At 65.2% G+C, this 56007-nt stretch carries 58 protein-coding genes and 1 tRNA gene (2 of these 59 cut by a window edge); 34 read left to right on the top strand and 25 right to left on the bottom strand.

The features are described from left to right. From ACX0GZ_RS10570 to ACX0GZ_RS10530, 9 genes are all read right to left on the bottom strand, one after another. Positions 1–375: the 5' end (the start) of a transglutaminase family protein gene (locus ACX0GZ_RS10570; RefSeq protein ID WP_458816147.1), read on the bottom strand. It extends 450 nt beyond the left edge of the window; the window shows 375 of its 825 coding nt (coding positions 1–375); the start codon lies at positions 373–375; the stop codon falls past the left edge of the window. After that, positions 372–1310, bottom strand: coding sequence for an alpha-E domain-containing protein (locus ACX0GZ_RS10565; RefSeq protein WP_458816205.1), 939 nt, complete (start codon positions 1308–1310; stop codon positions 372–374). The genes ACX0GZ_RS10570 and ACX0GZ_RS10565 overlap by 4 nt, the downstream gene beginning before the upstream one ends. A gap of 151 nt (positions 1311–1461) precedes the next feature. Further along, a complete protein-coding gene (locus ACX0GZ_RS10560; protein WP_458816145.1) occupies positions 1462–2946 on the bottom strand; it encodes a circularly permuted type 2 ATP-grasp protein in 1485 nt (494 codons plus the stop codon). A 353-nt stretch (positions 2947–3299) separates the two neighbouring features. Beyond that, positions 3300–3911 (bottom strand): redoxin domain-containing protein, encoded by a 612-nt coding sequence (locus ACX0GZ_RS10555; protein ID WP_458816143.1) that lies wholly within the window; start codon positions 3909–3911, stop codon positions 3300–3302. Positions 3912–3923: 12 nt separating this feature from the next. Next, positions 3924–5981 (bottom strand): protein-disulfide reductase DsbD family protein, encoded by a 2058-nt coding sequence (locus tag ACX0GZ_RS10550; protein ID WP_458816141.1) that lies wholly within the window; start codon positions 5979–5981, stop codon positions 3924–3926. A 167-nt stretch (positions 5982–6148) separates the two neighbouring features. Beyond that, positions 6149–6538 (bottom strand): GFA family protein, encoded by a 390-nt coding sequence (locus tag ACX0GZ_RS10545; RefSeq protein ID WP_458816139.1) that lies wholly within the window; start codon positions 6536–6538, stop codon positions 6149–6151. 27 nt (positions 6539–6565) lie between these two features. Then, positions 6566–6760, bottom strand: coding sequence for a DUF1289 domain-containing protein (locus tag ACX0GZ_RS10540; protein WP_458816137.1), 195 nt, complete (start codon positions 6758–6760; stop codon positions 6566–6568). 168 nt (positions 6761–6928) lie between these two features. Next, positions 6929–8410, bottom strand: coding sequence for a DEAD/DEAH box helicase (locus ACX0GZ_RS10535; protein WP_458816135.1), 1482 nt, complete (start codon positions 8408–8410; stop codon positions 6929–6931). Between the two features lie 107 nt (positions 8411–8517). Next, the gene (locus ACX0GZ_RS10530) at positions 8518–8979 is read right to left on the bottom strand and encodes a hypothetical protein (RefSeq protein WP_458816133.1); all 462 of its coding nucleotides are present in this window, start codon (positions 8977–8979) and stop codon (positions 8518–8520) included. A 62-nt stretch (positions 8980–9041) separates the two neighbouring features. Here ACX0GZ_RS10530 and ACX0GZ_RS10525 point away from each other — a divergent pair, with 62 nt between their 5' ends. Then, complete coding sequence (locus ACX0GZ_RS10525; protein ID WP_458816130.1) at positions 9042–10511, top strand: FAD-binding oxidoreductase; 1470 nt, start codon at positions 9042–9044, stop codon at positions 10509–10511. Between the two features lie 54 nt (positions 10512–10565). After that, complete coding sequence (locus ACX0GZ_RS10520; RefSeq protein WP_458816128.1) at positions 10566–11366, top strand: SapC family protein; 801 nt, start codon at positions 10566–10568, stop codon at positions 11364–11366. 228 nt (positions 11367–11594) lie between these two features. Here the strand turns inward: ACX0GZ_RS10520 and ACX0GZ_RS10515 are convergent, their stop codons facing one another. Continuing rightward, a complete protein-coding gene (locus tag ACX0GZ_RS10515; protein WP_458816126.1) occupies positions 11595–12446 on the bottom strand; it encodes an N-formylglutamate amidohydrolase in 852 nt (283 codons plus the stop codon). 111 nt (positions 12447–12557) lie between these two features. Between ACX0GZ_RS10515 and cpdR the strand changes: the two genes are divergently transcribed. The 3 genes from cpdR to ACX0GZ_RS10500 all read left to right on the top strand — a co-directional run bounded on the left by cpdR (position 12558) and on the right by ACX0GZ_RS10500 (position 13960). Further along, positions 12558–12935: a cell cycle two-component system response regulator CpdR gene (gene cpdR / locus ACX0GZ_RS10510; protein ID WP_458816124.1), complete on the top strand. Its 378-nt coding sequence runs from the start codon at positions 12558–12560 to the stop codon at positions 12933–12935. A 69-nt stretch (positions 12936–13004) separates the two neighbouring features. Beyond that, positions 13005–13079 (top strand) — tRNA-Val (locus ACX0GZ_RS10505). Positions 13080–13264: 185 nt separating this feature from the next. Continuing rightward, a complete protein-coding gene (locus tag ACX0GZ_RS10500; RefSeq protein WP_458816122.1) occupies positions 13265–13960 on the top strand; it encodes a hypothetical protein in 696 nt (231 codons plus the stop codon). 82 nt (positions 13961–14042) lie between these two features. On the opposite strand, the gene ACX0GZ_RS10495 is transcribed toward ACX0GZ_RS10500, so the two are convergent. From ACX0GZ_RS10495 to ACX0GZ_RS10465, 7 genes are all read right to left on the bottom strand, one after another. Then, the gene (locus ACX0GZ_RS10495) at positions 14043–14669 is read right to left on the bottom strand and encodes a glutathione S-transferase family protein (protein WP_458816120.1); all 627 of its coding nucleotides are present in this window, start codon (positions 14667–14669) and stop codon (positions 14043–14045) included. Positions 14670–14946: 277 nt separating this feature from the next. Beyond that, on the bottom strand, positions 14947–15627 hold the full coding sequence (locus tag ACX0GZ_RS10490) for a DUF1013 domain-containing protein (RefSeq protein ID WP_458816203.1): 681 nt from the start codon (positions 15625–15627) through the stop codon (positions 14947–14949). Positions 15628–15751: 124 nt separating this feature from the next. Continuing rightward, positions 15752–16774, bottom strand: a complete 1023-nt coding sequence (locus tag ACX0GZ_RS10485) for a glycosyltransferase family 4 protein (protein ID WP_458816118.1) — start codon at positions 16772–16774, stop codon at positions 15752–15754. A 124-nt stretch (positions 16775–16898) separates the two neighbouring features. Next, entirely contained in the window at positions 16899–17768 is an 870-nt protein-coding gene (locus ACX0GZ_RS10480) for a UDP-2,3-diacylglucosamine diphosphatase (protein ID WP_458816116.1), read from the bottom strand. Positions 17769–17839: 71 nt separating this feature from the next. After that, complete coding sequence (locus tag ACX0GZ_RS10475) at positions 17840–19588, bottom strand: flotillin family protein (protein WP_458816114.1); 1749 nt, start codon at positions 19586–19588, stop codon at positions 17840–17842. Between the two features lie 4 nt (positions 19589–19592). Further along, positions 19593–20171, bottom strand: coding sequence for a YqiJ family protein (locus tag ACX0GZ_RS10470; protein WP_458816112.1), 579 nt, complete (start codon positions 20169–20171; stop codon positions 19593–19595). Between the two features lie 107 nt (positions 20172–20278). Beyond that, the gene (locus ACX0GZ_RS10465) at positions 20279–21280 is read right to left on the bottom strand and encodes an NAD(P)H-quinone oxidoreductase (protein WP_458816110.1); all 1002 of its coding nucleotides are present in this window, start codon (positions 21278–21280) and stop codon (positions 20279–20281) included. Positions 21281–21466: 186 nt separating this feature from the next. On the opposite strand from ACX0GZ_RS10465, the gene ACX0GZ_RS10460 reads away from it, so the two are divergent. The 5 genes from ACX0GZ_RS10460 (at position 21467) to ACX0GZ_RS10440 (ending at position 27956) form a co-directional block, all read left to right on the top strand. Further along, complete coding sequence (locus tag ACX0GZ_RS10460) at positions 21467–21664, top strand: DUF1192 domain-containing protein (protein ID WP_458816108.1); 198 nt, start codon at positions 21467–21469, stop codon at positions 21662–21664. 138 nt (positions 21665–21802) lie between these two features. Further along, the gene (clpA, locus tag ACX0GZ_RS10455; RefSeq protein ID WP_458816106.1) at positions 21803–24121 is read left to right on the top strand and encodes an ATP-dependent Clp protease ATP-binding subunit ClpA; all 2319 of its coding nucleotides are present in this window, start codon (positions 21803–21805) and stop codon (positions 24119–24121) included. A gap of 110 nt (positions 24122–24231) precedes the next feature. Beyond that, positions 24232–25932, top strand: coding sequence for a GGDEF domain-containing protein (locus ACX0GZ_RS10450; protein WP_458816104.1), 1701 nt, complete (start codon positions 24232–24234; stop codon positions 25930–25932). Between the two features lie 57 nt (positions 25933–25989). Continuing rightward, on the top strand, positions 25990–26187 hold the full coding sequence (locus ACX0GZ_RS10445) for a hypothetical protein (RefSeq protein ID WP_458816102.1): 198 nt from the start codon (positions 25990–25992) through the stop codon (positions 26185–26187). Positions 26188–26267: 80 nt separating this feature from the next. Continuing rightward, on the top strand, positions 26268–27956 hold the full coding sequence (locus ACX0GZ_RS10440; RefSeq protein WP_458816100.1) for an AMP-binding protein: 1689 nt from the start codon (positions 26268–26270) through the stop codon (positions 27954–27956). Positions 27957–28085: 129 nt separating this feature from the next. On the opposite strand, the gene ACX0GZ_RS10435 is transcribed toward ACX0GZ_RS10440, so the two are convergent. After that, positions 28086–29438, bottom strand: a complete 1353-nt coding sequence (locus ACX0GZ_RS10435) for an NAD-dependent succinate-semialdehyde dehydrogenase (RefSeq protein WP_458816098.1) — start codon at positions 29436–29438, stop codon at positions 28086–28088. A 93-nt stretch (positions 29439–29531) separates the two neighbouring features. On the opposite strand from ACX0GZ_RS10435, the gene ACX0GZ_RS10430 reads away from it, so the two are divergent. The 10 genes from ACX0GZ_RS10430 (at position 29532) to ACX0GZ_RS10385 (ending at position 39804) form a co-directional block, all read left to right on the top strand. Continuing rightward, a complete protein-coding gene (locus ACX0GZ_RS10430; RefSeq protein WP_458816096.1) occupies positions 29532–29777 on the top strand; it encodes an exodeoxyribonuclease VII small subunit in 246 nt (81 codons plus the stop codon). A gap of 5 nt (positions 29778–29782) precedes the next feature. Then, entirely contained in the window at positions 29783–30682 is a 900-nt protein-coding gene (locus tag ACX0GZ_RS10425; protein ID WP_458816094.1) for a polyprenyl synthetase family protein, read from the top strand. A gap of 12 nt (positions 30683–30694) precedes the next feature. Next, complete coding sequence (gene coaD / locus ACX0GZ_RS10420; RefSeq protein WP_458816092.1) at positions 30695–31201, top strand: pantetheine-phosphate adenylyltransferase; 507 nt, start codon at positions 30695–30697, stop codon at positions 31199–31201. Positions 31202–31281: 80 nt separating this feature from the next. Then, positions 31282–31977 (top strand): peptidylprolyl isomerase, encoded by a 696-nt coding sequence (locus ACX0GZ_RS10415; protein WP_458816090.1) that lies wholly within the window; start codon positions 31282–31284, stop codon positions 31975–31977. 68 nt (positions 31978–32045) lie between these two features. Continuing rightward, a complete protein-coding gene (gene queA, locus ACX0GZ_RS10410) occupies positions 32046–33083 on the top strand; it encodes a tRNA preQ1(34) S-adenosylmethionine ribosyltransferase-isomerase QueA (protein WP_458816088.1) in 1038 nt (345 codons plus the stop codon). A 122-nt stretch (positions 33084–33205) separates the two neighbouring features. Then, positions 33206–34132 carry a cation diffusion facilitator family transporter gene (locus ACX0GZ_RS10405; RefSeq protein WP_458816086.1) on the top strand — a complete coding sequence of 309 codons (927 nt, stop codon included), beginning with the start codon at positions 33206–33208 and terminating at the stop codon, positions 34130–34132. A gap of 115 nt (positions 34133–34247) precedes the next feature. After that, complete coding sequence (gene tgt, locus ACX0GZ_RS10400; protein WP_458816084.1) at positions 34248–35375, top strand: tRNA guanosine(34) transglycosylase Tgt; 1128 nt, start codon at positions 34248–34250, stop codon at positions 35373–35375. Positions 35376–35407: 32 nt separating this feature from the next. Further along, entirely contained in the window at positions 35408–35611 is a 204-nt protein-coding gene (locus ACX0GZ_RS10395) for a hypothetical protein (protein WP_458816082.1), read from the top strand. Positions 35612–35832: 221 nt separating this feature from the next. Further along, entirely contained in the window at positions 35833–38658 is a 2826-nt protein-coding gene (locus ACX0GZ_RS10390; RefSeq protein WP_458816080.1) for a M16 family metallopeptidase, read from the top strand. A gap of 135 nt (positions 38659–38793) precedes the next feature. Beyond that, entirely contained in the window at positions 38794–39804 is a 1011-nt protein-coding gene (locus ACX0GZ_RS10385; RefSeq protein ID WP_458816079.1) for a cell wall hydrolase, read from the top strand. A 174-nt stretch (positions 39805–39978) separates the two neighbouring features. Here ACX0GZ_RS10385 and ACX0GZ_RS10380 read toward each other — a convergent pair whose 3' ends face one another. Then, positions 39979–40317 carry a hypothetical protein gene (locus ACX0GZ_RS10380; RefSeq protein ID WP_458816077.1) on the bottom strand — a complete coding sequence of 113 codons (339 nt, stop codon included), beginning with the start codon at positions 40315–40317 and terminating at the stop codon, positions 39979–39981. 235 nt (positions 40318–40552) lie between these two features. Between ACX0GZ_RS10380 and ACX0GZ_RS10375 the strand changes: the two genes are divergently transcribed. Both ACX0GZ_RS10375 and ACX0GZ_RS10370 read left to right on the top strand, forming a co-directional pair. Continuing rightward, positions 40553–41932: an APC family permease gene (locus tag ACX0GZ_RS10375; protein WP_458816075.1), complete on the top strand. Its 1380-nt coding sequence runs from the start codon at positions 40553–40555 to the stop codon at positions 41930–41932. 5 nt (positions 41933–41937) lie between these two features. Then, entirely contained in the window at positions 41938–42528 is a 591-nt protein-coding gene (locus tag ACX0GZ_RS10370; RefSeq protein ID WP_458816201.1) for a class I SAM-dependent methyltransferase, read from the top strand. A 124-nt stretch (positions 42529–42652) separates the two neighbouring features. On the opposite strand, the gene recN is transcribed toward ACX0GZ_RS10370, so the two are convergent. Next, positions 42653–44317 (bottom strand): DNA repair protein RecN, encoded by a 1665-nt coding sequence (gene recN, locus ACX0GZ_RS10365; RefSeq protein WP_458816073.1) that lies wholly within the window; start codon positions 44315–44317, stop codon positions 42653–42655. Between the two features lie 28 nt (positions 44318–44345). Next, positions 44346–45152 carry an outer membrane protein assembly factor BamD gene (locus ACX0GZ_RS10360; protein WP_458816071.1) on the bottom strand — a complete coding sequence of 269 codons (807 nt, stop codon included), beginning with the start codon at positions 45150–45152 and terminating at the stop codon, positions 44346–44348. Positions 45153–45287: 135 nt separating this feature from the next. On the opposite strand from ACX0GZ_RS10360, the gene ACX0GZ_RS10355 reads away from it, so the two are divergent. Next, a complete protein-coding gene (locus ACX0GZ_RS10355; RefSeq protein WP_458816069.1) occupies positions 45288–46112 on the top strand; it encodes a phosphoheptose isomerase in 825 nt (274 codons plus the stop codon). A gap of 282 nt (positions 46113–46394) precedes the next feature. Next, positions 46395–46961, top strand: coding sequence for a glycine zipper 2TM domain-containing protein (locus ACX0GZ_RS10350; RefSeq protein ID WP_458816067.1), 567 nt, complete (start codon positions 46395–46397; stop codon positions 46959–46961). Positions 46962–47039: 78 nt separating this feature from the next. On the opposite strand, the gene ACX0GZ_RS10345 is transcribed toward ACX0GZ_RS10350, so the two are convergent. Further along, the gene (locus tag ACX0GZ_RS10345) at positions 47040–47258 is read right to left on the bottom strand and encodes a hypothetical protein (protein WP_458816065.1); all 219 of its coding nucleotides are present in this window, start codon (positions 47256–47258) and stop codon (positions 47040–47042) included. Positions 47259–47370: 112 nt separating this feature from the next. Between ACX0GZ_RS10345 and ACX0GZ_RS10340 the strand changes: the two genes are divergently transcribed. From ACX0GZ_RS10340 to ACX0GZ_RS10310, 7 genes are read left to right on the top strand one after another with little or no spacing between them, the layout of a single operon-like run. Further along, positions 47371–48081: a hypothetical protein gene (locus ACX0GZ_RS10340; protein ID WP_458816063.1), complete on the top strand. Its 711-nt coding sequence runs from the start codon at positions 47371–47373 to the stop codon at positions 48079–48081. 45 nt (positions 48082–48126) lie between these two features. Further along, positions 48127–48510: a fluoride efflux transporter CrcB gene (gene crcB / locus ACX0GZ_RS10335; RefSeq protein ID WP_458816061.1), complete on the top strand. Its 384-nt coding sequence runs from the start codon at positions 48127–48129 to the stop codon at positions 48508–48510. Further along, positions 48507–49742, top strand: coding sequence for an RluA family pseudouridine synthase (locus ACX0GZ_RS10330; protein ID WP_458816059.1), 1236 nt, complete (start codon positions 48507–48509; stop codon positions 49740–49742). The genes crcB and ACX0GZ_RS10330 overlap by 4 nt, the downstream gene beginning before the upstream one ends. Further along, a complete protein-coding gene (locus ACX0GZ_RS10325) occupies positions 49742–50341 on the top strand; it encodes an FMN-binding negative transcriptional regulator (protein WP_458816057.1) in 600 nt (199 codons plus the stop codon). The genes ACX0GZ_RS10330 and ACX0GZ_RS10325 overlap by 1 nt, the downstream gene beginning before the upstream one ends. After that, on the top strand, positions 50338–50997 hold the full coding sequence (locus ACX0GZ_RS10320; protein ID WP_458816055.1) for an HAD-IA family hydrolase: 660 nt from the start codon (positions 50338–50340) through the stop codon (positions 50995–50997). Before ACX0GZ_RS10325 ends, ACX0GZ_RS10320 begins: the two co-directional genes overlap by 4 nt. Continuing rightward, positions 50994–51215 carry a hypothetical protein gene (locus tag ACX0GZ_RS10315; protein WP_458816053.1) on the top strand — a complete coding sequence of 74 codons (222 nt, stop codon included), beginning with the start codon at positions 50994–50996 and terminating at the stop codon, positions 51213–51215. The genes ACX0GZ_RS10320 and ACX0GZ_RS10315 overlap by 4 nt, the downstream gene beginning before the upstream one ends. Further along, positions 51212–51928 (top strand): ATP12 family chaperone protein, encoded by a 717-nt coding sequence (locus ACX0GZ_RS10310; RefSeq protein WP_458816051.1) that lies wholly within the window; start codon positions 51212–51214, stop codon positions 51926–51928. Before ACX0GZ_RS10315 ends, ACX0GZ_RS10310 begins: the two co-directional genes overlap by 4 nt. A 66-nt stretch (positions 51929–51994) precedes the next feature. On the opposite strand, the gene ACX0GZ_RS10305 is transcribed toward ACX0GZ_RS10310, so the two are convergent. Both ACX0GZ_RS10305 and epsC read right to left on the bottom strand, forming a co-directional pair. Beyond that, a complete protein-coding gene (locus ACX0GZ_RS10305; RefSeq protein WP_458816049.1) occupies positions 51995–52336 on the bottom strand; it encodes a DUF2794 domain-containing protein in 342 nt (113 codons plus the stop codon). Beyond that, entirely contained in the window at positions 52336–53019 is a 684-nt protein-coding gene (gene epsC, locus ACX0GZ_RS10300; protein WP_458816047.1) for a serine O-acetyltransferase EpsC, read from the bottom strand. The genes ACX0GZ_RS10305 and epsC overlap by 1 nt, the downstream gene beginning before the upstream one ends. Before the next feature lie 164 nt (positions 53020–53183). Between epsC and ACX0GZ_RS10295 the strand changes: the two genes are divergently transcribed. Next, positions 53184–53951: a sulfite exporter TauE/SafE family protein gene (locus ACX0GZ_RS10295; protein WP_458816045.1), complete on the top strand. Its 768-nt coding sequence runs from the start codon at positions 53184–53186 to the stop codon at positions 53949–53951. Here the strand turns inward: ACX0GZ_RS10295 and ACX0GZ_RS10290 are convergent. Next, positions 53933–54490, bottom strand: a complete 558-nt coding sequence (locus ACX0GZ_RS10290; protein WP_458816043.1) for a carboxymuconolactone decarboxylase family protein — start codon at positions 54488–54490, stop codon at positions 53933–53935. The genes ACX0GZ_RS10295 and ACX0GZ_RS10290 overlap by 19 nt on opposite strands. A gap of 293 nt (positions 54491–54783) precedes the next feature. Between ACX0GZ_RS10290 and ahpC the strand changes: the two genes are divergently transcribed. Then, the gene (ahpC, locus tag ACX0GZ_RS10285; RefSeq protein ID WP_458816041.1) at positions 54784–55347 is read left to right on the top strand and encodes an alkyl hydroperoxide reductase subunit C; all 564 of its coding nucleotides are present in this window, start codon (positions 54784–54786) and stop codon (positions 55345–55347) included. Between the two features lie 250 nt (positions 55348–55597). Then, a protein-coding gene (ahpF, locus tag ACX0GZ_RS10280) for an alkyl hydroperoxide reductase subunit F (RefSeq protein WP_458816039.1) crosses the window boundary here: on the top strand, positions 55598–56007 show its beginning. It continues 1171 nt past the right edge of the window; the window shows 410 of its 1581 coding nt (coding positions 1–410); it begins with the start codon at positions 55598–55600; its stop codon lies off the right edge, out of view.

Genomic DNA, 56007 nt, shown 5'->3' with positions numbered 1-56007 from the left:
GGAGGGGTCGCCCAAGGCGTCGGCAAAGCCCGCAATCGCATCATCCGCGCGGGTCAGCGGCGTCGTCCGCCGGAACAGCATCGGCGGCAATGGCTCGGGCGCACCGCGCGCGATGCCGTGGGTTTCGGACGTCAGGACCTCTCCCGTCACGGCAATCTCGATTTCGTCCACCGGCCCGTCGACATAGAGCATCGTCACCGCATTGCCGTATCCGTCCGCCTGATAACGCAATTTCGCGTCGCAACTGACCGAGATATTCCAATCGACGATCGTCTGGCCTTCGGTGCCGAGCGGCGTCATCCGCAGCATCTGGACCAGCCGCGCCTGGGGCTTGCTGAACCGGTAATGCGTCCGGTGATCGACCGCGATCCTCATGACACGAACCGGAACTGGCGCGCGATGGCGGCATGAAGCATCGCATTTTCCCGAATGAAGGCCTGAAGAAATTCGTGCATCCCGCTGATGACGATCTCCGCCGATCGCGTCCGCTGCATCCGCCCGACCCGCGCGCGCGCCATGCGGTCGGCCTCGCCCTGCAATCCGGTGCGCTTGGCCAGCATCCCCAGCACTTCGACCGTTTCCTCCGAACAGGCCGTCAACGAACGCGGCATTTCAGGCCGCGCGATCAACAGGTCGACCACCGACGCCACCGTCAGCCCGTCGCTGTACAGCCAGCGATAGGCGGTGACCGCAGACACGGTCTGGAGGATGGTCGTCCACTGGTCGCGATCGACGACGCCGCCGACGCTTTCGCCCTCGGGCAGCAGCAGGTGATATTTGACATCGAGCAGCCGCGCGGTGTTGTCCGCCCGCTCGATCGCCGCGCCCAGTCGGATGAGCGCGGTCGCCTCGTTTCGCATCATCCTCGAAACCGCGCCCTCGAACCCGCGCGTCTCGGCCTTTACCGCTTCCAAGAGGTTGAGAGTCGATGTCGTGCCGCCGGGGCTCGCGCGGTTCTGGAACAACAGCCAGGCGCGATTGATCGCGGTCCAGGCGTCACGGGTCAGCGCCGTCCGCACCGCCCGCGCATTGTTGCGCGCGGCGTTCAGGCACGACATGATCGAACCGCCATGCGCTGGATCCAGCGTCAGGAACCGTGCGACATGTTGCTGACTCAGCGTTTGCCCGGTCTTGGCAAAATCCTTGTCGGTATAGGTCACGCGCAGCGCGCTCGCCCACGCCGCCTCGCCAGCCGGCCGCGGGGATAGCGCGTCGAGCCGCACCGTCGCCTCCACCAGCCGCGCGATGAAATCGGCGCGTTCGACGTAGCGACCAAGCCAATAAAGCGAAGCCGCCGTGCGCGCGAGCATCAGCATGGCAATCCTCCCCGGCACGGGGAGGGGGACCGCACGCAGTGCGGTGGAGGGGGGGCGCCCCGAAGCACAGCATGTGAGGCTCGCCCCCTCCACCCGCTTCGCTGGTCCCCCTCCGCATGAGTGGGGAGGAACAGGGATACCATGTTCACAACCGCACCCCGCCCTGCGACTGGCTCTGGCTCTGCGCCGCGGCCGGACCGTCATCCATCAGCACGAAGCTGTCCTTGGTCCCACCGCCCTGGCTGGAGTTCACCACCAACGACCCCTCGCGCAGCGCGACCCGCGTCAGTCCGCCCGGAACGACCTGAACGCCCTTGCTGCCCGTCAGCACGAACGGCCGGAAGTCGACATGACGCGGGGCCAGGCCTTTCTCGGTCATCGTCGGCACGGTGGACAAGGCCAGCGTTGGCTGCGCGATGTAGCGATGCGGCTCGGCGATCAGCGCGGCACGAAACTCCTCGATCTCCTGTTTGCTCGCGGTCGGACCGACCAGCATGCCGTATCCGCCCGATCCGTCGACCAGCTTGACCACCACCTCTTCGAGATGGTCGAGCACATAGTTGAGCGCTTCGGGCTCGCGACACCGCCACGTCTCGACATTGGGCAGTTTCGCCTCGCCACCCGAATAGAATTTCACAATCTCGGGCATGTAGCTGTAGATCGCCTTGTCGTCGGCAATCCCGTTGCCCGGTGCATTGATCAGCGTGACGTTGCCCGCGCGGTACGCCGCCATGATGCCGGGCACCCCCAGCATCGAATCCGGCCTGAACACCAGCGGGTCGAGGAAATCGTCATCGATCCGGCGATAGATGACATCGACCCGCACCCGCCCGGCGATCGTCCGCATATAGACGATGTCATCGTCGACGATCAGGTCGGCGGGTTCGACCAGTTCGACCCCCATCGAATCCGCCAGGAAGCTGTGCTCGTAATAGGCGGAGTTGAAATGCCCCGGCGTCAGGACGACGCACAACGGCTCTCCCCGGCACGACGGCGGCGCGACCGACCGCATCGTTTCGTGCAGCCGGTCGGGATAGCTGTCGACCGCGGCGACCCGGTACGCGCGGAACAGTTCGGGGCACAGCCGCAGCATCGCCTCGCGGTTCTCAAGCATATAGCTGACACCCGACGGGGTGCGGGCGTTATCCTCAAGCACAAAGAATTCGTCGGGACCGGTGCGCACCAGATCGATGCCGCAGATATGCGCCCAGATATCGTGCGGCGGACGGATGCCGGCGACTTCGGGCCGGAACTGGTCGTTGCAGAAGATCAGGTCGGGCGGCAGCACGCCTTCCTTCAGGATGCGGCGCTCGCCATAGATGTCGTTGAGAAACGCGTTGATCGCCTCGACCCGCTGGATCAGCCCCTCGGACAGCCGGGTCCATTCGCTGCGGGTGAAGATGCGCGGGACGATATCGAACGGAATGATCCGTTCGCTTGAATCGCGCTCGCCATAAACGGCGAAGGTGATGCCCAGCTGGCGAAACGCGGCTTCCGCCGACTGCAATCGCCGGTCCATTTCGGACGGCGGCGTATCCTGCATCCATCTCGCGAGATCGACAAATTCCGGGCGCGGTTTCGCCGGGCCGCCACGTCCCCAGATTTCGTCGAAAGCCCCGCTCTTCCCCATCACATCTCCGAACCACCGGAAACTCCGGTGGTTCCATGCTGCTACGCTTTGCTGCGCCGCACAAGGGGGCGACGAACGCGGTTTAGGGTGCAGAGATGATTAGCTCGCGCAAAGGCGCAAAGACGCGAACAAGGTTGGAAGGCGGTTTCACGCGAAGGCGCAGAGCGGCGTAGAAAAGGGTTCGGTCGCGTCAACAGCTCTTAAAACCCAAGCGAGGCTGACCGCTGGTGAAGGCCGCTACGCGGCCCGACCCATAACACCTCCGCGCTTCCACGCTTCCGCGTGAAACCCTCTTCACCTTTTCTTCGCGCCTTTGCGCGAACCAATTCTTTTCCTCTAACGTCGAATGCGCATCACGAGTCCGGATATTTCACCGTGCAGCCATAGGCCCGGCTGGTCGGGACCGATACCGGCTTGCCCGCGCGCACTTCCTCGACGGCCGCCAGCACATGGTTGCGCGCACCCGCAATGTCGGCGACGTTGGCGGTCGGCTTGTCGTCGATCGCACCCTGATAGACGAGTGTGCCCGCGGGGTTGATGACGTACATGTGCGGCGTCGTCTTGGCATCGTAACCCTTGCCGACGATCCCTCGCGGGTCGAGCAGGTAATGCGTCGGTGCCGAATTCTGATCCGCGAGCAGCTTCCTGGCTTCCGCACCGTTTATATGGCCCTGCTTGCCCGGCGCGCCCGAATTGATCGTCAGCCACACGCCACCCGCAGCCTTCACCGCTTCCTGCGTTTTCTGCATGTTGCCGCTCTTGTAATGCTTCACGACGAACGGACAGCCGGGATTGTGCCATTCGAGCACGACCAGCCTGCCCTTGAAGTCGGACAGCGCGACATTGTTGCCATTGGCGTCGGTCAACCGGAAATTGGTCGCTTGGGCACCGTTCGACACCTGCGCCGAGGATGGGATAGCAAAGGCCGCGACCGCTGCGACGCTTGCGATGATCATGCGCTTCATTCGTCTCTCTCCTTATGTCGTTACCAGGTCGGTGAGCATTCCGGGCGTCAGCACCTGCGGCAGGACGCGCGGCCCCTGTTCCCCCGGAGCATACCATAGATAGAGCGGCACGCCTGCCCGGTTGTGCCGCTCGATGAAGCGGCCCAGTTCGGGGTTGCCGTCGGTCCAGTCGCCGACGAGCACCGAAACCCCGCCGTCGCCAAAGGCCTTGGCCACCCGGTCGGTCTCGATCGCCGCTTTCTCGTTGACCTTGCACGTCACGCACCAGTCAGCCGTGAAATAGGCGAAGACGGGTTTACCCTGCGCCCGCAGTTCCTCCAGCCGCGCCTCGGTGAAGGGTTCGGCCCCGAGCACCGCGGGCGACATCGCCTGCGCGGGCGCGCGGTCGATCGTCGCGACCGCGACCAGCCCCACCAAAGCGAGCGCCGCCCCCGGCACCCAAGCGCCGTTCGCGCCGCGCCCTTGCCGCCGCCCCGTCCACCACAGACCGAGCGCGAAGAGGAGCGCCGCGCCGATCCCCAGCGTCATGCCGTCCACGCCCGCCTGACGCCCCAGCACCCAGGCGAGCGCCAGCGCGGTGAGGAACATCGGCACCGACAGCGCTTTACGGAACGTGTCCATCCACGGACCCGGCTTGGGCAGACGCCGCCTGAGCGCAGGCACGAAGCCCAGGAGCACGAACGGCAGCGCCAACCCCAGCCCCAGTCCTGCAAAGATCGCCAGCGCCGCAGGCCAGGGCAGCACCAGCGCCGCGCCCAGCGCCACCCCCATGAACGGCCCCGTGCACGGCGTCGCGATGAATGCCGCCAGCGCACCGGTCATGAACGATCCGCCCGCCCCGCTCGCGCTCAGCTTGTTGACCGCACCCGGCGTCGCAATCTCGAACAGCCCCGCCAGATTGAGCGCAATCGCGGTCACCAGCAGCAACAGGAACAGGATGACGCGCGGGTCCTGCAACTGGAATGCCCAGCCCGCCGCCGCACCGCCCGCACGCAAGGCCAGCAGCACCGCGCCCAGGGCCACGCACACCAGCACCACGCCCGCGGTATAGGCCAGCGCATCGCGTCGCGCGCCCGTTTCCGAAGCGCCCGACTTGGCGAGACTCAGCGCTTTCAGGCTCAGGATCGGGAACACGCACGGCATGACGTTCAGGATCAGCCCGCCCAGGATCGCGCCGCCAAAGGCCAGCAGCGCCGCACCCCAGGCGAAATCGCCCCCGCCCCCTTCGACCGCCGCGACCGTCCCCGGTGTCGCCGCGAGCGACAGCCCGCGTCCGTTCCCGATCGCCAGCACGCCCTCGATCCGCTCCGGCGCACCGTCGGCGGCGATCGTCTCGATCACCAGCATGTCGCCGTCGCGCGCGGCCGATTGCGGCGCGGCCATGTCGATGATGTCGCCGGTCGCGGGATAGAAATAGGGGTCGATCGCGGTCGCGTCCGCCGGATAGGGCACCGCCAGCCGGAACATCCGCTTCGCGCCCGCCGCCTGCACCACTTCGAACGTCGCGTCCGATCCCAGCGGCTTGGGCATCTTCGCACGCCACGCGTCGAAGCGCGCGCGTGCGTCGGCGGGAAACGCACCGTCGCCGACCGTCAGCACGGTCGATACCGACGCGCTTTCGGGCACGCAGATCTCGTCGGTGCAGACCAGATAATCGACCTTCGCGGCCACGGGAATGCGCGTGCCCGGCGCAAGTCCTGCGGGAATCGAAAGCGTCGCGAATTGCGCGAATTCGCCTTCATAGATGTAATTCATCAGCCCGCCGATGATGAGGCGCTGCGGGACCGGATATTCGAGCGGCCCGGCGGTCACGCCCTCGGGCAGCGTCCATTCGACGCTGGTCTCGATCCCCGCATCGCCGGGGTTCTTCCAGTAACCGTGCCAGGTCGGCTTGGGCCGCGACACGAAGGCGAGCGTCACCGCGCGCCCTGCGGCGGGGTTCGGCGTCTCCGCCTCCAGCGTCATCGTGATATAGGGCGGCTGGTCGGTGCCGAGTTGCGCCGATGCCGGCAACACGATCGCCGCCACCACCGCGCACAGACAAGCCAGTACGAACCGAACGCTACTCATTCGCCATCCCGTGCCGATGATCGGATGGGACCAGACTAACAGGCTGGCGCGATTTTGCGAGTCATCTGCGAATCGATGCGCGCGCGGTCGCTCTAAATCCTCGAAGTCCTGTGCCTTGTGCCGACGAAGCGGGGGAAGCGATTGCGGCAGTCCGAACGGAACAATGGCTACCCCTCCTGCGGCAACCCGTCGGCGATGTCGTAATAGTCGCCCTTGTGACCGACGAAGATGTGCATCTCCAGATGCGTGTCGGTCGGCGGATCGAAGGCCCCCATTGCCACCGCCGTCCGCGACTGATGGATCGGTTTCCAGAACAAGGCCGAGCCGCAGGTGGCGCAGAACCCGCGCTTCACCTTTTCCGACGACTGAAACCATCGAACATGGTCTTCGCCGATCACCTCCAGCCGGTTGTCGGGGACGTCGGTCGATGCCCAGACATGGCCCGACACGCGCCGACACTGGCTGCAATGGCACGCATCGGGCGCCTTGAGCGCGCCGGTCACGACGAAGCGCACCGCCCCGCACAGGCAGGCACCGTTATGGGTGGGATCGGTCATCTCGGCCTCGCAATCAGAGCGCCGACATCATGCCTCGCTCGCGGCGATCCGATCAAGGATGGCCTGACGCCGCGAATCGGTGGCATCGGGCCATTCGGCGATTTCCGAAAGCGTGCGGCCACAGCCCTGGCAGGACCGGCTGGCGGAATCGATCCGGCACACCCCGACACATGGGCTCGGGACCGCGGCGATGGGTACGTATTCGAGGAAGTCGTCGTCCACGCCCCTGCCTCACACTTTTTCGTCGCACCCGCGCAGGCAGAAGCGATGGCGTCGGTTACTCGATCCAACTCCCCCGTTCGTTTCGAGCGAAGTCGAGAAACGCTCAGCTGGCGCTTGGTTCACGTTTCTCGACTTCGCTCGAAACGAACGGTTGAGGGGACGCCCGCCTCAGCGGCCCAGCGTCACGTCGAGGAACGCGGGCATCGGGCCGTTCCAGCCATCATCCGGTTCGTTATCCTCGTGCCGGTCGCGGCCGCGACGCGGGCGCGGAGCGTCGCGTTCGTTGCGCTCCGGTCGGGATTCGCGCTCTTCGCGAGGCGGGCGCGCATCGCGCGGCGGGCGCGGTTCGCGCGCCTCGCGGGGTGGACGGGCTTCACGGGCCGGACGCGCTTCGCGCTCGACGACGGGTGCTTCGGCTGCTTCGGCCGGCACTTCCTCAGCAATCTTGGGCTTGCGCCCGCCGCGGCTGCGCGATTTCGCCGCAGGTTTGGCCTCCGCCTCGCCGTCGCGCGCTTGCTGCGCATCGGCGGCGCTGGTCACGCCGTCGTAGCGGGCGATCTTATGCCCGGTCAGCTTTTCGATATTGTCGATATTCTCGGCGTCTTCGGAGGTGACCAGCGTGAACGCCACGCCCGTCGCGCCGGCGCGCCCCGTGCGGCCGATGCGGTGAACATAATCGTCCGGGTGCCACGGCGCGTCGAAATTGAACACATGGCTGACGCCCTTGATGTCCAGCCCCCGCGCGGCGACGTCGGATGCGACCAGCACGTTGACTTCGCCCTTCTTGAACAGGTCGAGTTCGGCGAGGCGCTGCGACTGGTCCATATCGCCGTGAATCTCGCCCGAGGCGAAACCCGACCGCTTGAGCGATTTGTTCAGCTCGCGCACCGTCGTCTTGCGGTTGCAGAAGATCACCGCGCTCTTCACATCCTCGGCACCCAGCAGGCGGCGCAACGTATCGCGCTTTTTTGCCGAACTCGTCTCGACCACCCATTGGGTGATGTTGAGGTTCGCCGATGCGGGCCGCGCGACCTCGATCTGTTTGGGGTTCGACAAAAACTTGTCGGCCAGCTTCTTGATCGGCGGCGGCATCGTCGCCGAAAACAGCAGGGTCTGGCGGTTCTTTGGCAGTTTGGTGCAGATTTCCTCAATGTCGGGGATGAACCCCATGTCGAGCATCCGGTCGGCTTCGTCGATCACCAGCAGGTCGCATCCGGTCAGCAAAATCTTGCCGCGCCCGAACAGGTCCATCAGCCGACCGGGCGTCGCGATCAGCACGTCGACACCCTTTTCCAGCGCGGCCATCTGGTCGCCCATCGACACGCCGCCGATCAGCAGCGCCATCGATAGCTTGTGGTATTTGCCGTATTTCTCGAAATTCTCCGCCACCTGCGCGGCGAGTTCGCGCGTCGGCTCCAGGATCAGGGATCGCGGCATCCGTGCGCGGCTGCGGCCATGCGCCAGGATGTCGATCATCGGCAGCACGAAGCTCGCGGTCTTGCCGGTCCCCGTCTGGGCGATGCCGATCAGGTCCCGCATCATCAGCACGCTGGGAATCGCGTTCGCCTGAATCGGGGTCGGCTCCGTGTAACCGGACTCATTGACCGCACGCAGCAGTTCGTCGGAAAGGCCGAGATCGGCAAAGTTCATGAAGTAATCCGGAAATGGGGCATGGTTGCGCACGCCGTGCTAGCGGCTCGCGCCGTCGCGGATTTACCGCATTTTGTCAAGGAAAACGCCGGTGATGCCCGGTTGCGTCAATCGTCCGGGACCAGTCGCCGAAACGCATCGATCTCGCATGTCGCGCCCGATCGCGTTCGGATCGAGTCGCGATCGGCGCAAATCTGGCCGTCGGGCGTCTGGCGGATATAGAAGCCCGAATAGAAATCGAGGCTGGGGCACCTTTTGTCGAGCCGCGCGCGCATCCGCTCGCCATTGTTGGTGAGCAAGTCGATGTTACGCCGGTCGCGCACCGCCGCAGCGGCGATTCGCGACGTCGCAATGCAGCGCGGCGCGCGGCGTTCTTCCCATTTCTGTTCGCTCGGCGGCTTGGTGCCGCGCGGCGGCGGTGCCATTTTGGGCACGCGGATGATGACCCGCTGGCTGAACGTCGCGCGGATCGACCGATCCTGGTCGAGCACGATCGACGGCTCCGGCGCCGACGATGCGGTCAGCGCGGCCGTCACGGCGGCGATCAGGGAAAAGGACAGGGATTGCACGACCCGTGCGGATGTAGCGTCTGCGGTTGAACAGTCGATGAATTGTCGCTGGCGACTGCGACATGCTAGCAACGGTCGCGATGCAAAAGGATGCCCAACGACAGCTGATCGACGCCGTCCACGCGCGGTTCGGCGCGCGCACCGCGATCACCGATCGCGACGCCATAGCGCCGTGGCTGACCGACTGGCGCGGGCGATTCCACGGCGACGCGGCAGCGATCCTCGCCCCCGCCGACCGGGATGGCGTGGCCGCGATCGTCGGGATGGCGCACGAATTGGGGGTGGCGCTGGTGCCGCAGGGGGGCAACACATCGATGGTCGGCGGCGCGACCCCGCCTGCCGACGGGTCGGCGCTGATCCTGTCGCTCCGCCGCCTCGATCGCATCCGCTCGGTCGACCCGGTCGGCAGCATCGCGGTCGCAGAAGCGGGCGTCATCCTCTCCAACCTCCACGACGCTGCCGCCGAGCGCAGGCTGCGTTTCCCCCTCACGCTCGGCGCAAAGGGCTCGGCAACCATCGGCGGGCTGGTCTCGACCAATGCAGGCGGAACCCAGGTGCTGCGCTGGGGGACGATGCGTTCGCTGGTCGCGGGCGTCGAGGCCGTCCTGCCCGACGGTTCGGTCCATGACGGGCTCGCCGCGCTGAAAAAGGACAATCGCGGTTACGACATCGACCGGTTGCTGGTCGGCGCCGAAGGCACGATCGGCATCGTCACCGCCGCCGCACTCCGTCTGGCCCCCGCGATCGCCGCGCGCGCGGTGGCGTGGGTGGGCGTGGCCTCCCCGCACTGCGCGCTCGAGCTGCTGCGCTTGTTCGAACGGCGCACGCAGGCGGTCGAGAGTTTCGAGATCATCCCCGCATCGGGCCTGACGCATGTCCTCGCCCATATCCCCGATACACGCGCGCCGCTGGCGGGCGACCACCCCTGGCACCTGCTGGTCGAAGCGGTGGCGAGCGATCCCGACGACGAGCCGCCCGCCGCCCTGCTCGAACGCCTGCTGGCAGACGCGCATACGTCCTCGCTGATCGAGGACGCGACGATCGCCGCCAGCGAAGCCCAGGCAGAGGCATTCTGGCGCCTCCGCGATTCGCTGTCGGAGGCCGAACGCGCGCAAGGCCCGGCGGTCCAGCACGATATTTCGGTGCCGGTCGATCGCATGCCCGATTTCCTGATCGACGCCGCCGCCGCCGCGATGGCGCGCTATCCCGGCACCCACGCAACGGGCTTCGGCCATCTGGGCGACGGCAATGTCCATTTCCATGTGCGCGCACCGTCAGGCGCGGACCGCGATCGCTGGTATGCCGACGAAGCCCCCGAAATCACGCGCTTCGTCCACGATCTGGTGGTCGCGGCGGGCGGGTCGATTTCGGCCGAACACGGCATCGGCCAGATGAAGCTGGGCGAACTCGCGCGGCTTGGCCCGCCCTCCCGCATCGCGGCGCTCACCGCGATCAAGCGGGCGTTCGACCCATCCAACTTGATGAATCCCGGAAAGCTCGTCACGCTTGCGCCGAAGCCGCGCGATCAATAGACGCGCTGCGCAATAGCACGATCCAATCCCCATCCAGTTTCCACGGAGAGTAAGATGGCCAGCGCGCCTCAGAACCAGTTGCCGATCCTCTATAACGATCTGATGCCGCTTTCGAGCGTCGACCATGCCGATTACCGCGTCCGCGCGGTCGAAAAGGCACCTCAACTCGCGAAAATCCACGCCGTCCCGCTGACGGTCGAGGAATTCCCGCTGGTCCAGCGTCGGATGCCGATCGTCTTTTCCGAAGGCGACGACGCGATCCCGCTGGTGCTGATGGGGCTGAACGAAGGCGTGAATACCTTCATCGACGACGAAGGCGCGCTGATCGAGCAGGACGTCTATGTTCCCGCCTATATCCGTCGCTATCCCTATATGCTCGCCCGGTTGCGCCCGGACAGCGAGGAAATGTCGCTGTGCTTCGATCCGACTGCGGATTCGATCGGCGCATTTTCCGAAGGCGAAGCGCTGTTCAGCGACGGTCAGCCGACCGAAGTCGTTCAGAATATCCTGAAATTTTCCGAGCAGTTCGAACAGGCCGGTCAACGCACCGCCCAGTTCATGAAGGAACTGCGCGACGCCGAACTGCTGATGGCGGGCGAAGTCGCGATCACCGTGCCGGGCCAGGAACAGCCGTTCATCTATCGCGGATTCCAGATGGTGAACGAGGAAAAGCTGCGCGACATGCGCGGCGATCAGCTGCGCAAGATGAACCAGAACGGCATGTTGCCGCTGATCTATGCGCACCTGATGTCGCTGTCGCAGATGAGCGAGGTGTTCAACCGCCAGCAACGCCAGGGCAAGGGACCGCAGATCGGCACCGCTTCGCAAGCCCAGTCGGTCGAAACCGTCCAGTAAAGCGCACCACCGCAGCGAGATCGAACGGGGCGCGGCCATACTGGCCGCGCCCCTTTTCTTTGCGTTTTTCAGATGGTTGAAAAGCTCTTGAAGCCGGTTGCAGCTTGCCTATATTGGTCTTGCGCGGTTCCCGTGTTCCCCCCCTTTCGCGGGATCGTGCGGCACGCCTCCGGGTGTGTCTCCTCCCTGAACCTTGGCCACCTCGTGCATTACGCACGGGGTGGTTTTTTATTCGGCTGCCAGGGGGAGCGAGACGATTTCTTCGGTCAGGGCCGCGACAATCGATCGCAGCAGCGCCGCCGTCGCCACCAGTCCCGCACCGGGCCGATCGAGTGCCGCGTCGAGATAGAGCGCGCGGTCAATCTCGATCTGAATCGCATCGATCCTCCGGTCAGGCCGCCCGTGGGTGTCGAGAATGTGCCCACCCGCATAAGGCGAGTTGAGGCCGAAACGCACCCCATGCGATCGCACGACCGATTCGACCAGCGCGACCGTCAGCGCACTGGCCGATCGCCCGAACCGGTCGCCGATCACCAGCTGCGCCGGATCGGATCCCTCGATCGGCGGCATCGAATGAATGTCGAGCAGCACCGCGCGACCGAAGCGTTCGCGCGCGGACCGCAGCGCTGTCGATAGCGCCGCATGATAGGGCCGATGATCCCCGGTAATCCGCGCATCGACCTCGGCAGCCGCAAAGCGGCGTCGCCACAAGGCGGTCGTCCCGCTCGCACGCCGCGGGACCAGGCCCAGCCCGCTCCGCAGCTTCGACGATCCGCCCGGCTGCGCCGTGGGATCGGCGCCCAGATCGACCGCCGGATCGCGCTCATGCTCACCCCGATTGAGATCGATCCATGCGCGCGGACGGCGTGCGACGAACAACGTCTCGTCGCGCCGTGCGAGCAATGCGACGCGATCGACATGGCGATCCTCCAGCGGCAGCAACTGGTCGAACGGCACGCCCAACGCATCGATCAGCGCGGGCGGATAGTCGCGCCCGGCGTGCGGCACCGACAGGATCACCGGCGATGCCGGGTCGGCGGGTCCGTAACGGTCGAAGGATGGGCAGCGTTCGGGGTCCACGCATTCAGCTTATGACCGCACGTCCCGTCGCACAATCGCCGAGCGCACTGGAAAATCTTAAGGGATGCGCGCATAGAATGCGCCCTTCCAAATCGAGCGCGCGGGATGGGCATGTTCAGAATTTTACTGGCCGAAGACGACCAGGTGATGCGCGAATATCTGACGCGCGCGCTGGAGCGCGCCGGATACGCCGTGACTGCGGTCGATCGGGGCACCGCCGCGCTGCCGCTCATTGAAACCGAGCCGTTCGACCTGCTGCTGACCGATATCGTCATGCCGGAGATGGACGGCATCGAATTGGCGCAAAAGGCGAGCGACATCGCGCCCGCGATGCGGGTAATGTTCATCACCGGTTTCGCCGCCGTCACGCTGAAGGCAGGGCAAGCGATGCCGCAGGCGCGCGTCCTGTCCAAACCGTTCCACCTGCGCGACCTGGTGCTGGAGGTCGACCGCCTGTTCGAAAATGTGAAGCTGCCCAGCAGCAATTAGGCGGTTCGTCAAAAAAGGTCACAATGCACCTTGCCAGCCGAACGAGGCCCGGCTAATGCCCCGCCTCTCGGGCGCGTAGCTCAGTGGTAGAGCACTGTGTTGACATCGCAGGGGTCGCAAGTTCAATCCTTGCCGCGCCCACCACAAACCCAGCCAGACCATGCGGTTTGGCTGGGTTTTTGTTTTTCTGGCTGCGAGATACCCGAGCGTAAAGCGCTAAGCATAAGGTTGGGCGAAGTCATTCGCTTCCGGAACGCTCGCCTCGACTTTTGCCTAAACCGCCCATGGGTAACGTCGGCTAACGACCCCGAATCAGTCCTTGGGCGCACTTGCCTGCTCGCCTGAAAGCTGCAACTTACTGCTCATCTGGTGTGCCCGAGTGTCAGAAAATGCATGTATTCTGCAATCTTGAAGATACTGGCGACGGCCTGCCTCCGTTGTGCGACATGACTTTTGAGGTCGTCGACAAAGCTTTTGATAAGAGCACATCGACTTGGCGCATAGGATTATGTGCCAGTGCTACGCCATATGAGCCCGTAGGCTTTGCTGTCGAGATACCAGTGGTCGGCTGGAAAGAGCAAGGCGATAGTGATGAGGATGACGCCTTTCATAGCTTTTGGGGGCCAGTGACACTGCGAACACGCGGCCATGACAGCGACAGACTATTGGCACTATTGGCTGAGTATTATGGGATCTCATCACCACCCAAAAAACGAACAGGCTGGTTGTCTAAGCCCTTTCAACCCCGTGACATCCTTTTGAGTAAGGGATGGAATTTCTGCCAAAGCCTCAATTGCCTTGCCGTAGGCATCCAATCAAACCCTACCCTTATTGCTGACCACCCCGTGCATATGAAGCTTTTTTTCGATGATGGAGTTGAGGATGGTCACTATGCAGAGATTTTCCTTTATATCGATTTGCCGCAGGGACTTTGTGGCTTGAACGAAAAAGATGAGGAATATCGCCCGGAACTGGTTCATTGGTTAGCTCTACCGGGGAACGTCAACGCTAATCCGCATGGCTGATGGTATTGGATTCCGTCGAATAGCCGCCATTCCGCAAACCACCCAAAACCAGTCGAACCGCAAATGCTGTGGCTGCCTTAGCTTACCCCTGCCCCTCCTTCGGCATCGCTGCATCATCCTTCTCGCCTGCCGCCTTGTATGCCGCCCGCTCCGAGAGCCGCGCCGCATAGGCCGCGAACGCATCGCGTTTGGGGAGCGTGCCGAACTGGGTGCCCCACATCACATGGCTGCCGACATAGACGTCCGCCGCGGTAAAGCGGTCGCCGGCGATATAGGGGTGCGCCGACACCGCCTTTTCCAGCACATCGACCACGCGGTCGTAGTCACCGTAACCGACCATCATCTTCTGCTCGTCGGTCGGCTCGACCTTGAGCGACCGGTTGGTGATCGCCCCTTCGACCGGCCCGGCGGCGAAGAACATCCAGCGGTAATAATCGGCGCGCTCCGCCTGCTTTGGAGCGAGACCGGCATCGGGATATGCCTCCGCCAGATAAGCACAGATCGCCGCGCATTCGGTCACGATCCGGTCGCCATGCCGGATCGCGGGCACCTTCCCCATCGGATTGATCGCCAGATAATCGGCGTCTTTCATCGTGCCGCCATAGCCGAGCAGCACCGCTTCATAGGGCGCGCCGGTTTCCTCGATCATCCAGCGCGCGATCCGGCCGCGCGACATCGGGTTGGTGTAGAGAATCAGTTGATCGGCCACGATTCGCATCCTCCTTGATCCATTGGAACGGACTGGGAACGAGAATGCCTATGCCGTCAAGCGGAGCGCGGGGAACCGGGCGGAAATCGAGGCGCTCAGGCAATGTCGGTCAGGGAGGGGACAGGGGCCGACACCACCGAGCGCGCTCGATACGTCCGACATCGCAACCGCTAGGATTGCCAGAGGGGCCCGGTCCGCAAGGGATCAGATAGGGAAGCGGGCGCCCCCTTCAAGGGGGACGCCCGCCAAATTCGCTAGTGATTGCAGGATGCGCAAGTCAGCGCTTGAACGGATCTGCCCAGCCTGCGGGGATGCCCGGCGTGCGCGTCGTCTCGGCGTTTTCGGCATCGCCGGCATGTTCGGCTTCGTGCGCGGCGCGTTCGCGCTCGGCACGCAATTCGGTGATCAGCGCCTCGCGGTCACCCTCCAGCCGCGTATCGACCGGGGCTTCGATCCCCGCGGCCTTTGCGGCCTTTGCCACCAGCGCGTCGAGTTCGCGCTGCGAACACAGGCCGAGCGTGACGGGGTCTTTCGGCGTGATGTTGGCGATGTTCCAGTGGGTGCGGTCGCGGATCGCGTCGATCGTCGTGCGCGTCGTGCCGATCAGCTTGCCGATCGCGCCGTTCGACACTTCGGGATGATTGCGGATGATCCAGGCGATGCCGTCGGGCTTGTCCTGGCGTTTCGACACCGGGGTATAGCGCGGGCCCTTGGTGCGGCGGACCTGCTCGGGGCCTTTCGACATGACCAGCCGGTAATCGGGATCCTGCTGACCCTTTTCGATTTCGTCCATCGTCAGTTCGTGCGCACGCACCGGATCGCGCCCGGTCAGCTTGGTTGCGGCGGTGTCGTCGGCGATCGCCTGCACTTCCAGGATATGGAGGCCGCAGAAATCGGCAATCTGCTCGAACGAGAGCGCGGTGTTGTCGACCAGCCAGGAAGCGGTCGCATGGGGCATCAGCGGCTGGGCCACGATCAAATCTCCGTGAAACAATAAGGGCCGCCCCTACCCGGAGCGGCCACCTCGTGTAACCGTCGATTTAGTCGCTGCGGTGGCGAAGGGCAAGGAGGATCGCACGCGATTACGCGGCGAGCGCCAATCCCGGCAGCGGCGACAGCGCCTCAACGAACTGCGCCGCGCTCGCTTCCCAGGTGAAGCCGCGCCCATAGTCGGCACATGCACGTCGATCGCGCGTCAGGGCGGCGGCGATCGCTCGGTCGAGATCGGTGTCCATCGCACCGGTCGCGGGCGTCAGAACGTCCACCGGCCCGGTCACCGGATAAGCCGCAACCGGCGTCCCGCACGCCAGCGCCTCGATCATCACCAGTCCGAACGTATCGGTGCGGCTGGGAAAGACGAACACGTCGGCAGCGGCATAGAGGCTCGCCAGCTCACCGCCGAACCGCGCGCCCATGAAGATCGCGCCGGGATGTTTCGCCGCCAACTTCTCGCGTGCGGGACCGTCCCCGACGACGATCTTCGTACCGGGATGGCTGCTTCCCAGAAACGCTTCGATATTCTTTTCGACCGCGACCCGCCCGACATAGAGCTGCAACGGGCGCGGCAAGTGCAACAAGCTGGGATGCGGGCGGACGCGATCGTGGAAATGGGTCAGATCGACGCCGCGCCCCCAATGCCGCACCCGATCCAGGCCGTGATCGACCAGCGTCGCGCGGATCGACGGTGTGGAAGCGAGGATCGCCTGAGCGGGCCGGTGGAACCACTGGATGTATCGCCAGACCCACTCCGCGGGCACGCCAGAGCGCGCCGACACATAATCCGGGAATTGGGTGTGATAGGCGGTGGTAAACGGCAATCCGCGCCGAAGGCACCAGCGCCGCGCCGCGACGCAAAGCGGCCCTTCGGTCGCCAGATGGATCGCATCGGGCGCGAACATCGCCAGCATGTCGCCCACCCGCCCGCTCCCCGCCAGCGCCAGCCGGATTTCGGGATAGGTGGGGCAGGGCACCGACCGGAACAGGTCGGGCGAGATGACCAGCACCTCATGCCCCTGCCCTTCCAGAACCGCGCGCACGGATTGCAACGTGCGGACCACGCCATTGACCTGCGGCGACCACGCATCGGTGACGATCGCGATCTTCATTCGCACGACCTCCCCCGCCGTTTGTTTCGAGCGAAGTCGAGAAACGCACCCCAAGCGCCTAGCCCACGTTTCTCGACTTCGCTCGAAACCAACGGATGGAGTTGAGGGTGGGTATAGGACAGCATCACGCCGCCGCCCGTTCGACCAGCACCACCGGCGCGTCGCGTTTCGCGACCTCATCCGCCCAGTGCAGAATTTCCATCCGCCCGTCGAAATGCTCGACCAGCGCGGTGCAGCCCTCGACCCAGTCGCCGTCATTATAATATTCGACGCCGTCGATGGTCCGCATCTCGGCGGTGTGGATGTGCCCCGCGACCACCCCGTCGACACCGCGCGAACCTGCCTCCTTCGCGACGATCCCCTCGAAATCGGAAATGAACTCGACCGCGTTCTTGACCTTGTGCTTGGCGTGCTTCGACAGCGACCAATAGGGCAGGTCCAGCTTGCGCCGCCAGAAATTGACCCAGCCGCTCAGCACCATCATCGCATGATAGGCCGCGTCGCCCAGATAGGCGAGCCAGCGGTGCGACAGCATGATCGCGTCGAATTCGTCGCCGTGCAGCACCAGCAGGCGTCGCCCGTCGGCGGTAGTGTGCACCGCTTGCCGCCGGATCTGCACCCCGCCGAAATTGAGGCCGGTGAACTGCCGGAACATCTCGTCGTGATTGCCGGGGATATAGGTGATCTTCGTTCCCCGCTTGGCCCGCTTCAACACGCGCCAGACGATGTCGTTGTGCGAGGCGGGCCAATAGAATTTCTTCTTGAGCCGCCAGCCGTCAATGATGTCGCCGACCAGATACAGTTGCTCGCTGTCGACATGATCCAGAAAGTCGATCAGCAATTCGGCATTGCAGCCGCGTGTTCCGAGATGAACGTCCGAAATCCAGATCGTCCGAAACCGCCGCCGCTCGGTAATCGTCTTTTCCGGGATCGACGGTTCATTCGGGAATTCGACCTGCGACAGATCGAACGGTAACCGCGTGACGGTCGCCATATGCGGGTGCTCCCCAGCCCTTGCCTGGGGAGACTATGCCCGCCTTATGTGACGGTTTGATCCGATCCGCGTTACGATTTGGGGTCAGGCTTTGGCGGTTGCGGGCGCGGAGCCGATCGAGCGGTGGGACGCGCAGGCGCAGCGTCGCTGGACTTCATCGCCTGCGACGCCTCTGCCGCTCCCTTGACCAGGCTGTCCAGCGAACCGCCGTCGAACCCCAATTCCTTCATCAAACCATCGAGCACCGGGGCCTGTGCGCGGTAACGCAGCGCCGCGGACACGGCCGAGCTGGCCAGATTGGCGTCGCCCTCTCCCGCCGTCACGCTCGCAGCATCGCCACCGCCGCGTCCGGTCAGACCATCGACCTGAACGATCTTGATCGAATCGATGGCCTCCATCGGCTTGGCGGCTTCGCGCACCAACTCGGGCATGACCTTCAACAGCGCCAGCTTGGTCTGGAGCGAAATCTGGTCCGACGACAGGATGTTGGCGGCTTCGTTGACCGCACGCTGACCCGCCGCCTCGACTTCGAAGCGGACTCTGTCCGCCTCGGCCTTCAACTTGGCGGCGTCGGCTTCGCCCTGAGCGACCACGCGCACCGATTCTGCCCGGTCGGCCGCCGCCTGCTTCTCGGCCTCTGCCTCGACCCGTACACTGATCGCGGCGCGTTCGGCTTCGCGCGCGGCGTCGATCAATTCGATCCGCTTGGTCCGCTCGGCGACTTCGGTTTCGCGAGAGGTTGTGACCTGTTCTTCGGCAGCCACCGCCTTGGCTCGGGCTTCGTCGGCCTCGGCACGCGCCTGGCTTTCCTCGCGGCTCTTGTTCTGGACCGCAATCTGCTGTTCCTGACGCGCGAGTTCCAGCGCCTGTTCCTGCGCGATCCGCGCTTCCTTCACCGCACGGTCGGCCTCGATCTGCTGGCTGTCGATCTTTTTCTTCGCCTCGATCTTGGCTTCGTCGGCCTCGCGCTGGCGCACGGCCTGTTCGCGCGCGATCTCGGACATCTGTTCGGCGCGACGCATTTCAACCTCGCGCTCCTGCTCCAGCCGCGCGAACTCGTTATCCCGGCCGATCAGGAACGACTGGCGCGCGGCTTCCAGATTCTTGGTTTCGATCTGAACGCGCGTTTCCTGTTCGATGTCGTTGCGCGCTTTCTTTCGCAATTCGATCTGCTCGGTCAGTTTGGTCAGACCCTCGGCGTCGAACGCATTATTTGCATTGAAATGCTCGATCGAGGTCTGGTCGAGCCCGGTCAGCGATACCGATTCCAGTTCCAGCCCGTTCATCGCCAGATCGGCGGACGACACTTGCTGCACCTTTTGCACGAAATCGGCACGTTGTTCATGCAGCTGGTTCATCGTCATGCCGGCTGCGACCGAACGCAACGCGTCGACGAACTTGCCTTCGACCAGTTCCTTTAATGCTTCCGGGTTCATCGTGCGCAGGCCGAGCGTCTGTGCTGCAGTCGCGATGGATTGTGAATCGGGTTTCACGCGAACATAGAATTCCGCTTTCACGTCGATCCGCAACCGATCGAGAGTGATCAGTGCATCCGCGTTCTTGCGCTCGACCGCCAGCCGGACGGTGTTCATGTTGACCTGCATCGTCTCGTGAAACACCGGCAACACCAGCGCGCCGCCGTTGATGACGACCTTTTCCCCGCCAAAGCCGGTGCGGACGAACCCGATTTCCTTCGATGCGCGCTTGTAGAGGCGGGCAATGATGAACCCCAGGATCAGCAAGGTCAGCAGGCCGACGCCCGCATAGATCAGATAAGGCACCACGGATCCTCCCCCATTACTCGTCACGAGATCGTTCATCGGTTCACAGCTCCAGTCGCGGAAGATGATGGTCGCCGCGCGAAATCGCCCGGAATGTGTCGCCTTCGCGGCGGACGATCAGTACGCGTTCGCCTTCGACGAAGCTCTGTCCGTCATTATCGGGTTCGACCATGATGAAATGTGCCTGGCCATATTGGTCCTCGGCGCGGGCGCGGGCCGGCGATCCTTGCGTGGCGCGCCCGACCTGTATCGTGGCGCTCCGCCCGATCAGTACTTCAAGCGGCACCGCCGTGGTGTGATCGCGAGGCAAGATGCGGGCAAGGCCACGCGCGCCGATCCCCGTCAGCGGCAACGCGGCGGCAGCGGCTGCGGGCACCGCGATCCACGGAGTCAGCAATCCACCGGTCAGGTCGAACATCAATTGCTGGCCGACCAGTCCGACGATCCCGAACACGCCCAGGAACAGCACGATCAGCATCAGCAGCGGCAGCCGACCGACGCCCAGCCAGCTCAGCAGCCCTGCACCGCCATCCAGGTCGACATCGGCATCGGCCTCGAAATCGCCGCCCAGCCCGATCGCATGGACGATCCCGATCAGGACCATCAGGATCAGTGCGGACACGAAAGCGATGTTCGCCGATGCACCCAGAAACGCGAACACCCCACTCCCCCCAAAGCGATTCGCCTGTCAGGTTAGGGCGTTGGCCGTTCGAGTCAAAATTCGGCGGGTCAAAACCCGGTCGTCAATACGATCTTGCCGATATGGTCCCCTGCGTCCATCCGAGCGTGCGCGTCGGCGGCGCGTTCGAGCGGGAAACGCTGGTCCATCACCGGGCGCAACTGCCCGGACTGGACGAAAGGCCAGACGTTGCGCGCCAGCTCATCCGCGACCAGCGATTTGAACGCATTGTCGCGCGCGCGCAGCGTCGATCCGGTCAGGACCAGACGTTTGCGCATGACCTCGAACAACGGCACCTGTGCCATCGCGCCGCCCTGCACCGCGATCGACACATGACGACCTTCCTCGGTCATGCATTGCAGGTTGCGGGGGACGTAATCGCCGCCGACCATGTCGAGCACGACATCGACCCCGCGACCGCCCGTGATCCGCGACACTTCAGCGACGAAATCCTGCGTCTTGTAATTGATCGCATGGGTTGCGCCGTGCGCTTTCGCCGCTGCGACCTTGTCGTCCGAACCGCAGGTGACGACGATCCTGATCCCGAACAGCCGGCACAGGCTGATCGCCATCGTACCGATGCCGCTGGTCCCGCCGTGCACCAGCACCCAGTCGCCTTCGGTGGCGTAGGCGCGCTCGAACAAATTGGTCCACACGGTGAACAGCGTCTCGGGCAGCGCGGCGGCCTCGGCCATCGGCAGGCCCTCGGGCACGGTCAGGCATGATCCCACCGGCGCGACGGCGTATTCGGCATAACCGCCACCCGCGATCAGCGCGCAGACCGGCTGGCCGATCATGTCGCGCTCCACGCCCTCGCCCAGCGCGACGATTTCGCCGGCGACTTCCAGACCGGGAATGGTGGGCGCGCCCGGCGGCGGCGGGTACAGCCCCTTGCGCTGCATCACATCGGGACGGTTGACGCCCGCCGCCGCGACACGGATCAGCACCTCGCCCGGCCCCGCTTGCGGCACCGGTCGCTCCACGCATTTCAGCACGTCCGGGCCGCCCGGCGTCTCCGGGTCGATGGCGCGCATCGTCGTCGGTAAGGTCATGTCTGCGTGGAGCCCCCAAAGCGAACCAGTCTCTCTTTGGCACGAACCTGCGAGCCGCGCCAAGGGTCCGTCAAGGGGGCGAATGATATGGAATTACCTGCCCATCTTCTCGGACGAACGGATTTTATGGGGTTGAATGGGGGCTAGCCGTTGACACGCGCGCCAATGCAGCCGAACCTCCCGTTCATGACCCCCGACGACGCGCTTCCGACACGCAAGGACGATCCGGTGTCGCTGCTCGCGCGCCAGGATCTCGATCCGCTGTCGGTCGCCGAGCTGGAAGCGCGCATCGCCGCGCTTGAGGGGGAGGTCGCGCGATGTCGGCAAAAGATTGAAGCCGCCGTTAACCATCGCGCAAGTGCCGACGCGTTATTCAGGCGATGAGCGTGGACGCACCGGACCGGGGCACATCGCCCATATCGATCCGGCGCACGGCCACCATGCTTGATGCGGGGCCACCGACTTCCGACATAATGGATGTGGGCCGCGCGTTCCCGGCGGCCCGAACGGAGACGTATTTCAATGCCTAGCTTTGCCTCCGCGCTCGAATCCACGCTTCACAAGGCGCTGGAAGCCGCATCCGCGCGCCGCCACGAATATGCGACACTGGAGCATCTGTTGCTCGCGCTGGTCGATGACGAGCACGCCGCGCGGGTGATGAGCGCCTGCGGGGTCGAACTCGACGATCTGCGCAGCACGGTCGCCCATTATCTCGACACCGAACTCGACGCGCTGAAGGTGGAGGCCGCGACCGACCCCTCCCCCACCAGCGGGTTCCAGCGCGTCGTCCAGCGTGCGATTCTCCACGTCCAGTCGTCGGGCCGCGACGAAGTCACCGGCGCGAACGTGCTGGTCGCACTGTTCAGCGAGCGCGACAGCTATGCCGTCTATTTCCTGCAACAGCAGGATATGAGCCGCCTCGATGCGGTCAGCTATATCTCGCACGGCGTCGGCAAGGGCGGCACACCCACCGAAACCCGCGAGGTGAAGGGCGCGGACGACGAAAAACCGGCCAAGGGCGAGGCGAAGGGCAAGGGCGAAAGCGCGCTCAAGCAATTCACCGTGGACCTCAACGAAAAGGCCAAGGCCGGCAAGGTCGATCCGTTGATCGGGCGCGGGCCGGAGGTCGACCGGACGGTGCAGATTCTCTGCCGTCGCTCCAAGAACAACCCGCTCTATGTCGGTGATCCCGGCGTCGGCAAGACCGCCATCGCCGAAGGGCTGGCGCGCAAAATCGTCGAGGGCGACGTGCCCGAGGTGTTGAAACCCGCCGTCATCTATTCGCTCGACATGGGCGCGCTGCTCGCGGGCACGCGGTATCGCGGCGATTTCGAGGAGCGGCTGAAACAGGTCGTGACCGAGCTTGAAAAGCTGCCGCACGCGGTGCTGTTCATCGACGAAATCCACACCGTCATCGGCGCAGGCGCGACCAGCGGCGGGGCGATGGACGCGTCGAACCTGTTGAAACCGGCGCTGTCGGGCGGCACGATCCGCTGCATCGGATCGACCACCTACAAGGAGTTCCGCAACCATTTCGAAAAGGACCGCGCGCTGCTCCGCCGGTTCCAGAAGATCGACGTCAACGAACCGACGGTCGAGGACACGATCAAGATCCTCGCCGGGCTGCGGTCGGCGTTCGAGGAGCATCATTCGGTCAAATACACACCCGATGCGATCAAATCGGCGGTCGAACTCTCGGCGCGTTACATCAACGACCGCAAGCTGCCCGACAAGGCGATCGACGTGATCGACGAGGTCGGCGCGATGCAGATGCTGGTCGCGCCGTCGAAGCGCAAAAAGACGATTACGCCGAAGGAAATCGAACAGGTCATTGCGACGATGGCGCGCATCCCGCCGAAAACCGTGTCGTCCGACGATACCAAGGCATTGGCGAATCTTCAGACCGACCTGAAACGAGTGGTGTTCGGCCAGGACGAGGCGATCAACGTCCTGTCCTCGGCGATCAAGCTCAGCCGTGCGGGGCTTCGCGATCCCGACAAGCCGATCGGCAATTATCTGTTCTCCGGCCCCACTGGCGTCGGCAAGACCGAGGTTGCGCGGCAACTGGCCGAGATCATGGGCATCCCGCTCCAGCGGTTCGACATGTCCGAATATATGGAACGCCACAGCGTCTCGCGACTGATCGGTGCGCCTCCGGGCTATGTCGGTTATGATCAGGGCGGCCTGCTGACCGATGCGGTCGATCAGAATCCGCACAGCGTGCTGCTGCTCGACGAAATCGAGAAGGCACACCCCGACCTGTTCAACATCCTGCTTCAGGTGATGGACAACGGCAAACTGACCGATCACCACGGCAAGACCGTCGATTTCAGGAACACCATCCTCATCATGACCACCAACGCCGGTGCGTCGGACATGGCGAAGGAATCGATCGGTTTCGGCCAGATGACGCGCGAGGACGTTCAGGAAGAGGCGGTGAAGAAGCTCTTCACCCCTGAATTCCGCAACCGCCTCGATGCGATCGTGCCGTTCGGCTATTTGCCGCCCGAAGTCGTGGCGCGGGTGGTGGAAAAATTCATCCTCCAGCTGGAGCTGCAACTCGCCGACCGCGGCGTCCACATCAGCCTGGACGACGAGGCCAAGGCGTGGCTGACCGAACGTGGTTACGACAAGCTCTATGGCGCGCGCCCGATGGGCCGCCTGATGCAGGAAAAGGTCAAGCAGCCGCTCGCCGAGGAGCTGCTGTTCGGCAAATTGCTCCACGGCGGCGAGGTCACGGTGAAGCTCAAGGACGGCGCGCTGGCCTTCGAGATCACCCCCGCCCCGCCCAAAAAGGGCGGCAAGAAGGGTGGCAAGCGGAACGTGACGGCCAAGGCCTGACATCAAGACGCGAAACAATCAGAGGGGTCGGAAGCGTGTCTTCCGGCCTCTTTTGATTCATCGCGCGCAGTTTACCGATTATTTCCAACCCGCACTTTAGCTTAATCCGCATGTGGGGTCGCGTCATCAGGGGGGTGTGGCTGGCGATGGTCGCGAGTGCGATCGCGCTCGGATTCGTTGCGCCCGCTGCCGCGCAGAGCCGCCATATCGGGGACAAGATCGAAGTCTGCGTCCGCCCGGCCGATGCGCCGGGGCTCGATGCGCGGCGTTTGATCGCGGAGGCGGCCCGTTTCGACTGCACATCGCCGCAACGCACGTTTGGACCCGGCAGCTACTGGGTGATCTCCGAACCGCTGTCCGCCCGGTCGGGCGACGACGGGCCGCTGCGCATCCGGTCCAGCAGCCTGCTCCAGAACATGACCACGCTCGACATCGTCTATGCCGATGGTGCGGTGGTGCGCCACCGCGCCGACGACAGGCAGATCTCGTCGCGCATTCAACTCGGCGCGATCTTCCAGTTTGACGTGCCCGTGCGCGACGCGCCGGTCACGCGGCTGGTGTGGCGGATCGACGATTCGGCCAACCTTCACGGCATCCTGCTGGGCGCGCGGATCGCCACGACCGAGGATGCCGCGCGCGCCAATCTCTTTCTCGGCGCGCTCTATGCCGGGTTCGCAGGACTGGCGATCGCGCTGATCGCATATAATCTTGCGCTTTGGGTGGTGCTTCGCCAGCGTTTCCAATTGGCCTATTGCGTGATGGCGGCGCTGCTCTTGGCCTATTGCTTCACGTCCTCGGCTGCGATGGCCTGGGTCTGGCCCGATATATCCAATAACGACCGCATACGCCTGAACCATGCACTGCTGGGCGGCGCGGCGGCTTCCGCGCTCGTCTTCGCGCGGAGCTTCTTCGAACGAGAGGTGTTCCTCGGCTGGATGGGCCGCTTCACCAGCGTCGCGACGGTCGCGGTTGCGGCAGGCGGGCTGGTCTTTCTGCTCGCGCCCGACTCCTATATCGCAGTTGCCGACACGCTGTTCGCGTGGGGCTTCGTCGCGGTGCTGGCGGTGATCGGCCCGATGCTGTGGCGCGCGTGGAAGGTGAAGAGCAATTATATCTGGCTGTTCGCCTTTGCCTGGGCAGCGCCGGTGGTGATGGCGGGCCTTCGCTTTTCCCAGCACCTGGGGATCATTCCGTGGCGATTCTGGATCGACAATTCGACGATCTTTGCGCTCGCGTTCGAAGCGTTGCTGTCGTCGGTCGCGATCGCCTATCGCATCCGGCTGTTGTCGAAGGAACGCGACTTCGCGGTCGCGCAGGAAGCGGTGCAGCGCAGATTGGCCGATACCGATCCGCTGACCGGCCTGCTCAACCGCCGCGCGTTTCTGGTCCAGGCGATCGGGCGCCCCGGCATGCAGCAATTGCTGCTGATCGACATCGACCATTTCAAGGCGGTCAACGAAACGCTGGGCCATGACGGCGGCGACGAGGTGCTGCGCGTGTTCGCGCGCGTCATGCGTCAGGTCGCGCCCGAAGGCGGGCTGGTCGCGCGGTTGGGCGGCGAGGAGTTCGCGCTGCTGTCCCCGCCGGGCTCCGAAATCGATCCCGATGGCCTGCTTGCGCGGTTGCGCGCGGCGCGAATGCCGTTCGACCTGGACGTCACCGCGTCGATCGGGGTGTGTCGCGGGGGCATTGCGCGCGAGGGCGACTGGAAATCGCTCTATCGCGCCGCCGATCGCGCCTTGTTCGATGCCAAGGCGGCGGGCCGCGACCGCGTGCGCCGGAGCGAAACATTGCTGGCCGAAGCGGCCTGATTTCCTTGCGGCGACCTGCGATTTCGCGTATCCATCCGCCGTCAAGGAGTGAATTCGATGCAGTCGCTGGACAAGCGCAAGGTGGGCGTGATCGCGGGCGGCGCGCTGCTCGTCGCGCTCGCGTGGCAGACGCCGACCGCCAGCCTCGAAATCCGGACGCACGACGTGACCGACGTGGCCCCCAAGAAGATGGAAGCCGCGCTCGACCTGGGCATTGCCGCCTTTTCGCTGCTCATCACCTGGACGCAGCGCTGACGTCGCCGCATTGAGCGTTTCGACTTGACGGGCGCGTAAAGAGGGTTGCGTTTGCTGCAACCTTGCTTACACCTATGTCAATGACTGATCCGGCACAGATCTGGCGCGAACATTATCTTCATCCCGGTCCCTGGGACCGTCCGTTCCCGCCGCTGTCGCTCGTAGATCTGTTCGAGACGAGCGCCGCAAAACGCGGATCGGCGCCGCTGATTGATTTCATGGGCCGTAAATACAGCTATGCAGAAACGCTGGACGGCGCCAACCGCGTCGCGTGCGGGCTGAAAGCGATGGGATACGGTTCCGGCGACCGGATCGGGTTGTTCCTGCCCAACGCCCCCCATTATCTCGCCGCCTATTACGGCATTCTGAAACTCGGCGCGACGGTGGTCAATTTCTCGCCGCTCTATACGGTTCAGGAACTGTCCGATCAGGTCGCGGATTCGGGGACGAAATTGCTGTTCACCCTGTCGGCGACCGCCTTGCTGCCGACCGCGATCAAGGTGCTGGAGGCGAGCGGACTGGAACGGCTGGTCGTCGGATCGGTAGCGGGGGCGCTGCCGCCTGCCAAATCGATCCTCTATCGCCTGTTCAAGCGCAGCGAAGTCGCCGCTCGCCCCGACGATCCGCGCATCACGGCTTTTTCGGCGCTGATCGCCAATGACGGCGGCTGCGTGACACCCGACCTCGATCCCATGACCCATCTGGCGCTCATACAATATACCGGCGGCACCACCGGCACGCCCAAGGGCGCGATGCTGACGCACCAGAATCTGTCGGCCAATGCGCGGCAGGTCGCGCAGCTCGATCCCGAGGTCGCGACGCGGCACGACCGGATTTTGGGCGTGCTGCCGATGTTCCACGTCTTCGCCAATACCTGCGTCCTCAACCGCACGGTGGCGGTCGGCGGAGAGATCGTGATGCTTCCCCGCTTCGAGGCCGGACAAGTCCTGGCGGCGATCGACGCGACCAAGCCGACCGCGCTGCCCGGCGTGCCGACCATGTACCAGGCGCTGCTCGACCATCCCAAATTCGCAGCCACCGATTTCTCGTCGCTCGAATTCTGCATTTCGGGAGGTGCCCCGCTTGCGGCCGAATTGAAGGCCAAGTTCGAGGCGGCGTCCGGCGCGCGGGTGATCGAGGGTTATGGCCTGTCCGAAAGCTCGGGCGTGGTGTCATGCAACCCCTACGAAGCGGAAAACAAGACCGGCACCATCGGCCAGCCGATCGCCGCCACGCGCATCCGACTGGTTGACAAGGAAGACCCGAACCGCCCGCCGCCGCAGGGCGAACCGGGAGAGATCACCGTGTCGGGGCCACAGATCATGGCCGGATACTGGAACCGCCCCGATGCCGATGAAACGGTGTTCCTGACCGATCCCGACGGCACGCGCTGGCTGCGCACCGGCGATGTCGGACAGATCGACGCGGACGGCTTCATCCGCATCGTAGACCGGCTGAAGGACATGATCGCAGTCGCCGGGTTCAAGGTATTCCCCAGCCAGGTCGAGGCCGTCCTCTACCGCCACCCCGCGGTCAAGGAGGCGCTGGTGATCGGCATCCCCGACACCTATCGCGGCGAAGTCCCCCGCGCCTATGTCACGCTGAACGAAAGCCAGGAAGTGAGCGGCGACGAGCTGAAATCATGGCTCAATCCGCAGCTCGGCAAGCATGAGAAGGTCGATGAGGTCGTGGTGCGCCTCACCATGCCCAAGACGATGATCGGGAAGCTGAGCCGCAAGGATCTGGTCGCCGAGGTAATGGGCGCATAAACTCCTCCCCCATCGGGGGAGGTGGCAGCACGAAGTGCTGACGGAGGGGGCTTGCCACGCAGGGCAATGCCTGTGGCACCCCCTCCACCATCCTGCGGATGGTCCCCCTCCCCCGGGGGGCAGGAATTTTCAGGCCATTACCGCCTTCAGGTTCATGAACTCGTGCAGCCCCCACGGTCCCAGTTCGCGGCCATGCCCCGACAGTTTCACTCCGCCGAACGGGGCTTCGGGTGAGGATGCGAGCATCTGGTTGATCGCGGTCATCCCGGCCTCCACCTCTCGTTCGAAGCGTTCGCGCTCTTGGGCGTCACTGGTCCACACGCTCGACCCGAGGCCGTAAGGAATGTCGTTCGCGAGCGCGATCGCATCGTCGATGTCCTCGGCGCGGAACAGCATCGCGACGGGACCGAACAACTCCTCTTGCGCGATGTCCTGCCCGCGCGGAACGTCGGTCAGGATGCCGGGCTTCATCCACGCGCCCGCGCGGTCGATCTTCTCTCCGCCGCGCAGCGTCGCACCCGCCGCCTTGGCGCGCGCCAACTGCTCCAGCACGGTATCGCGCTGTTCCTCGCTCGACAGCGGCCCCATATCGACCTCGGTCATCGGGTCGCCGATCGTCACCGCGTCCATCGCCGCCGCGAATTTGTCGGCAAAGGCATCGTATACCTGCGTGTGAACGATCATCCGCTTGGCGCAGATGCACGATTGCCCGGCATTCTGGATGCGCGCCTTGACCGCGACTTTTGCCGCTTCGTCGATATCGGCGGACGGCATGACGATGAACGGGTCCGATCCGCCGAGTTCGAGCACGACCTTTTTCAGATGCCTGCCCGCCGCCTCGGCGACCTTGGCGCCTGCGCCTTCGCTGCCGGTCAGCGTCGCGGCGACGATGCGCTTGTCGGCGATGAGGCCTTCCACCTTGTCCGATTTGATCGCCAGATTCTGGAACAAGCCGTCCGGCGCTCCGGCCTGCGTGACCACTTCCTCGATCAGCGCCGCGCAGCCCTGCGTCAGCGATGCGTGTTTGAGCAGCCCGACATTGCCCGCCATGATCGTGGGCGCAAGGAAACGCACCACTTGCCAGTACGGGAAATTCCACGGCATGATCGCCAGCACAGCCCCGGTCGGCAACCAGATCGCCTTGGCATCGCCCGGCGCGCCCTCAACCGCCACTGGCTCGAGCAGCGACGGGCCATTGTCGGCATAGTAGCGAAAGCCCGCGATGCATTTTTCGACCTCGGCAATGGCCGATTTCAGCGTCTTGCCCATTTCGCGGGTCGCGACTTCCGCCAGCCGCCGCTTGTTCGCCTCGAAACTGTCGGCGATCGCCGACAACAGCTTGGTCCGTTCGTCCAGCGGGGAACCGCGCCATGTCCGAAACGTCTCCGCCGCCAGCGCCACGCGGCGTTCGACTTCGGCATCGTCGTGGATGGCGTGGGTTTCGCCTGCCGCTCCGGTCGCGGGGTTGATGCTGGTGAACATGAAAAACGCTCCTGATCGCTGGATTGATCTTCCCAATGCGCGGTCCCTGGTCCGGGTTGCATAACCGCCCCACCCTGCCGCATAGCGACATTCATGACCGAAGAAACCGGAATCGCCGAACTCAGCTTCGAGGACGCGTTGAAGGAGCTGGAGACGATCGTCGCCCGGCTGGAAAGCGGCGACGCGCCGCTGCAACAGGCGATCGACCTGTACGAACGGGGCGATGCGTTGCGCCGCCAGTGCGCCGCCCGGCTGGACGCCGCGCAGGCCCGGATCGAGGCGATCCGTACCGATGCGGGCGGCAAGGCCGTCGGCACCACCAGCTTCGCCGCGAACTGACCGCGATGGCGGGGGCATCGATCGCGCTGCAATCGGCGCTCAACCAGATCGCGGCCGATATGGACCGCCAGTTCGATCTGTTGCTGGCCGTCCCCGACGATCCGCGCGCCAAACTCTATCAGGCGATGCGCCATGCCGCGATCGGCGGCGGCAAGCGGCTGCGGCCCTTGCTGGTCCATGCCACCGCACAGATTTTCAACGTCGATCGCGCGGCGACATTGCGCGTCGCCGCCGCGCTCGAATGCATACACGTCTATAGCCTGGTGCATGACGACCTGCCCGCGATGGACGACGACGACATGCGTCGCGGCAAACCGACCGTTCACCGCGCGTTCGATGAAGCGACCGCGATCCTGGCCGGTGACTGCCTCCACGCGCTGGCGTTCGAAATCCTGAGCGACGAGGCGACGCATCCCGACCCGTTCGTTCGGATCGAGCTGGTGTCCTGTCTGGCGCGCTCGTCCGGCCCGTCGGGCATGGGCGGGGGCCAGATGATGGATTTGGAGGCCGAAAAGGCCAGCTTCGACCTGGCGACCGTCACCCGTCTGCAGGCGATGAAGACCGGCGCGCTGATCGCCTGCGCGGTCGAATCGGGCGCGATCCTGGGCAAGCTGCCGGTAGAGGGGCGCACGGGCCTGCGCGGCTATGCCCGCGACATCGGCCTCGCCTTTCAGATCGCCGACGATATCCTCGATGTCGAGGGCGACGAGGAACTGGCGGGCAAGAAGCTGCGCAAGGACGGCGATGCAGGCAAGGAAACCTTTCTCTCGCTCCTCGGCCTCGACCGTGCCCGCGAACAGGCGCGGATGCTGGTGGACCAGGCGATCGACCATCTGCGCGGCTATGGCTCGGAAGCCGATCTGCTCCGCGACATCGCCCGCTACACCCTCGAACGCGATCGCTAAGGGAGCGCCGACATGACCATCCGCACCGGCGTCTATCCCGGCACGTTCGATCCGATCACGCTCGGCCATATGGACATTATCCGGCGGGGCGCGAAGCTGGTCGATCGACTGGTCATCGGCGTGACCACCAATCCGTCGAAGAACCCGATGTTCGATATCGACGAACGCATGGCGATGGTCCGGCGCGAGGTGGAGGGGATCGCGGGCGAAATCCACGTCGTCAGCTTCGATTCGCTGCTGATGGACTTTGCCGAGCGCGAAGGCGCCAGCGTCATCGTCCGGGGCCTGCGCGCGGTCGCCGATTTCGAATATGAGTATCAGATGGCGGGCATGAACCAGCAGATCAATCCGCGCATCGAGACGGTTTTCCTGATGGCCGACGTCTCGCTTCAACCGATCGCGTCGCGGCTGGTGAAGGAAATCGCGATGTTCGGCGGCGCGATCCACAAATTCGTGACGCCTGCCGTGTGCGACGAGGTGGTGGCGCGGGTCGACAAGATCGGTCGCAAGGGCAGCTGATCCTATTCAGTTTGGCGCAAGGACCGATTTGGTCTAAGCACCCGCCCAACGCTCAAACACCGGGGTTCTGGCACATAGTCATGCGTAAGATCGGATATTTCCTCGCTGTCGCGGCGGCATTCGCAGCCGCACCGGCAACCGCCCAGATCATGGAGCCTACGGCCAAGGACCGGCCCGCGGCTCCGGCGGTCACCGATACCGAAAATCACTGGATTCTCGATCTGTCGACCGGCGGGCGCGTCACCATCGCGCTGCGCCCCGATGTCGCGCCCAAGCATGTCGAGCGGATCAAGACGCTGACGCGCCAGAAATTCTACGACGGCCTGTCGTTCCATCGGGTGCTCGATACCGGCGTACCGATGGCGCAGGGCGGCGATCCCAGGGGCGACGGCACCGGGCAATCGACGCTCCCCGACGTGGAGGCGGAATTCAACTGGATGCCGCATGTCCGCGGCGCGGTCGCCGCCGCGCGTTCGGGCGCCCCCGACGGCGCGCCGGAAGAAGTCGTCAAGGCGGCGGAAAACTCGGCGAACAGCCAGTTCTTCATCATGTTCCAGCCGATGCTGTCGCTCGACAAGAAATATACCGTGTTCGGGCGGGTGATCAGCGGCATGCAATATGTCGACGCCATCCCGCGCGGCGAGCCGCCCGCGAACCCGGCGCGGATCGTGCGCGCCTATATCGGATCGGACAACCCGCCCGCCTATGTCGCGCCCGCGCCCAGCGCCCCGGTGCTGCCCGCGGGCGAGCAGGAAGTGACGCTGCCGGGGACGTAACCGGCAGCGCGCGGGTCTGGCCTCGACACCCTTCGACAAGCGGAACGCGAGCGCGTAGGGGCAGCGCCATGCGCGTCGACGATTTCGATTTCGAACTGCCCGCAGAGGCGATTGCCCTCCGCCCCGCTTCCCCGCGCGACTCCGCGCGGATGCTGCTGGCCGAGGGCGAACGGCTGAGCGACCGCACCGTTCGCGACTTGCCTACGGCGCTCAGGTCCGGCGACCTGCTGGTGTTCAACGACACCCGCGTCATCCCCGCGCAACTCGAAGGCCGTCGCGGCGAGGCAAAGATCGGTGCGACACTCCACAAGCGCGAAGGACCGCGCCGGTGGCGCGCGTTCATCCGCAACGCCCGGCGAGTGCGCGACGGCGAGACGATCGATTTCGGCAATGGCGTGGCCGCCACCGCGCTCGATCGCGGCGAAGACGGCAGCCTCGCGCTCGATTTCCACGGCGACGAGCCGGTCGAACTGCTTCTAGAACGCGCCGGGCGAATGCCGCTTCCCCCCTATATCGCCGCTCGCCGCCCGACCGATGCGCAGGACGCCAGCGATTACCAGACGATGTTCGCACGCGAGGAAGGCGCGGTCGCCGCGCCGACCGCAGCGCTGCATTTCACGCCCGAACTCATGGCCGCGCTGGACGCCGCCGGGATCGGTCACACCACGCTGACGCTGCATGTCGGCGCGGGCACCTTCCTGCCGGTCAAGGTCGACGACACCGATGACCACAGGATGCACGCCGAATGGGGCCGCATCGACGCGGCGACCGCCGACCGGTTGAACCAGACGCGGGCAAAGGGTGGCCGCGTGATCGCGGTCGGCACCACCAGCCTGCGCCTGATCGAAAGCGCGAGCGGCGAGGACGACATCGTCCGCCCGTTCGAAGGCGACACGTCGATCTTCATCACGCCGGGATACCGGTTTCGCGGCGTGGACGGACTGATGACCAATTTCCACCTGCCGCGCTCGACTCTGTTCATGCTGGTCAGCGCGCTGATGGGAGTGGAGACGATGCGCCGCGTCTATGCCCATGCGATTGCGGACGGCTATCGGTTCTACAGCTATGGCGATGCGTCGCTGTTGCTCCCGGAACGGAGTTTGTAGCGAGCACCCTTACCCTTTCGTTTCGCCCCCTACCCGTTCGTTTCGAGCGAAGTCGAGGAACGAACGGACAGGTGGTTCATAACCCCTAGGCATCCTACCCCCCGCCCCGCTATCCAGCGCAAGTGAGCGCGCACCATCATCACCACGACCACGCGCATGGCGGCCACGGCCATACCCACGCGCCCAAGGATTTCGGGCGCGCCTTTGCGATCGGGATCACGCTCAACATTGCCTTCGTCGTTGTCGAAGGCGCGGCGGGTATTTTCTACGATTCGATGGCACTGCTGGCGGACGCGGGCCACAATCTGTCGGATGTCCTTGGCCTGCTGATCGCCTGGGCGGGCGCGACGCTCGCCAAGCGACCGCCGTCGAAGCGTTTCACCTATGGCCTGCGCTCCTCCTCGATTCTCGCCGCACTCGCCAACGCGCTGCTGCTGCTGGTCGCGGTCGGGGCGATCGCGTGGGAAGCCGTGCGTCGCATCGGCGATCCGCCCGCGGTCGAGGGGACGGCGGTGATGATCGTCGCGGGCATCGGCATCGTTATCAATTTGGCGACTGCTTTGCTGTTCTTCTCCGGCCGCCAGCACGACATCAACATTCGCGGCGCCTATCTCCACATGGCGGCGGACGCGGCGGTGTCGGCGGGGGTCGTGATCGCCGGCGCGCTGATCCTGTTCACCGGTTCGGCATGGATCGATCCGATCGTCAGTCTGGTCATCGTCGCGGTGATCCTGATTGGCACCTGGGGACTGCTTGCGCAGTCGGTGACGATGGCGCTGCACGCGGTACCGGACCGGATCGACGCCGCCGAGGTCGAGGCCGCACTCGCAGCGCGTCCCGGCGTTGCGCGCATCCACCATCTCCACATCTGGCCGACCAGCACCACCGAGGTTGCGCTGACCGCGCATCTGGTGGTGCCGGGCGCTCATCCGGGCGACGAGTTCCTGCGCGACACCGCACAGATGCTCGATCATGATTTCGGCATCGGCCATTCAACGCTCCAGTTGGAGATTGGCGACGGCCCGCCGTGCGCGGATGGGGCGTGCTGACACGCGCACAAACCATCCTATGTGCTTCTGCGAAAGCAGGAGCACATGGGAGGTCGGGGTTGCTGACACCCCACCCCATCGACAAGCCCCGCCCCGAAAGGCAAAGCCCCCGCGCATGACTCCCCGTTTCGATTTCACCATCCATGCCACCGACGGCAAGGCACGCACCGGCACCATCGCGATGCAGCGCGGCGATATCCGCACCCCCGCCTTCATGCCGGTCGGCACCGCCGCGACCGTGAAGGCGATTAAGCCCGCCGATGTTCGTGCGTCGGGCGCCGACATCCTCCTCGGCAACACCTATCATCTGATGCTGCGCCCCGGTGCGGAGCGGGTCGCGCGGTTGGGGGGCCTGCACGGCTTCATGGGGTGGGATCGCCCGATCCTGACCGACAGCGGCGGCTATCAGGTGATGAGCCTTGCCGACCTCACCAAACGGTCGGAAGAAGGCGTCAGCTTCAAATCGCATCTCGACGGCACGCGGCATTTGCTCAGCCCCGAACGCTCGATCGAAATCCAGCGCCTGCTCGACAGCGACATCATCATGTCCTTCGACGAACTGGTCCCGACCACCTCGACTCGCGACGTCCAGGCCGCGGCAATGGAGCGATCGATGCGCTGGGCGAAACGCAGCCGCGCCGCGTTCGACGGCGGCGGCGACCATGCGGCGCGCGCCGCGATCTTCGGCATCCAGCAGGGCGCGCTCGACGAAGCCTTCCGCAAATCCTCGGCGAATGCGCTGCTCGACATTGGTTTCGACGGCTATGCGGTCGGCGGCCTCGCGGTCGGCGAAGGGCAGGAGGCGATGTTCGGCGTGCTCGATTATGCCCCCGGCCAGCTAGATCCGGCCAAACCGCGCTACCTGATGGGCGTCGGCAAGCCCGACGATATCGTCGGCGCAGTCGAACGCGGGATCGATATGTTCGACTGCGTCCTTCCCACCCGCTCGGGTCGCACGGGCCAGGCGTTCACCCGCCGCGGCCCGATCAATATCCGCAACGCCCGGTTCGCAGAGGATACAGGGCCGCTCGACCCGAGCTGCGCCTGCCCGGTATGCGGAACCTGGAGCCGCGCCTATCTCCATCATCTCGTCCGGTCGGGGGAGATTTTGGGCGCGATGCTGATGACCGAGCATAATATCTGGTTCTATCAGGCGTTGATGGCCGACCTTCGCGCCGCCATTGACGAAGGGCGGCTGACCGATTTCGCAAACGGGTTTCGCACGAACTACGTTAACAAATGACGCCAAGCGTCTGACGATCCACGGAGAGTATGTTGAGCAACACCGACGACCAGCCAGAGACGAACGAAATTCTCGCCGCCGCGAAGGATGCGAAGGAAGCGCGCGAACGCGCCACGGCGCCCGAGCCCGCAGCCAAAGGCAAGATACCGCTCGCAAAGATCGGCGTCGCGGCGGGGCTGGGCTCGGCGGCACTGGCGGCGGCAGTGTTGTTCGCCCAGCGGCGCAAGAGGGACTGAGCGCCCCCCTTCAACCCCACTCTCCCGTTCGTTTCGAGCGAAGTCGAGAAATATGGGCTGGGCGCACGATCAGCGTTTCTCGACTTCGCTCGAAACAAACGGATGAAAGGGGCGTAACCCTCCCCTAACACACCCTTGCGATCGCCCCCGAAATCGCGCAGGTTCCCGCCCATCAACGCGCGCGCGACCAGCGCGCTGTTTTGCTTCGGGGGAAATCGAACATGCGCCTAGGCTGGACCGCCCTACTGCTCGGGGCATCGCTCCTCACCCTGCCCGCCAACGCGCAGACCACGCCCCCCGCCCCGTCCGCTCAGGTCCAGCCGATCGCGTTCACCGAACGCACCCTGCCCAACGGCCTCAAAGTCTATGCCATCCGCGACACCAACACCGCCAATGTCGCGGTGCATGTCTGGTACGATGTCGGGTCGAAGGCCGATCCCGACGGCCGTTCGGGCTTTTCGCATATGTTCGAACATCTGATGTTCAAATCGACCCGGAATCTGGTCGACGAACAGATGGACCGGCTGACCGAGGATGTCGGCGGGTTCAACAATGCGTCCAACGCCGACGACTACACCAATTATTTCCAGGTCGTCCCCGCCAACCATCTGGAGCGCATCCTGTTCGCAGAAGCCGACCGGATGGGATCGCTGGTGATCGATCCAAAAGTGTTCGCGTCCGAGCGCGAGGTGGTGAAGGAGGAGTTGCGCAGCCGCGTCCTCGCCCAGCCTTACGGCAAGCTGTTCTACCTCTATCTCCCGATGGTGTCCTATACCAACCATCCCTATGCCCGCCCCGGCATCGGCAGCATCGAGGATCTGGACGCCGCGACGATCGAGGATATCCGCGCCTTCCACGCCACCTATTACCGGCCCGACAATGCGGTGCTGGTGGTCGCGGGCAATTTCGATCCCGCGCAGCTCGACCGCTGGGTCGACCAGTATTTCAGCAAGATTTCGCGCCCGAACCGACCGATTCCACGCGTCGATGTGACCGAGCCCGTCCGCACCGCCGCGACGCGCTACACCGTCTATGAGCCCAACACGCCGCTGCCCGCGGTGCTGCTCAGCTATCAGGGGCCATCCTCCGGCCACCGCGATGTGGCGGCGCTCAAACTGATGGAGGCGATCCTGTCGCGCGGCGACAATTCGCGGCTCTATCAAAGCCTGGTCTATCGCGACCGGACTGCGGTTCAGGCGAGCACCTTTTTCTCCGCGCCGCAGGGGCCGGGAACGCTCGCGCTCTACGCCATCCTGTCGGGCGGACAGACGGCGGAGGCGGGCGAAGCCGGACTGCGCCGCGAACTCGCCCGGTTCCGCGACACGCCCGTCACCGCGGCCGAACTGGCCGAGGCGAAGAACGAGATCGTCACCGCCGCGCTTGGCGAGCGCGAAACCGCCGCGGGCAAGGCGTTCGCCGTCGCCAACGGGGTGATCGTCGATCGCAACCCGCGCGCCGCCGACCGCGAACTGGCGGCGCTGCAAGCCGTGACCGCTGCCGATATCCAGCGGGTCGCGCGCGAATGGCTGCGCGACGAACGCAGCGCGGTGATCCATTATCTGCCGATCGAATCGAAACCCGCCGATGCGCCCGCCGGCACCATCGCGGTGCCCGCAACCGTGGTCGCGCGGAAACTGGAAACGCCACCGAACATCGTGATCCACGAACGCGCCACCGGCGACGCCCGCATCCTGCCGCCCGAACCGGGTGCGCCGGTCGCCGCCGTCATCCCGACCCCGGTCGAGGTGAAGCTCGCCAACGGCATGCGCGTCATCACCGTGCAGAAGAGCGACGTTCCGATCGTCAGCGCGACGTTGCTGGCCGATGGCGGCGCGGCGCTCGATCCGCAGGGCAGGGCCGGGCTGGCGTCGATGGTGGCGACCCTGCTGACCAAGGGCACCACGACGCGCTCCGCCACCCAGATCGCCGCCGCGATCGAAACGCTCGGCGGGTCGATCGACAGCGGCGCGGGCGCCGATTCGGCGGCGATCTCGCTGTCGGTCAAATCGGACCAGCTGTCGCCGGCGATGGACCTGCTCGCCGATGTCGCGCGCAACCCTGCCTTCGCGCAGGAGGAACTCGACCGCGCACGCGCCCAGTCGATCGACGGCATCAACGTCCAGATGAAGGATCCCGCGGCGCTTGCGGGCATGGTCGCCAGCCGCGCGGTGTTCGGCACCACGCCCTATGGCGGCGTCACCACCGAAGCGTCGCTGAAGGCGGTGACGCGCGACGACCTGACCAGCGCCTATCGGGCCAGCTGGCGGCCGGAACCGGCGACGCTGGTGCTGGTCGGCGACATCACGCCCGACCGGGCGCGTGCGGAGGCCGAGCGACTGTTCGCCGACTGGAGGGGCAGCGGCACCGCCGCGCCTGCGCCCACTGCCGCCGCGCTCCCCGCGCCGCGCGTGATCGTCGTCGATCTGCCCGAAGCGGGACAGGCGGGCGTGGTGATCGGGCGCGGCGGGCTGGAGCGGCGTTCGCCCGATTTCTATGCCACTTCGGTCGCCAATGCGGTGCTGGGCGTCGGGTTCTCGTCGCGGCTCAACCAGGAAATCCGCATCAAGCGCGGGCTGGCTTATGGCGCGGGCAGCAGCATCGACGGTCGCCGGATGGCGGGGCCGGTGACCGCCCGCACCCAGACCAAGAACGAATCCGCCGCCGAGGTCGTCGCGCTGGTCCGCGCCGAAATCGACCGACTGGCCAGCGAACCCGCGCCCGCAGCCGAACTCGACACACGCAAGGCGGTGCTGATCGGCGGCTTCGGACGATCGGTGGAAACCACCTCGGGCATCGCCAGCGTCATCGCCGATTACGCCACCGACCGGGTGCCGCTGACCGAGCTTCAACGCTATGTCGGCCAGGTGCAGGGCGTCTCGCCCCAGGCGGCACAGGCAGCCGCCGCACGCTATCTCGCGACCGACAAGGCCAGCATCGTCGTGGTCGGCAATTCCAGGCTGTTCATCGACGATCTGCGCAAGGTCTATCCGCAGGTCGAGGTGATTCCGGCGGGATCGCTCAATCTCGAGAGCGCCACGCTTAAATAGCGCCGTCACGCCCGCCTGCGCGGTAAGGACGGGTGCGATCTTCGCAGGGGTTACGTTAACCACAAGCCGTGCCAGCCGGGGACACCCCGGAAAAGCGGGCAGATCGGGTAATGAATCTGCGCTAGAGGAGCGGCGATGTCCGCGCGCCGCCCTGCCCCGTTCGCTGCCAGCACCCGGTTGACCGACCGGCGTGCAGGGCGATTGCGCGTCGTGGCGGCAACGCTTGTCGCTTCACTGATCGGGCTGGGGTTCACCGCGCAGGCAGCGTTCGATCGCGGCACGCCCACCCCCGTCGACGCGCATGCAAGCGAAACCCGCATCGTCGCAACGGACACGTTCGCCGTCGATTACGGCGCCAGCCTGCCCGGCATGACCGGAACCGCCGCGCTTCCCGAAGAACCCGTCGATTATATCCCCACCGCCGATCCGACGCTGGTTGCCGCCCCGCCTTTCGCCTTTCGCGGATCGGCCCTCGACCGCGCCCGCGCGCTCGAATGCCTGACCACCGCCATCTATTACGAAGCAGCAAGCGAACCCGATGACGGACAGGCGGCGGTCGCGCAGGTGATCCTCAACCGCGTCCGCCACCCGACCTTTCCGAACACGGTTTGCGGCGTCATCTATCAGGGGTCGGACCGCAAGGGCTGCCAGTTCAGCTATGCTTGCGACGGCGCGATGGCGCGCAAGCCTTCCGCCACCGGATGGAACCGAGCCCGCCGCGCCGCCGACCTCGCGCTGTCGGGCCGGGTGTTCGCACCCGTAGGCATGGCGACGCACTACCACACCTATGCGGTCACGCCTTACTGGAACAAAAGTCTGGTGATGACGGGGGTTTACGGCGCGCACTTCTTCCACCGTTGGAAGGGATATTGGGGCACGCCGCGCGCGTTCACCGCCAGCTATATGGGCGGGGAACCGTTGCCCGGTCCGCTGGGGCGTCGCGATGTGGCGGCCGATGTCGCCGATACGCTGGCGGGCCGCGCGCCGATCGTCGCGGAACCGGTGACGCTGCCCGCGTCGGTATCGGCGCCGGTCACCGACCTGGCCCAGATTCAACCCGCCCACCGTGAAACCGCGACGGCGCCCGACACGCTCCCGCAATCCACCATCCTCGAAAAATGGGCGGACAGCGGCAAGGCGCGCTGATCGCCGCTCGGTCAAGCGACCATCACCCCGTTCGTTTCGAGCGAAGTCGAGAAACGCTATGCATCGCTTGGTTCGCGTTTCTCGACTTCGCTCGAAACGAACGGGGATGGACGCAAGAAAAGCCCCGCCGGTTTCCCGACGGGGCCATCGCTGGGGACTTGAATCCGCTGTCGCTCAGCGGCGATAGCCGGGACGCCGGTTGTCCTGCATCGCCACGCGGATATTGTAGCTCAGCCGCGTGATCCGCTGGTCCAGATCGCGCAGTTCCTGTCGCGTCAGGCCCGGACGGCTGCGTTCGTAGCGCACGCGCAACTGGCGGATCTGGTTCGACTGCTGTTGCAGCGCGCGAGCTTCCTGACGGTCGATCCGACCCTGGCGGATGCCCTGGTTGATCTGGTTATCGGCGCGAGCGTGATTGTTGATGACGCTGCGCGCGGTCTGGGCGCTGGCGGTCGCCGGCAAAGCGGTGGCGGCAATGCCAAGGCCTGCAACGAGCATGGTGATCTTTTTCATGACACTTCCTCCTTCGAAACTGGTCGCCGGATACGTTCCCGACGCGTTCGAAGATGGTGCCCTCCTGTCGCAGACCTGTGCCGGCAACCGCGCTTTAGTGTCGCCACTTGTCGCGATCGGGCCGCGATCGTTCAGCTTTACGAAGGAACCCTGCCCGGCTTAGGCTGTTTATTCGTTCGCGGCGCTGTTCATGCGTCTTCGCCTCGGGGAGTTTTCGTACCATGCCGGCCCTTTCGTGACCGACAGCAGCGCGTCGCTCTCTTCCGCCAAACCGCTTTCCTCGCCAGCAGAATTCGGGCGTCCACGCCAGACGCTGGGCATTGCCGACGTGCTGGCGATTACCGTCGGCATCGTCATCGGCGCTGGCATTTTCCGCACGCCAGCACTGGTCGCAGGCGCGGCTGGCGGTGACGAGACGCTACTGCTCGCCGTTTGGGCACTTGGCGGTTTGCTCTCGATCATCGGCGCGCTCTGCTATGCCGAGCTGGCATCGGCCTATCCCAATATGGGCGGCGATTATCATTTCCTGGGCCGCGCCTATGGCCAGCGCACGGCGTTCTTCTACGCCTGGGCGCGACTGGCGGTGATCCAGACGGGAAGTCTGGCGTTGCTGGCCTATGTCTTCGCCGATTACATGGTGGCGATTTTGCCTGCATCCGGCCCGCCGGTGCTGTGGGCGGCGATTGCCGTCATCGGGGTCAGCGCGCTCAACTGGCTGGGCGTGCGGCAGGGGGCAGCGGCTCAGAAATGGCTGACTATCGCCGAGGTCGTCGGACTGATCGTGGTGATCGTCGCCGGACTGTTGCTCGCACCCGAAGGCGCCGCGCCGCGACCGGTGACCGGCGAAAGCGCGGTGGGCATGATGATGATCTTCGTCCTCCTGACCTATGGCGGCTGGAACGAGGCGGTCTATGTCTCCGCCGAAATGAAGAACGCGCCGCGCCGGATCGCGCCGGTGATGGTCGGCGGGCTGCTGATCGTGACGGTCCTCTATCTGCTCGCCAACATGGCCTTCCTTCGGGTGCTGGGGATCGGCGGCATGGCGGAAACCGACGCGGTCGCGGCAGGCGTGATGAACGCCGCGATGGGCGATGCGGGGGCAGCGATAGTCAGCCTCATCATCGCGGTCGCGGCGCTGACTTCCGCCAACGCCACGGCGCTGACCGGCGCGCGAACGACCTGTGCGCTCGGACGCCGGTTCAGCCTGCTCTCCTGGCTCGGCAAATGGGACGTGAAGCGCGATACGCCGGGCAATGCGATGATCGCGCAAGGGCTGATCGCATTGCTGCTGGTGCTGGCGGGCGCGTTCGCCCGCAACGGGTTTCAGCTCGCGGTCGATTATACCGCGCCGGTATTCTGGCTGTTCCTGCTGCTGACCGGCCTGTCGCTGTTCGTGCTGCGCGCGAAGGAGCCCGACCGGCCCCGACCGTTCCGCGTGCCGCTCTACCCGATCACGCCAGCAATCTTCTGCGCGACGACCGCTTATCTCTTGTGGTCGAGCGTCACCTATACCGGCTGGGGCGCCTTTGCGGGCGTCGCCGTGCTGGTGGTCGGCGGCGCGATCCTGATGTTCATGACCCCCAATGACGACGACCCAGAGGAGATGACCCTGTGAAAACGATGATGACCGCCGCGATCCTGACGCTCGCGGCCTGCACCAGCGCGCCCGCGCTGTCGAACGGCGCGACCGCCGAACAGGCGACGACCGCCACCCAGCAAGCCGAATCGCGGCGTCCCGACGTGATCTACGTCCCGACCCCGCCCGAAGTCGTCGAGGCGATGCTGGAAATGGCCGACGTTAAGGACGGCGACGTGCTCTATGACCTCGGCTCGGGCGACGGCCGCATCCCGATCGCCGCGGTGAAGCGCGCGAACCTGAACAAAGCCGTCGGCATCGACATCGACCCGCAGCGCATTCAGGAAGCCAACGACAATGCCCGCGCGCAGGGCGTGACCGGCAAGGTCGAGTTCCGCCAGGCCGATCTGTTCGCCAGCGACTTTTCGGACGCCAGCGTCATCACGCTGTATCTGCTCGATTCGCTGAACGAGAAGCTACGGCCCAAATTGCTTGCCGAACTGAAGCCCGGCACCCGCATCGTCAGCCACGCCTTCCGCATGGGCGACTGGGAACCGGAAGAATCGAAGATGGTCGGCAGTTCGATGATTTATAGCTGGACCGTGCCCGCACGCGGGGCGGCTGCCGCCAAGTAACCTACGGGGTGGGGTGACGAATTTCTGTCACCCCACACCGTTCGTTTCGAGTGAAGTCGAGAAACGTGCTTCAAGCACCTATCAGCGTTTCTCGACGTCGCTCGAAACGAACGGATGTTGTTGGTCAGACCGCCTCCAACAACCGATCCGCCTGCGCCCTTGCCTCGTCGGTCACCGTCGCGCCCGACAGCATCCGCGCGATTTCCTCGCGCCTTGCGGCCTCGCCCAAAGGGGTGACGCCGGTGCGGGTTACGGTTCCTTCGTGGCTTTTGGCGATCAGCAGATGACGCGCGCCCCGCGCCGCGACCTGCGGACTGTGAGTCACCACCAGCACCTGCGACTTGCCCGCCAGCCGCGACAGGCGCTCGCCGATCGCGCTCGCCACCGCGCCGCCGACGCCGCGGTCGATTTCGTCGAAGATCAGCGTCGCCGCACCGCCTTCCTCCGCCAGCGCGACCTTTAGCGCGAGGATGAAGCGCGAAAGTTCGCCGCCGGACGCGATCTTGATGAGCGGCGCGAACGGCGCGCCGGGGTTGGTGGAGACAAGAAATTCGACGCGATCCGCCCCGTGCGACGACCATTGATCGGGTGCCAGCGGCTCCACCGACGTTTTGAAGCGCGCCGCATCCAGTTTCAGCGGCGCAAGTTCGGTCGCGACCGCCACGTCCAGCCGCTCGGCGGCCGCGACGCGCCAGGCGGTAATCGCCTCGGCCTCGGATCGATACGCCGTCTCGGCGGCGCTCACCGCCGCCTGCAACCGTGCAACCGCGGCCTCGCCCCCCTCGATCAGCGCCAGCTTCGCGTCCAGATCGGCGGCCAGCGCGGCGAGATCGTCGGGCTGGACCCGGTGCTTGCGCGCGGCAGCCCTAAGCGCGAACAGCCGCGTTTCGTCCGCTTCCAGCGCGGCGGGGTCGAACGCCAGCGCATCGGCGGCCTCGGCCAGCTTGTCCTCGGCCATGCTCGCTTCGATGATCGCGCGGTCGATCGCCGCCAGCGCCTCGGCCAGCGCAGGGTGGTCCTCCGCCACCCGGTCGAGCACGCGTGCGCCTTGACGCAGACGCGCCAGTCCGCCGTCCGATCCGTCGAGCAGGTCGGATATCGTCTGAAGATCGCCCGCGATCTTTTCGCCGCGCTGCATCGACGCACGGCGTTCGGCCAACGCCTCTTCCTCGCCCGCATCGGGGGCCAGCGCGCGGAGTTCGGCGACGGCATGTTCCAGCCATTCGCGGTCGCGCTCCGCCGCGTCGCGTTGCTCCAGCGCCACAGCCAGCGCGTCCTGTGCGTCACGCCATGCCCGGTGCAAGCGCGCCAGCCCCCCGGTGTCGATGCCGCCGAAACTGTCGAGCAAGGCACGATGCCCACGCGAATTGAGCAGTCCGCGATCGTCATGCTGTCCGTGAATTTCCACGAGGAAGCCACTGAGTTCGCGGAGCAATCCCACCGACGCGGGCTGATCGTTGACGAACGCGCGGCTGCCGCCATCGGCCTTGACCAGCCGCCGGATCATCAGCGGCTCGCCGGGTTCGACGTCGATCCCCTGTTCGCCCAGCCGTTCGGCCAGCGCAGGCGGCATCGACGGCAGCTCGAAACTGGCGGTCACCACCGCCTGGGCCGCGCCGTGGCGCACCAGCGACGCATCGCCGCGCATCCCGAGCGTCAGGCCCAGCGCGTCGAGCAGGATCGATTTGCCGGCGCCGGTCTCTCCGGTAAGCACGCCCAGACCGTGCGCGAAATCGAGGTCGAGCGCCTCGATCAGCACCACGTCGCGGATCGAGAGCGCAGTCAGCACGATGGATTATCGCCTTGTCGAAAAGGGGTCAGCTACCCGTGGCCGCCGCCGCGACTTCGGTGTTCGGCGCGTGGCGCTGCATCAGCTGAAACGCGCGCTCATACCATTCGGTATCGGGATAGTTGCGCCCCAGCACCGCTGCCGATTTCTTGGCTTCCTCGGGCACGCCCAGCGCCAGATAGGCTTCGGTCAGGCGCATCAGCGCTTCGGGCGCGTGGGTCGTCGTCTGATACTGGTCGATCACCGTGCGGAAGCGCATCGATGCCGCCAGCCACTGGCCGCGCACTGCGTAGAAGCGCCCGACTTCCATTTCCTTGCCCGCCAGATGGTCGTTGACCAGATCGATCTTCAACCGCGCGTCCGCAGCATAGCGTGTATTGGGGTAACGCCGTGTCAATTCGCCAAGCGCTGCAAGCGCTTGCTGGGTGATCTTCTGATCGCGGGTCACATCGCTGACCTGCTCGTAATAGCTGAGCGCGATCAGATAATAGGCATAAGGCGCGTCGCGGTTGCCCGGATGGATCGACAGGAAGCGCTGCGACGACTGGATCGAATTGGTATATTCGCGGTCCATATAATGGCTGAACGCGCCCATCAGCATCGCGCGGCGCGCCCAGACGGAATAGGGATGCTGGCGCTCCACCTCGTCGAACAAGGCCGCGGCCAGCTTGTACTGGCGTCGGTCGAGCCGGTCCTTGGCCGCCGAATAGAGCGTCCCCACGTCGCGCGCGACATAGGGCGTGTCGGTGCGGGCATTGTTGGTGCCGGCACAGGCCGAAAGCAGAACGGCGCCGGAAATCGCGAGCGCGAGCGAACGGGGGGTCGGGATACGCATGGGATTGGCTATTAGACCAGGCGCGGCATTCCTAACAATGTATTTTCGCGCTTGCGGATTTCGGTCGATAGCGGATGGAGCACCGCTCGGTGCGAAGCGTTGGAACCGACGCGATCCCTGGCTAACGGAGCAAGCATGACCGTCACGCTTTTAGAAACCCACCGCGTCGAAAAGCCCTGGGGTCGGCACGACCTGTGGCCGGGCTTCGCCGATCCGCCTGCGGACGGCGAGCCGATCGGTGAGGTCTGGTACAAAACGCCCGGCGACGAAACGCCCGACCTGCTGGTCAAATATCTGTTCACCAGCGAAAAACTGTCCGTTCAGGTCCACCCCGACGACGATCAGGCGCACGCGCGCGGATTGCCGCGGGGCAAGGACGAATGCTGGCTGGTGCTCGACGCCGAACCCGGTTCGACCATCGCGATCGGCACGCACGAGACGGTGGACGCCGACACGCTGCGTGCCGCCGCGCTCGACGGATCGATCGAGCAACTGCTCGACTGGAAACCGGTGAACGCCGGCGACTTTTTCTACGCCGCATCGGGCACGGTCCACGCGATCGGCGCGGGGATCACGCTGATCGAGATTCAGCAGAACAGCGAAACCACCTATCGCCTGTACGATTATGGTCGCCCGCGCGAGCTGCATCTGGACGACGGGGTCGCGGTATCGGACGCACGACCGTTCGTCGCGCCACCGGCTCCGGGGGAGGTGTCGAAGGGTCGCATCCTGCTGGTCGAAGGACCGAAATTCACGGTCGAACGCTGGTCGGCCGGAGAGCGCCGGATCGACATGCCCGACGGGACGACCGGATGGCTGGTGCCGGTAACCGGATCGGGCACGCTGGGCGATGTCGCCTTTAAGGCGGGCGATTGCCTGACGATAACGGACAGCGCCCGACTGACTGCCAGTGACGACGCCGACCTGCTGTTCGCCTATCCGCTTGGGCATCGTATCTAGACTGCCCCTTGACCCCACACCCGTTCGTTTCGAGCGAAGTCGAGAAACGTGAGCCAGGCGCGCGTGAGCGTTTTCTCGACTTCCGCCAAAGGCGAAAGTTTATCCTGAGCGCCCGCCCTGCGGGCAGTCGAAGGGCTCGAAACAAACGGGTTGGATGGCTCATCCTCGGAAAGCCATCCAGAACCTATCGCGCTCGTGAACGCGAGGTAGTTTTCGGTTCACGCAACCCCATCCCCTTGCGAGCCGTTTTCCCCGCACTGCAATCGGATGGAGTAGTTTTCGATGCGTACCCCTATTCTTGCCGCCATGATCGCCGCGGTTTCGATCCCCGTGATGGCCACCCCGGCCGACGCACAGAGCAATCGCGACGTGCGCGAATATAATCGGGAAGTGCGTGACGCCCAGCGCGACTATCGCCGCGATTTGCGTCAGGCCGACAGTCGGCGCGACGTGCGCGATGCCCGCCGCGAATATAACCGCGAAGTTCGCGACGCACGCCGCGACCTTCGCCAGGACAGCCGCGATTGGCGGCGCTATCGCAACTATGACTACAACCGTTTTGAGCCGGGTCAGCGCACCTATTATGCCGACCGATACTATCGCGACGGCCGCTATTACCAGACCCGCCGTCTGGGCCGGAACGACCGCATCTATGCGGGCAGCAACGGGCGTTATTATTGCCGCCGTTCGGACGGCACGACCGGCCTGATCGTCGGCGGCATCGGCGGCGGCGTGCTTGGTAACGTGCTGTCGAACGGTCGTTCGGCAACGCTCGGCACCTTGCTGGGTGCAGGTGTCGGCGCGGTTCTCGGCAACGCCGTCGATCGCGGCCAGGTCACCTGCCGCTAAGGCTTTTCACGCTTTCGAGTGTGCGAAAGGGAGAGATGGGGTCCGGTATCGCAAGATACCGGGCCTCATTTTTGCGCGTCAGAAAATTCCGCCGCCCAGCATCAGGCGCAGCGCGCCGATCACCAGCAGGACCAGGTTGAAGTTGCGCCCGGTGTTGCTGCTCGACAGCGCGCCGACGGCGGCACCGACGACGGGCAACAGCAACAGCAGCCAGAGCGACCAGCCGAGGAACGGCATGAAGCCGATGAGGAGCAGCGGCAGCGAGACGATGCCGATCAGGATCGAGATGATGTTCATGCCCCCAACATGGGGCAGCAGGCGCGGTGTGGCAATAGACCAAGACACCGCAGCGGCGATAAGGGGGACCGAGACGCTTTCTTAACGGCCCGCGCGGCATAAGCGCCCCGACATGCGTGCTCTTTTTGCCCTCCCCCTGCTGCTTGCCGGTTGCGGCGAAGCGCCCGCCGACGATCCGCTCGCCGCGCTGGAAGCGGAACTTGCCGCCGATACGAGCGACCCGGCCGTCGCCGCCGCGCTCGCGGATCCGATCATGACCGATCCGGCGCTGGTGTCGCGGGCCGACAGCAATGCGATCCGCCCGGCGCCGGCACCCTATGCCGCGCCGATCCCCGCGCCCGACGTCGCCGCGCGCGGCAGCACCGCCGAATCGATCGCGCGGGAAAAGCTCGACTCCGCACCCGCGCCCTCCGGCGATTGCGCCGAATGCGCGACCGCGCGCGAGGCGACGACCCTTGCCGCGCTGGCGACACCGTTCGCAGGCCAGTGCGCGGCCCAACTCACCTATTCGCACGGCTGGTCGACGCGCCTGCCGAACGCCGTGCCGCTTGCCCCCGGCGCGCGTGTGGTCGAGGCGGCAGGACTCTCGAACGCCGCCTGCGACGTGCGAGTCGTTCGATTTTGGAGCGACCTCGACTCCGCACGGCTGATCGACTGGGTTTTCACCCGCGCCAAGGCAGGCGGTTACGCTTCCGAACGCCATGCCGATGCCGTCGGCGAACGCCTGTCGGGCGGTCATCCGGGCGGCAGCCGCTATGCGCTTCATGTCGATCCGCGAGATGGCGGCGGCTCGGACGTGGTGCTGCTCGTCCGCAGCCGCTGACGCACGCCCTTCCGGACCGCGCCGATTCGCGCTAGGCGCACGGGCATGAACAGTCTTTTTCTGGTGATGGCCGGCGGCGCGGTCGGTGCGGGTGCACGGCATCTGGTCGGCCGTGCCAGCATGGCGATTTTCGGCCCCGGCTATCCATGGGGAACGCTCGCGATCAACATTCTGGGTAGCCTGGCGATGGGCGTGCTTGCCGGACTGCTCGCGCGCGGACTGGTCGCTGGGGGGGAAACGGTGCGATTGCTGGTCGGCGTCGGCCTCCTCGGCGGGTTCACGACCTTTTCGGCCTTTTCGCTCGACGCGGTGCTGATGGCCGAGCGCGGCGGGTGGATTGCCGCCCTCCCCTATATCCTTGCGTCGGTCATCGGGTCGATCGGGGCGCTGATCGGCGGCCTCCAACTGGTGCGCGCGGTGACGGCATGAGCGACAAGGAACAGCCCGGCGTGCGCCAGTTTGTCGTAGAGGCCGATGACGACGGTATCCGCCTCGACCGCTGGTTCAAACGCCATCTGCCCGACGCCAATTTCAACACCGTGTCGCGCTGGGCGCGCACGGGTCAGCTCCGCATCGACGGCGCACGCGCCAATCCGGGCGATCGGCTGGCGGTCGGCCAGACCCTGCGCATTCCTCCCGCCGAACCCGAAAAGCCGACCGCCAAGCCCAAGGTTCAGCGCGAACCGCTTTCAGACGAACAGACCGAATTTGCGCAAGGGCTGGTCATCCACCGCGACAAGCAGGCGATCGTGCTCAACAAGCCGCCCGGCCTGGCGACGCAGGGAGGGACCAAGACGACCGAGCATGTCGACGGCCTGCTCGACGCGCTGATCTTTGACGGCGACAGTCGCCCGAAACTGGTCCACCGGCTCGACAAGGATACCAGCGGCGCGCTGCTGATCGCGCGCACCGCCCGCGCGGCCGCGACCTTCGCGAAGAATTTCTCCAGCCGTACCGCGCGCAAGACCTATTGGGCGCTGGTCGTCGGCGTGCCCAATATCGACGACGGCTTCATCGACCTGCCGCTTGCCAAGCAGCCCGGCACGGGCGGCGAAAAGATGCATGTCGACGAAAAGGAAGGGTTGCCCGCGCGCACCCGCTACCGCGTCGTCGAACGCGCGGGCAATCGCGCCGCCTGGGTGTTGCTGATGCCCTATACCGGGCGCACGCATCAGCTGCGCGTCCATATGGCGGCAATCGGCCATCCGATCGTCGGCGACGGCAAATATGGCGCGCAGGAGGCGTTTCTGACCGGCGGGATCAGCCGCAAGATGCACCTTCACGCCCGCCGCATCCGCGTCGATCATCCCGATGGCGGCAAGATCGACGTGACCGCCGAACTGCCGCCGCATTTCGCCGAATCGCTTCACACCCTCGGCTTCGATCAGACCTTGGGCGACGCGCTGGAGCCCGACGACAATCCGCCCCCCGCCACCCGCGAAGAGCAAAAGGCGAAGGCGCGCCAGCACGCCAAGCAGGTGCGCAAGGAACGCCGCGGCGAACGGCGCGGGCGCGCGGGGGGCGATGCGCCGGTGCGTGCGCCCAATACCCGTTCGGCCAAACCGGGGTCGAAAAAACCGGGTCCGGCGAAATCCGGCCCGCGAAAACCGGGCGCAACGCGACCGGGCGCCGGACGCCCGTCACCCACCAAGCGCGGCTGATGCATCCCCATCCGGCCTTTCACTGGCAGGACCGCGACGCGATGCGCGCCTTCGTGCGCGACAAGGCGTTCGGCGCGCTCTTCGCATCGACCCCCGACGGGCCGCGCGTGGCGCATATCCCCGTGACCTGGGACGGCGACGACCGCGTGACCTTTCACCTGTCGCGCAGCAACGGCATCGCGCCGCATCTCGACGGTGCGACGGCGCTGCTCGTCGTCCACGGTCCCGACGCCTATGTCAGCCCCGACTGGTATGGCGAGGGACCGGCGCAGGTGCCGACCTGGAACTATGTCGCGGTCGAACTCGAAGGCCGGGTGTCGGCGCTGCCCCGTGACGCGCTGGTCGCGCAGGTCGATATGCTCGCGGCCGAGCACGAGACGCGCCTGTTGCCGAAGCCGGTCTGGACTCGCGCCAAGATGGATGCCGACCGCTTCGATGCGATGACGCGCGCGATACAGGGCTTTGCGCTGGACGTGACCGCATGGCGCGGCACCCGCAAGCTCGCACAGACCAAATCGCAGGCTGCCCGGCTGGCGGCAGCCGACGCGCTCGACGCGCGCGGCGAGCGCGAGATCGCCCGCTGGATGCGCGGCGCATGAACCGTCTTGCACTGTTCGATTGCGACGGGACTCTGGTCGACAGCCAGGCCAATATCTGTCGCGCGATGGAGGAGGCGTTCGCCCATGCCCGGCTCGACGTGCCCGATCGCGCCGCCATCCGCCGCATTGTCGGGCTTAGCCTCGTCGAGGCGGTGGCGACGCTGATTCCCGATGCGGAGCCTGATTTCCACGTCCATCTCGCCCAGGGCTACCGCGACCGCTTCATCGAGATGCGGCGCTCGGGCGGGCTTGCCGCCGAACCGCTTTACGAGGGCATCGCCGAGACGATCGAGGCGTTGGATGCCCGCGGCTGGGTGCTGGGGATCGCCACCGGCAAGTCCGATCGCGGGCTGCACCTGCTGCTTGACCATCACGGGCTTCGGCACCGGTTCGTCACGCTTCAGACCGCCGATCGCCATCCTTCGAAGCCGCACCCCTCGATGATCGAAACCGCGATGGCCGAGGCAGGTGCCGCGCCGGAGACGACGGTGATGATCGGCGACACCAGCTATGACATGGCGATGGCGGTCGCCGCAGACGCGCATCCGCTGGGGGTCAGCTGGGGCTATCACGGCGCCGACGAGCTGGTCGCGGCGGGCGCGGTGCATGTGCTGGATCATGCGAGCGGCATCGCCGATTATCTGGAGCGGACATGACCGAGGAAGAACAGACCGCGCGCAACCGATATTTCCTGATCGTGCTCGCGCGCATCGTGCCGACCGCAGGCGCGATCTTCGGCATCGTGCTGCTGGGCCGCGCGATCAGCCTGGAACAGAAGATCATCGGCGTCGGCATCGTCGTCGCCGCGCTCGCCGTCATGGCGACGTTGCCGCGCTCGCTCGCGCATAAATGGCGGACGCCCGACCAGCCGTGAAACGGTTCTGGAAAGAGGTATCGGTCGAGCCCGCGCAAGGGGCTTGGGAAATCCGCCTGGATGGTCGCCCGGTCCGCACTCCCGGTCGCGTGCCGCTGGCGCTGCCCTCGCGCGCGATGGCCGATGCGATCGCCGATGAATGGCGCGCCGTCGCCGACGACATCGACCCGCGCGCGATGCCGCTCACCGGCCTCGCCAACGCCGCGATCGATCGCATTGCCCCCGACACCAGAGCCTTCGCCTCTGGCCTTGCCCGCTATGGCGAAAGCGACCTGCTCTGCTACCGCAGCGACCACCCCGCCCTGCTGCGCGAACGTCAGGACCGGCTGTGGGACGCACCGCTCGATTGGGCGCGGGCGCGCTACGATGTGCATTTTGAGATCGTGACCGGGATCATGCACCGCGATCAGCCCCAAGCGACGCTTGCCCGACTGGCGGATGCCATCACGGCGCGCGATGCCTTCGAACTTGCCGCGCTCAACCAGGTGGTGACGATCACCGGTTCGCTGGTGCTGGCACTGGCGCTGGCGGAACGGGCGCTGGATGCAGACGCGGTGTGGCAGGCTGCCAATCTCGACGAAGACTGGCAGATCGAGCAATGGGGGGAGGATAGCTTCGCGACCCAGGCTCGCGCAGTGCGCCAGGCGGATTACGACTCGGCGGTGCGGTTTCTGGGGCTGTGCGGAAGCGAGTCCGACCAGCCTCCCAAATAAATTCACGTCATTCCCGCCTTCGCGGGAATGACGAGGTAACTACGGGCATTCCGACAGCCTGCCCCCTCAATCCACCAGCTTGAGCAGCCTGCGTTCGACCAACGCCAGCACCGGCACCAATTCGTGACCGCGCTTCAGGATCGCGCCATTTTCGGCGACCAGCGCCCACATGCCCTGGCGGTTGCGTAGCGAAGGCCGTTTTTCGATCCGCACTTCCGGATTCTCCGCCGTCCGCCGAAATGCCGCGAAGACCGCGACGTCGCGGTCGAGCAGGATCGCATAATCGCGCCAATGCCCCGCCGCGACCATCCGGCCATAGAGATCGAGAATGCGGGTGAGTTCGATGCGTTCGAACCCGACCTGGCTGGACTTCGTGCCGACATGCGGAAACGGCGTGACCGTCCCCATCAGGCCCGATCGCGCCGCTGCTCGCTGTCGCGTTCGGCCAGCAAATCGTCGACCCGCTTACGCATCGTCTCCAGCTCACAACGCATGATCTCCAGCTTTTGCGTCGCGGGGTCGAACATCTCGCTGCACGGCGTGCCATAGGGGACGAACTGGCCGGACGACCCGCCGCCCTCGACCATCGTCGCGCGGGCGGGAATGCCGACCATCACCGCGCCCTCCGGCACATCCTTGGTCACCACCGCATTCGCACCGACCCGCGCCCGCTGCCCGACGGTAATCGGCCCCAGCACTTGCGCACCCGATCCGATAATCGCGCCGTCCGAAATGGTCGGATGCCGCTTGCCCGCAACGCCGTTGTCGGGGCTGGTCCCGCCCAGCGTCACGCATTGATAGATGGTGACGTTGTCGCCGATCTCCGCGGTCTCGCCGATGACGGTAAAGCCGTGGTCGATAAAGAAATTGCGCCCGATCTTCGCGCCGGGGTGAATGTCGATCGCGGTCAGGAAGCGCGCCCAGTGGTTGACCAGCCGGGCTAGGAAGAACAACCGCGCGCGGAACAGGCGGTGCGCGATGCGGTGATGCGCCAGCGCCCAGACGCCGGGATAGAGCAAAATTTCGGCGCGCGATCGCGGCGCGGGATCGCGCGCCTTGATCGAATCGAGATAGGCCAGGATGCCGCGCATCCGCATTCCCCTTTTGGTCAGCAGCGCAATTTAGGGCGTCGGGCCTGTGATTTCCAGCCATGCGAAGCCACGCTATCGCGACGCCAATACGGGATTGGATTGTCGGCCCGGTCGGTTGCGATCACGGTGCGCCGACGTTAACGCGCCGATGGAGCCGCTGTCCCATGTTCGAAGGCATCGGCCTGGCCGAAATCCTGCCCTTCATCGCGATCGGGTTCGCGGCGCAGATCGTCGACGGCGCACTGGGGATGGCGTTCGGCGTCATCACCAGCACCTTGTTGATCAGCGTGCTGGGCGTACCGCCCGCCGCCGCGTCGGCCAGCGTCCATCTGGTCGAATGTTTCACCACCGGTGTGTCGGGCGTCAGCCATGCGATCCACCGCAACATCAACTGGCGCCTGTTCGCGCGGATCGCCATTCCCGGCGTGATCGGCGGGGTGGCGGGTGCCTATCTGCTCAGCACGATCGATGCCGCGGTGACGCGTCCCTACGTCATGGCCTATCTGGCTGCGATCGGCGTTTATCTGCTGATCCGTGGCCTTCGCTTCCCGCCCGAATTCCACCGCAAACCCAACATCGTCGAGCCGCTGGGGCTGGCGGGCGGCTTCCTCGATGCCGCAGGCGGCGGCGGATGGGGTCCGATCGTCACCAGCAACCTGTTGGTGCAGGGCGCGCAACCCCGCACGACGATCGGCACGGTCAACAGCGCCGAATTCGTCCTGACGCTGGCGATTTCGATCACCTTCCTGCTGTCGCTGGGAATTGAGGCGTTCACGACGGCGGTCATCGGCCTCTTGATCGGCGGCGTCGCCGCCGCACCGTTCGGCGCGATCATCGCCAAGCGCGTGCCGGCAAAGGGATTGCTGATCATGGTCGGTATCGTGCTGACCATCACCAGCGCCTATGCCCTGGTTCAGGCGGTTACCGGCTGATCTTCCCACGCGCGGATTTCGACGCGTGACCGGTCGGCGGCGGCCGCTGCCTGCAACACCGCCGCGATCCGCACCGCCGCCTGGATTTCACCCGCCGATACCCGCGCGCGTTTCAGCACCTGCTCATGCGCGTCGATGCACATGCCGCAACCGTTGATCGCGCTGACGGCCAGCCCGAACATCTCGAAATCGGCATTGTCGATGCCCGGACAGCCGATCGCGTTCATCCGCAGCTTGACCGGCATCGCGCCATATTCCTTGTTCGACGCCAGATGGACGAAGCGGTAATAGACGTTGTTCATCGTCATCACCGACGCCGCCGATCGCGCGGCATTGGCGGCCTCCGGCGTCAGCTTGTCGGCAACCTCGTCCTCGGTCGCCCGGATCAGCGGGCGGTGACCCGTGACGTGCGCGCAGGCCAGCATTGTGCCGTATTTGCGCTGGTCGTCGAGCACCTCCTCGCCAAGCAATAGGTCGATATTGACGCGGATATCGCGTGCGAAATCGGGCAGCGCCGATGCAAAATCGCTGAGTGACACGGCAGTCCTCTCCTTATCGCGTGGGTTCACGCTTTCGAGTGTCAGGATGCCCTGTTTTGACGATTCCGATCAAGTCGCCGACTTGCTGCGTTGCAATAATTACATTTCGTCGTGCATCGGGTGCAATCGATGCTCATTTCGCTCGCGTGATTGATCAGCGAATCCAGAGGCCGCAGCACATTATTGAGTGAATTTTGCGATCACTGACTATCACCCTTCCCGTTTCATTCTGCTGCATCGCACCCCTATATGCCGCGCAGCACAATGAACGTTCATCCCCAAAGGAGCATAACATGGCCAAGATTGGCGACACGCTGAAACCCTTCACGACCCAGGCGTACAAGCAGGGCAAGTTCGTCGAGGTCACCGACCGCGACGTGACGGGCAAATGGGCCGTATTCTTCTTCTATCCGGCCGATTTCACCTTTGTCTGTCCGACCGAACTCGAAGACCTGGCCGACGTGTACCCGACCCTGCAGAAGATGGGCGTCGAAGTGTTCTCGGTCTCGACCGACACGCATTTCAGCCACAAGGCATGGCACGACACCTCGCCCGCGATCGGCAAGATCAACTATTACATGCTCGGCGACCAGAACCACGTAATTTCGAACAATTTCGACGTACTGCGCGCGGGCCAGGGCCTGGCGGACCGTGCAACCTTCGTGATCGACCCCGAAGGCGTGATCCAGATCATGGAAATCACCTCGGAAGGCGTGGGTCGCAACGCCACCGAACTGCTTCGCAAGGTAAAGGCGGCGCAATATATCGCGGCGCATCCGGGCGAAGTCTGCCCCGCAAAGTGGGAAGAAGGCGAAGAAACGCTCGCGCCTTCGCTCGACCTCGTCGGCAAGATCTAAACTGTTAGGGCCGCGCGCGCTTCCTTAGATGCAGCGCGCGGCCTGACAGCGATCCGGGCGCGGGCGTCCCCTCCCTCTAGTCTGCGTCCGGATCGCACCTTTTCAACGTCTCAGTATCAACGCCCCCTCCCGTTTGTTTCGAGCGAAGTCGAGAAACGTGAAAGAGGCGCAAAGCCAGCGTTTCTCGACTTCGCTCGAAACGAACGGATGGGCAGCAAAACCCGCCATCATTCACTCAGGAGAATACTCCATGCTCGACGCCAATCTGACGCAGCAATTGAAGGGCTATCTCGCGAACATCCGCGAGCCCATCGAACTCGTCGCCTCGCTGGGCGACGATGCGAAGTCGCGCGAGCTGGGTGAACTCCTGGGCGAAATCGCGGCGCTGTCCGACCAAATCACGGTCGTGCAGGGCGATGATGCCCGACGCCCCAGCTTCCTGATCGCCCGCGCCAGCGACCCGCAGATCGCGGTGCGTTTCGCCGGCATTCCGCTCGGCCATGAATTCACGTCGCTGGTGCTCGCATTGCTCCAAGTCGGTGGGCACCCGTCAAAAGCTGCGCCCGCACTGATCGAGCAGATCCGCGATCTCGACGGCGATTTCGCGTTCGAAACCTATTTCTCGCTGTCGTGCCAGAACTGCCCCGACGTGGTGCAGGC

This window comes from Sphingomonas aestuarii (genome assembly GCF_054457155.1).
The sequence above is the reverse complement of the archived record's forward strand: the minus strand, read 5'-3'. Positions and strand labels throughout refer to the sequence as shown.

Coding starts and splice junctions, on each gene's coding strand:
- ACX0GZ_RS10520 (WP_458816128.1), top strand. CDS start 10,566: ATGGCCAGCGCGCCTCAGAACCAGTTGCCGATCCTCTATAACGATCTG.
- ACX0GZ_RS10415 (WP_458816090.1), top strand. CDS start 31,282: ATGCGTAAGATCGGATATTTCCTCGCTGTCGCGGCGGCATTCGCAGCC.
- coaD (WP_458816092.1), top strand. CDS start 30,695: ATGACCATCCGCACCGGCGTCTATCCCGGCACGTTCGATCCGATCACG.
- ACX0GZ_RS10315 (WP_458816053.1), top strand. CDS start 50,994: ATGACCGAGGAAGAACAGACCGCGCGCAACCGATATTTCCTGATCGTG.
- epsC (WP_458816047.1), bottom strand. CDS start 53,019: ATGCGCGGCATCCTGGCCTATCTCGATTCGATCAAGGCGCGCGATCCC.
- ACX0GZ_RS10525 (WP_458816130.1), top strand. CDS start 9,042: ATGCTAGCAACGGTCGCGATGCAAAAGGATGCCCAACGACAGCTGATC.
- ACX0GZ_RS10380 (WP_458816077.1), bottom strand. CDS start 40,317: ATGAAAAAGATCACCATGCTCGTTGCAGGCCTTGGCATTGCCGCCACC.
- ACX0GZ_RS10425 (WP_458816094.1), top strand. CDS start 29,783: ATGGCGGGGGCATCGATCGCGCTGCAATCGGCGCTCAACCAGATCGCG.
- ACX0GZ_RS10305 (WP_458816049.1), bottom strand. CDS start 52,336: ATGGGGACGGTCACGCCGTTTCCGCATGTCGGCACGAAGTCCAGCCAG.
- ACX0GZ_RS10370 (WP_458816201.1), top strand. CDS start 41,938: ATGATGACCGCCGCGATCCTGACGCTCGCGGCCTGCACCAGCGCGCCC.
- tgt (WP_458816084.1), top strand. CDS start 34,248: ATGACTCCCCGTTTCGATTTCACCATCCATGCCACCGACGGCAAGGCA.
- queA (WP_458816088.1), top strand. CDS start 32,046: ATGCGCGTCGACGATTTCGATTTCGAACTGCCCGCAGAGGCGATTGCC.
- ACX0GZ_RS10445 (WP_458816102.1), top strand. CDS start 25,990: ATGCAGTCGCTGGACAAGCGCAAGGTGGGCGTGATCGCGGGCGGCGCG.
- ACX0GZ_RS10360 (WP_458816071.1), bottom strand. CDS start 45,152: ATGCGTATCCCGACCCCCCGTTCGCTCGCGCTCGCGATTTCCGGCGCC.
- ACX0GZ_RS10555 (WP_458816143.1), bottom strand. CDS start 3,911: ATGAAGCGCATGATCATCGCAAGCGTCGCAGCGGTCGCGGCCTTTGCT.
- clpA (WP_458816106.1), top strand. CDS start 21,803: ATGCCTAGCTTTGCCTCCGCGCTCGAATCCACGCTTCACAAGGCGCTG.
- ACX0GZ_RS10465 (WP_458816110.1), bottom strand. CDS start 21,280: ATGACCTTACCGACGACGATGCGCGCCATCGACCCGGAGACGCCGGGC.
- ACX0GZ_RS10390 (WP_458816080.1), top strand. CDS start 35,833: ATGCGCCTAGGCTGGACCGCCCTACTGCTCGGGGCATCGCTCCTCACC.
- ACX0GZ_RS10480 (WP_458816116.1), bottom strand. CDS start 17,768: ATGGCGACCGTCACGCGGTTACCGTTCGATCTGTCGCAGGTCGAATTC.
- ACX0GZ_RS10550 (WP_458816141.1), bottom strand. CDS start 5,981: ATGAGTAGCGTTCGGTTCGTACTGGCTTGTCTGTGCGCGGTGGTGGCG.
- ACX0GZ_RS10440 (WP_458816100.1), top strand. CDS start 26,268: ATGACTGATCCGGCACAGATCTGGCGCGAACATTATCTTCATCCCGGT.
- cpdR (WP_458816124.1), top strand. CDS start 12,558: ATGTTCAGAATTTTACTGGCCGAAGACGACCAGGTGATGCGCGAATAT.
- ACX0GZ_RS10330 (WP_458816059.1), top strand. CDS start 48,507: ATGAGCGACAAGGAACAGCCCGGCGTGCGCCAGTTTGTCGTAGAGGCC.
- ACX0GZ_RS10345 (WP_458816065.1), bottom strand. CDS start 47,258: ATGAACATCATCTCGATCCTGATCGGCATCGTCTCGCTGCCGCTGCTC.
- ACX0GZ_RS10460 (WP_458816108.1), top strand. CDS start 21,467: ATGACCCCCGACGACGCGCTTCCGACACGCAAGGACGATCCGGTGTCG.
- ACX0GZ_RS10430 (WP_458816096.1), top strand. CDS start 29,532: ATGACCGAAGAAACCGGAATCGCCGAACTCAGCTTCGAGGACGCGTTG.
- ACX0GZ_RS10475 (WP_458816114.1), bottom strand. CDS start 19,588: ATGAACGATCTCGTGACGAGTAATGGGGGAGGATCCGTGGTGCCTTAT.
- ACX0GZ_RS10485 (WP_458816118.1), bottom strand. CDS start 16,774: ATGAAGATCGCGATCGTCACCGATGCGTGGTCGCCGCAGGTCAATGGC.
- ACX0GZ_RS10535 (WP_458816135.1), bottom strand. CDS start 8,410: ATGAACTTTGCCGATCTCGGCCTTTCCGACGAACTGCTGCGTGCGGTC.
- ACX0GZ_RS10320 (WP_458816055.1), top strand. CDS start 50,338: ATGAACCGTCTTGCACTGTTCGATTGCGACGGGACTCTGGTCGACAGC.
- ACX0GZ_RS10325 (WP_458816057.1), top strand. CDS start 49,742: ATGCATCCCCATCCGGCCTTTCACTGGCAGGACCGCGACGCGATGCGC.
- ACX0GZ_RS10450 (WP_458816104.1), top strand. CDS start 24,232: ATGTGGGGTCGCGTCATCAGGGGGGTGTGGCTGGCGATGGTCGCGAGT.
- ACX0GZ_RS10490 (WP_458816203.1), bottom strand. CDS start 15,627: ATGCCCCATGCGACCGCTTCCTGGCTGGTCGACAACACCGCGCTCTCG.
- ahpC (WP_458816041.1), top strand. CDS start 54,784: ATGGCCAAGATTGGCGACACGCTGAAACCCTTCACGACCCAGGCGTAC.
- ACX0GZ_RS10435 (WP_458816098.1), bottom strand. CDS start 29,438: ATGTTCACCAGCATCAACCCCGCGACCGGAGCGGCAGGCGAAACCCAC.
- ACX0GZ_RS10545 (WP_458816139.1), bottom strand. CDS start 6,538: ATGACCGATCCCACCCATAACGGTGCCTGCCTGTGCGGGGCGGTGCGC.
- ACX0GZ_RS10295 (WP_458816045.1), top strand. CDS start 53,184: ATGTTCGAAGGCATCGGCCTGGCCGAAATCCTGCCCTTCATCGCGATC.
- ACX0GZ_RS10355 (WP_458816069.1), top strand. CDS start 45,288: ATGACCGTCACGCTTTTAGAAACCCACCGCGTCGAAAAGCCCTGGGGT.
- ACX0GZ_RS10350 (WP_458816067.1), top strand. CDS start 46,395: ATGCGTACCCCTATTCTTGCCGCCATGATCGCCGCGGTTTCGATCCCC.
- ACX0GZ_RS10385 (WP_458816079.1), top strand. CDS start 38,794: ATGTCCGCGCGCCGCCCTGCCCCGTTCGCTGCCAGCACCCGGTTGACC.
- ACX0GZ_RS10565 (WP_458816205.1), bottom strand. CDS start 1,310: ATGCTCGCGCGCACGGCGGCTTCGCTTTATTGGCTTGGTCGCTACGTC.
- crcB (WP_458816061.1), top strand. CDS start 48,127: ATGAACAGTCTTTTTCTGGTGATGGCCGGCGGCGCGGTCGGTGCGGGT.
- ACX0GZ_RS10560 (WP_458816145.1), bottom strand. CDS start 2,946: ATGGGGAAGAGCGGGGCTTTCGACGAAATCTGGGGACGTGGCGGCCCG.
- ACX0GZ_RS10340 (WP_458816063.1), top strand. CDS start 47,371: ATGCGTGCTCTTTTTGCCCTCCCCCTGCTGCTTGCCGGTTGCGGCGAA.